The sequence below is a fragment of the Phenylobacterium hankyongense genome (assembly GCF_003254505.1).
GTDB classification, from domain to species: Bacteria; Pseudomonadota; Alphaproteobacteria; order Caulobacterales; family Caulobacteraceae; genus Phenylobacterium; species Phenylobacterium hankyongense.
Window position 1 is genome coordinate 2,712,374 of the sequence record NZ_QFYP01000001.1, and the last position, 56,966, is coordinate 2,769,339.

Annotated in this window: 51 protein-coding genes; 20 read left to right on the forward strand and 31 right to left on the reverse strand. The window is 70.9% G+C overall.

Annotation, left to right across the window (positions count from 1 at the left end):
* Positions 1-359: 359 nt before the first annotated feature.
* Together DJ021_RS13045 and DJ021_RS13050 are read right to left on the reverse strand one after the other, a co-directional pair.
* Positions 360-620: a helix-turn-helix domain-containing protein gene (locus tag DJ021_RS13045; protein WP_111457963.1), complete on the reverse strand. Its 261-nt coding sequence runs from the start codon at positions 618-620 to the stop codon at positions 360-362.
* Positions 621-645: 25 nt separating this feature from the next.
* Positions 646-1,113: an NIPSNAP family protein gene (locus tag DJ021_RS13050; protein WP_207801837.1), complete on the reverse strand. Its 468-nt coding sequence runs from the start codon at positions 1,111-1,113 to the stop codon at positions 646-648.
* Positions 1,114-1,417: 304 nt separating this feature from the next.
* Here DJ021_RS13050 and DJ021_RS13055 point away from each other — a divergent pair, with 304 nt between their 5' ends.
* From DJ021_RS13055 to DJ021_RS13070, 4 genes are all read left to right on the forward strand, one after another.
* Positions 1,418-2,131 (forward strand): superoxide dismutase, encoded by a 714-nt coding sequence (locus tag DJ021_RS13055; protein ID WP_111457964.1) that lies wholly within the window; start codon positions 1,418-1,420, stop codon positions 2,129-2,131.
* Positions 2,132-2,222: 91 nt separating this feature from the next.
* Positions 2,223-3,116, forward strand: coding sequence for a ThuA domain-containing protein (locus tag DJ021_RS13060; RefSeq protein WP_111457965.1), 894 nt, complete (start codon positions 2,223-2,225; stop codon positions 3,114-3,116).
* Positions 3,117-3,228: 112 nt separating this feature from the next.
* Positions 3,229-4,632, forward strand: coding sequence for an anthranilate synthase component I family protein (locus tag DJ021_RS13065; RefSeq protein WP_243626145.1), 1,404 nt, complete (start codon positions 3,229-3,231; stop codon positions 4,630-4,632).
* Entirely contained in the window at positions 4,622-5,398 is a 777-nt protein-coding gene (locus DJ021_RS13070) for an aminotransferase class IV (protein ID WP_165837210.1), read from the forward strand. Before DJ021_RS13065 ends, DJ021_RS13070 begins: the two co-directional genes overlap by 11 nt.
* Here the strand turns inward: DJ021_RS13070 and guaD are convergent.
* The 7 genes from guaD to uraH are packed head-to-tail and all read right to left on the reverse strand — an operon-like array spanning position 5,388 to position 13,451.
* Positions 5,388-6,704, reverse strand: coding sequence for a guanine deaminase (gene guaD, locus DJ021_RS13075; protein ID WP_111457967.1), 1,317 nt, complete (start codon positions 6,702-6,704; stop codon positions 5,388-5,390). The two genes, DJ021_RS13070 and guaD, sit on opposite strands and share 11 nt — an antisense overlap.
* Positions 6,701-7,195 (reverse strand): ureidoglycolate lyase, encoded by a 495-nt coding sequence (locus tag DJ021_RS13080; protein ID WP_111457968.1) that lies wholly within the window; start codon positions 7,193-7,195, stop codon positions 6,701-6,703. Before DJ021_RS13080 ends, guaD begins: the two co-directional genes overlap by 4 nt.
* Complete coding sequence (locus tag DJ021_RS13085; protein ID WP_111457969.1) at positions 7,195-8,388, reverse strand: urate hydroxylase PuuD; 1,194 nt, start codon at positions 8,386-8,388, stop codon at positions 7,195-7,197. The genes DJ021_RS13080 and DJ021_RS13085 overlap by 1 nt, the downstream gene beginning before the upstream one ends.
* Positions 8,385-9,344 carry a xanthine dehydrogenase accessory protein XdhC gene (gene xdhC, locus DJ021_RS13090; RefSeq protein WP_111457970.1) on the reverse strand — a complete coding sequence of 320 codons (960 nt, stop codon included), beginning with the start codon at positions 9,342-9,344 and terminating at the stop codon, positions 8,385-8,387. The genes DJ021_RS13085 and xdhC overlap by 4 nt, the downstream gene beginning before the upstream one ends.
* Entirely contained in the window at positions 9,337-11,667 is a 2,331-nt protein-coding gene (gene xdhB, locus DJ021_RS13095; RefSeq protein WP_111457971.1) for a xanthine dehydrogenase molybdopterin binding subunit, read from the reverse strand. Before xdhB ends, xdhC begins: the two co-directional genes overlap by 8 nt.
* On the reverse strand, positions 11,660-13,108 hold the full coding sequence (gene xdhA / locus DJ021_RS13100; protein WP_111457972.1) for a xanthine dehydrogenase small subunit: 1,449 nt from the start codon (positions 13,106-13,108) through the stop codon (positions 11,660-11,662). Before xdhA ends, xdhB begins: the two co-directional genes overlap by 8 nt.
* Before the next feature lies 1 nt (position 13,109).
* Entirely contained in the window at positions 13,110-13,451 is a 342-nt protein-coding gene (gene uraH / locus DJ021_RS13105) for a hydroxyisourate hydrolase (RefSeq protein ID WP_111457973.1), read from the reverse strand.
* A 111-nt stretch (positions 13,452-13,562) separates the two neighbouring features.
* Between uraH and puuE the strand changes: the two genes are divergently transcribed.
* A complete protein-coding gene (gene puuE / locus DJ021_RS13110; protein WP_111457974.1) occupies positions 13,563-14,498 on the forward strand; it encodes an allantoinase PuuE in 936 nt (311 codons plus the stop codon).
* Here puuE and DJ021_RS13115 read toward each other — a convergent pair.
* Entirely contained in the window at positions 14,482-15,399 is a 918-nt protein-coding gene (locus DJ021_RS13115; RefSeq protein ID WP_111457975.1) for a slipin family protein, read from the reverse strand. The two genes, puuE and DJ021_RS13115, sit on opposite strands and share 17 nt — an antisense overlap.
* 141 nt (positions 15,400-15,540) lie before the next feature.
* Here DJ021_RS13115 and uraD point away from each other — a divergent pair, with 141 nt between their 5' ends.
* The 5 genes from uraD to upp all read left to right on the forward strand — a co-directional run bounded on the left by uraD (position 15,541) and on the right by upp (position 20,458).
* Positions 15,541-16,047 carry a 2-oxo-4-hydroxy-4-carboxy-5-ureidoimidazoline decarboxylase gene (uraD, locus tag DJ021_RS13120; protein WP_111457976.1) on the forward strand — a complete coding sequence of 169 codons (507 nt, stop codon included), beginning with the start codon at positions 15,541-15,543 and terminating at the stop codon, positions 16,045-16,047.
* 19 nt (positions 16,048-16,066) lie between these two features.
* Positions 16,067-17,032 (forward strand): allantoicase, encoded by a 966-nt coding sequence (alc, locus tag DJ021_RS13125; protein WP_207801838.1) that lies wholly within the window; start codon positions 16,067-16,069, stop codon positions 17,030-17,032.
* Positions 17,033-17,246: 214 nt separating this feature from the next.
* Positions 17,247-18,503 (forward strand): GTP cyclohydrolase II, encoded by a 1,257-nt coding sequence (locus tag DJ021_RS13130; protein WP_111457978.1) that lies wholly within the window; start codon positions 17,247-17,249, stop codon positions 18,501-18,503.
* A gap of 114 nt (positions 18,504-18,617) precedes the next feature.
* Entirely contained in the window at positions 18,618-19,820 is a 1,203-nt protein-coding gene (locus DJ021_RS13135; protein ID WP_111457979.1) for a DUF1688 family protein, read from the forward strand.
* A gap of 8 nt (positions 19,821-19,828) precedes the next feature.
* On the forward strand, positions 19,829-20,458 hold the full coding sequence (gene upp / locus DJ021_RS13140; protein WP_111457980.1) for a uracil phosphoribosyltransferase: 630 nt from the start codon (positions 19,829-19,831) through the stop codon (positions 20,456-20,458).
* Positions 20,459-20,474: 16 nt separating this feature from the next.
* On the opposite strand, the gene DJ021_RS13145 is transcribed toward upp, so the two are convergent.
* A complete protein-coding gene (locus tag DJ021_RS13145; protein ID WP_111457981.1) occupies positions 20,475-21,119 on the reverse strand; it encodes a TetR/AcrR family transcriptional regulator in 645 nt (214 codons plus the stop codon).
* Between the two features lie 31 nt (positions 21,120-21,150).
* Positions 21,151-22,386, reverse strand: a complete 1,236-nt coding sequence (locus tag DJ021_RS13150) for an MFS transporter (RefSeq protein WP_243626004.1) — start codon at positions 22,384-22,386, stop codon at positions 21,151-21,153.
* 26 nt (positions 22,387-22,412) lie between these two features.
* Here DJ021_RS13150 and DJ021_RS13155 point away from each other — a divergent pair, with 26 nt between their 5' ends.
* The 3 genes from DJ021_RS13155 to DJ021_RS13165 are packed head-to-tail and all read left to right on the forward strand — an operon-like array spanning position 22,413 to position 25,500.
* Entirely contained in the window at positions 22,413-23,681 is a 1,269-nt protein-coding gene (locus DJ021_RS13155; RefSeq protein WP_207801839.1) for an aminotransferase class III-fold pyridoxal phosphate-dependent enzyme, read from the forward strand.
* Positions 23,678-24,511 carry a transketolase gene (locus tag DJ021_RS13160; protein WP_111457982.1) on the forward strand — a complete coding sequence of 278 codons (834 nt, stop codon included), beginning with the start codon at positions 23,678-23,680 and terminating at the stop codon, positions 24,509-24,511. The genes DJ021_RS13155 and DJ021_RS13160 overlap by 4 nt, the downstream gene beginning before the upstream one ends.
* Positions 24,508-25,500 carry a transketolase family protein gene (locus tag DJ021_RS13165; RefSeq protein WP_111457983.1) on the forward strand — a complete coding sequence of 331 codons (993 nt, stop codon included), beginning with the start codon at positions 24,508-24,510 and terminating at the stop codon, positions 25,498-25,500. The genes DJ021_RS13160 and DJ021_RS13165 overlap by 4 nt, the downstream gene beginning before the upstream one ends.
* Here DJ021_RS13165 and DJ021_RS13170 read toward each other — a convergent pair.
* A complete protein-coding gene (locus DJ021_RS13170; protein WP_165837211.1) occupies positions 25,497-26,285 on the reverse strand; it encodes a dienelactone hydrolase family protein in 789 nt (262 codons plus the stop codon). The genes DJ021_RS13165 and DJ021_RS13170 overlap by 4 nt on opposite strands.
* A 55-nt stretch (positions 26,286-26,340) precedes the next feature.
* Here DJ021_RS13170 and DJ021_RS13175 point away from each other — a divergent pair, with 55 nt between their 5' ends.
* The gene (locus tag DJ021_RS13175) at positions 26,341-27,300 is read left to right on the forward strand and encodes an ornithine cyclodeaminase family protein (protein WP_111457985.1); all 960 of its coding nucleotides are present in this window, start codon (positions 26,341-26,343) and stop codon (positions 27,298-27,300) included.
* Between the two features lie 68 nt (positions 27,301-27,368).
* Here DJ021_RS13175 and DJ021_RS13180 read toward each other — a convergent pair whose 3' ends face one another.
* The 4 genes from DJ021_RS13180 to DJ021_RS13195 all read right to left on the reverse strand — a co-directional run bounded on the left by DJ021_RS13180 (position 27,369) and on the right by DJ021_RS13195 (position 33,379).
* Positions 27,369-28,856 carry an amidohydrolase gene (locus DJ021_RS13180; protein WP_111457986.1) on the reverse strand — a complete coding sequence of 496 codons (1,488 nt, stop codon included), beginning with the start codon at positions 28,854-28,856 and terminating at the stop codon, positions 27,369-27,371.
* 166 nt (positions 28,857-29,022) lie between these two features.
* Entirely contained in the window at positions 29,023-31,815 is a 2,793-nt protein-coding gene (locus DJ021_RS13185) for a M14 family metallopeptidase (RefSeq protein ID WP_111457987.1), read from the reverse strand.
* An 84-nt stretch (positions 31,816-31,899) separates the two neighbouring features.
* Positions 31,900-32,880: a FecR family protein gene (locus DJ021_RS13190; RefSeq protein WP_243626006.1), complete on the reverse strand. Its 981-nt coding sequence runs from the start codon at positions 32,878-32,880 to the stop codon at positions 31,900-31,902.
* Positions 32,867-33,379, reverse strand: a complete 513-nt coding sequence (locus DJ021_RS13195) for an RNA polymerase sigma factor (protein WP_243626009.1) — start codon at positions 33,377-33,379, stop codon at positions 32,867-32,869. The genes DJ021_RS13190 and DJ021_RS13195 overlap by 14 nt, the downstream gene beginning before the upstream one ends.
* A 307-nt stretch (positions 33,380-33,686) precedes the next feature.
* On the opposite strand from DJ021_RS13195, the gene DJ021_RS13200 reads away from it, so the two are divergent.
* The 4 genes from DJ021_RS13200 (at position 33,687) to DJ021_RS13215 (ending at position 39,820) form a co-directional block, all read left to right on the forward strand.
* On the forward strand, positions 33,687-36,203 hold the full coding sequence (locus DJ021_RS13200; RefSeq protein ID WP_111457989.1) for a TonB-dependent receptor: 2,517 nt from the start codon (positions 33,687-33,689) through the stop codon (positions 36,201-36,203).
* A 92-nt stretch (positions 36,204-36,295) separates the two neighbouring features.
* Positions 36,296-38,626: a TonB-dependent receptor gene (locus DJ021_RS13205; protein ID WP_111457990.1), complete on the forward strand. Its 2,331-nt coding sequence runs from the start codon at positions 36,296-36,298 to the stop codon at positions 38,624-38,626.
* A 143-nt stretch (positions 38,627-38,769) separates the two neighbouring features.
* Positions 38,770-39,234, forward strand: a complete 465-nt coding sequence (locus DJ021_RS13210) for a GFA family protein (RefSeq protein WP_111459100.1) — start codon at positions 38,770-38,772, stop codon at positions 39,232-39,234.
* A gap of 34 nt (positions 39,235-39,268) precedes the next feature.
* The gene (locus DJ021_RS13215) at positions 39,269-39,820 is read left to right on the forward strand and encodes a hypothetical protein (RefSeq protein WP_243626011.1); all 552 of its coding nucleotides are present in this window, start codon (positions 39,269-39,271) and stop codon (positions 39,818-39,820) included.
* Positions 39,821-39,823: 3 nt separating this feature from the next.
* Here DJ021_RS13215 and DJ021_RS13220 read toward each other — a convergent pair whose 3' ends face one another.
* The 14 genes from DJ021_RS13220 to DJ021_RS13285 form a co-directional block, all read right to left on the reverse strand.
* Positions 39,824-41,353, reverse strand: a complete 1,530-nt coding sequence (locus DJ021_RS13220) for a N,N-dimethylformamidase beta subunit family domain-containing protein (RefSeq protein WP_111457991.1) — start codon at positions 41,351-41,353, stop codon at positions 39,824-39,826.
* Between the two features lie 26 nt (positions 41,354-41,379).
* The gene (locus DJ021_RS13225; protein ID WP_111457992.1) at positions 41,380-43,614 is read right to left on the reverse strand and encodes a TonB-dependent receptor; all 2,235 of its coding nucleotides are present in this window, start codon (positions 43,612-43,614) and stop codon (positions 41,380-41,382) included.
* Between the two features lie 130 nt (positions 43,615-43,744).
* Entirely contained in the window at positions 43,745-44,707 is a 963-nt protein-coding gene (locus tag DJ021_RS13230; protein ID WP_111457993.1) for a type II secretion system F family protein, read from the reverse strand.
* The gene (locus DJ021_RS13235) at positions 44,704-45,666 is read right to left on the reverse strand and encodes a type II secretion system F family protein (RefSeq protein WP_111457994.1); all 963 of its coding nucleotides are present in this window, start codon (positions 45,664-45,666) and stop codon (positions 44,704-44,706) included. The genes DJ021_RS13230 and DJ021_RS13235 overlap by 4 nt, the downstream gene beginning before the upstream one ends.
* Positions 45,663-47,090, reverse strand: coding sequence for a TadA family conjugal transfer-associated ATPase (locus DJ021_RS13240; protein ID WP_207801840.1), 1,428 nt, complete (start codon positions 47,088-47,090; stop codon positions 45,663-45,665). Before DJ021_RS13240 ends, DJ021_RS13235 begins: the two co-directional genes overlap by 4 nt.
* A gap of 3 nt (positions 47,091-47,093) precedes the next feature.
* A complete protein-coding gene (locus DJ021_RS13245; RefSeq protein WP_111457996.1) occupies positions 47,094-48,305 on the reverse strand; it encodes a CpaE/TadZ family protein in 1,212 nt (403 codons plus the stop codon).
* A gap of 1 nt (position 48,306) precedes the next feature.
* Positions 48,307-48,669 carry a CpaD family pilus assembly lipoprotein gene (locus tag DJ021_RS19105; RefSeq protein WP_111457997.1) on the reverse strand — a complete coding sequence of 121 codons (363 nt, stop codon included), beginning with the start codon at positions 48,667-48,669 and terminating at the stop codon, positions 48,307-48,309.
* A 6-nt stretch (positions 48,670-48,675) separates the two neighbouring features.
* The gene (locus DJ021_RS13255) at positions 48,676-50,058 is read right to left on the reverse strand and encodes a type II and III secretion system protein family protein (protein WP_111457998.1); all 1,383 of its coding nucleotides are present in this window, start codon (positions 50,056-50,058) and stop codon (positions 48,676-48,678) included.
* Positions 50,055-50,942 (reverse strand): Flp pilus assembly protein CpaB, encoded by an 888-nt coding sequence (gene cpaB, locus DJ021_RS13260; protein ID WP_111457999.1) that lies wholly within the window; start codon positions 50,940-50,942, stop codon positions 50,055-50,057. Before cpaB ends, DJ021_RS13255 begins: the two co-directional genes overlap by 4 nt.
* Positions 50,943-50,954: 12 nt before the next feature.
* The gene (locus tag DJ021_RS13265) at positions 50,955-51,452 is read right to left on the reverse strand and encodes an A24 family peptidase (protein WP_111458000.1); all 498 of its coding nucleotides are present in this window, start codon (positions 51,450-51,452) and stop codon (positions 50,955-50,957) included.
* 153 nt (positions 51,453-51,605) lie between these two features.
* Positions 51,606-51,791 carry a Flp family type IVb pilin gene (locus DJ021_RS13270; RefSeq protein WP_207801841.1) on the reverse strand — a complete coding sequence of 62 codons (186 nt, stop codon included), beginning with the start codon at positions 51,789-51,791 and terminating at the stop codon, positions 51,606-51,608.
* Between the two features lie 329 nt (positions 51,792-52,120).
* The gene (locus DJ021_RS13275; protein ID WP_111458002.1) at positions 52,121-53,404 is read right to left on the reverse strand and encodes a pilus assembly protein TadG-related protein; all 1,284 of its coding nucleotides are present in this window, start codon (positions 53,402-53,404) and stop codon (positions 52,121-52,123) included.
* Between the two features lie 4 nt (positions 53,405-53,408).
* A complete protein-coding gene (locus DJ021_RS13280) occupies positions 53,409-53,813 on the reverse strand; it encodes a TadE/TadG family type IV pilus assembly protein (protein ID WP_111458003.1) in 405 nt (134 codons plus the stop codon).
* Positions 53,810-54,298: a TadE/TadG family type IV pilus assembly protein gene (locus DJ021_RS13285; protein WP_111458004.1), complete on the reverse strand. Its 489-nt coding sequence runs from the start codon at positions 54,296-54,298 to the stop codon at positions 53,810-53,812. The genes DJ021_RS13280 and DJ021_RS13285 overlap by 4 nt, the downstream gene beginning before the upstream one ends.
* A gap of 537 nt (positions 54,299-54,835) precedes the next feature.
* Between DJ021_RS13285 and DJ021_RS13290 the strand changes: the two genes are divergently transcribed.
* A complete protein-coding gene (locus DJ021_RS13290; RefSeq protein ID WP_243626014.1) occupies positions 54,836-56,344 on the forward strand; it encodes an AlkA N-terminal domain-containing protein in 1,509 nt (502 codons plus the stop codon).
* Positions 56,325-56,864, forward strand: coding sequence for a methylated-DNA--[protein]-cysteine S-methyltransferase (locus DJ021_RS13295; RefSeq protein WP_111459102.1), 540 nt, complete (start codon positions 56,325-56,327; stop codon positions 56,862-56,864). Before DJ021_RS13290 ends, DJ021_RS13295 begins: the two co-directional genes overlap by 20 nt.
* Positions 56,865-56,966 lie beyond the last annotated feature (102 nt).

The window sequence follows — 56,966 nt, forward strand, 5'->3', positions numbered from 1 at the left end:
CGGGAGGAGCCGCCCTTCTGACTCGCCCGCATTTCTCACGCTGCGGCTCTGGATCGTGGCGAATTGAGCGATAGTCGGCACTGGAGCGGTGTAGCGAGGGCGGGCTAGCGGGCCGTTGAAGAAGTCCGCAGCGGTGCGCGACTAGCTAGCTTTGGACAGTGGCGCGATCGCGACCTCGCCGGCCATCGCCGCCACCTTCGGCGAACAGCTATAGGGATCGTTCCTGTAGACAGGAACCAGCGTCATCAGCTCCACTCTGACGAACGATATCATGCATGGGCTCGGCGTCAGCGGGTTCGGGGCGCAGCTCAGCAGCGCTGTGCTCAATACGGCGAGAGCCGGGATGAGCGACAGAGCAATCAGGCGGCCTGCCGCTGCTGTTCGAGGGCCTCGGTGATCTCCTGGAACACCGCCACCGGATCGGCGCCCAGTGACTTGCACATCAGGTAGAACTCGCGCAGCTCCACCCGGCGCTGGCGCTGTTCGATCATGTTGATGTGCGATTGCGACTTTCCGAGGCGCGCCGCGAGGCTGCGCTGCGACACCCCCGCACGCCGACGGGTGGCGACCAGGATGTCGATCATGATCCTGTAGTCTTCGCTGAAGATCGGGCTGGCCATCGGGGTGCTCGGGTCTGGGGTGCGGTTAGCGGGCGAGCTTGAGGTGGGGGGAGTAGTCGGTCATCCGCATGAAAACGGAATCGACCTTCTCCACGAGCTTGCCGTCGGCTTCGGAGGCCTTGGCGACCGCCTGCCACTCGGGATCGGCGCGGAAGGCGTCCCAGGCGGCGTCGCGCGCGGCGCGGCTGGGGAAGGCCAGGATGTAGACGACCTGGCCGTTGGCGGTGTCCTCCTGGTTCCAGTAGGCCACCGACTGCATGTGATGCTTGGCGAACAGCTTCAGGGTATGGTCGCGGAAGCGGGCGTTCAGCGCGTCGAGCTTGCCCGGCGCCACGTGATAGGTCCGCAACTCGTAGATGCCGTCCGTGGACAGGGTCTGGGCCCGGCTGAGCGTCGAGGCGCCGGCCAGCGCCAGGCCGGCCAGCAGCATGGGCGCCATGCGGCGCAGGCCGCCGCGCCGCCGTCCCTGGGCCGATGTTCCGTCTTGCGCCACGTTCGCTCTCTCCAGGCCCGCTATCGATGTCTACTGTATACAGTTGCGTCGATCAATGCTATGCCCTTCGGGAGGCTTGATCTTCTCTTGAGCGGGCAAGCCTTGCCTCCCTCAGGCAACCTTGACGCCAGCTGCCTAGCGCAGCTGGCGTTCTGTTTCGAGCGTCTGCGGGACGGTGTCGCCGAAATTTCGCAGGGCTGGTGACTCACGCTCAGAACTGTATACTATAGACCATATGGAACCCCGATCCGGCCGCGAGCCGGGTCAAAAGCGGGGACTGAACGTTCGGGGTCGGGGAGGGGTGATGGGGTCTGCAGGCGTCAATCGCCGCGGGGTGTTGGCGCTCACGGGCGCGGCCGCCGCCGCCGTGACCCCGGCCGTCGCCAGCGCCCAGGCGCAGCCCGCCGGACGCCCTTTCCAGCTCCAGCCGCAGCCGCTGCCGTTCGACCCGAAGAGCATTCCCGGCCTCTCCGAGAAGCTGCTCGTCAGCCACCACGACAACAACTACGCCTCGGCGGTGAAGAAGATCGCCGCCATCGAGGCGGATCTCGCCGCCCTGGACCCGAGCGCCCCCGGTTACCGCCTGAGCGGGCTGAAGCGCGAGGAGCTGCTGGCCTGGAACTCCACCCTGCTGCACGAGGCCTACTTCCACAGCCTCGGCCCGGGCGTCGCGCCGTCGGCGCAGCTGGGCGCGGCGCTGGAGCGCGACTTCGGCTCCTACGCCCGCTGGGCGGCGGAGTTCGCCGCGGTCGGCAAGTCGCTGGGCGGCGGCTCGGGCTGGGTGCTGCTGATGTGGAGCGAGCGGGACCGGCGGCTGGTCAACCAGTGGGCCGCGGACCACACCCACACCCTGGCGGGCGGCCGGCTGCTGCTGGCGCTCGACATGTACGAACACGCCTATCACATCGACTACGGCGCCAACGCGGCGGGCTATGTGGACGCCTTCATGAAGGCCTGCACCTGGACCCGCGCCAATGCCGAATTCGCTCGAGCCCTGCGGGACTCGGCGCCGGCATGAGGTCGCGGGCTGCGGCCCCGGCCAAGAGACTTTCGCATCCGCACCCCGGGGGAACCGGGGATTTGGACTGGAGGAATTGGTGAAGATTACGATGAAGCGTTCCCTCTCGCTGGCGCTCGGCGCCCTGGCGCTGGCGGCCGTCAGCCCCGCCGCGGCGCAAACCGCGGCCAAGCCCGCCGCCAAGCCGGCGCTGGATGTCCACGGCCAGCCGTTCCCGCGCATTCCGGGCCAGAACCTCGACGGCCTGCGGGTCTACATCCGCGCCGGCCTGAAGACCCACCAGGCGGGCCAGCACGACTATCCGCAGTTCCTGGCCGACTTCTCCAAGGTGCTGACCCAGCACGGCGCGGTGGTCGACGGCTCGTTCCATGCGCCCAGCGCCGCCGAGCTCGCCAACACCGACGTGGTCGTCATGTACAAGGGCGACGCCGGCTTCATGACCGCCGCCCAGCGCGAGGCCCTGCAGGCCTTCATCAAGCGCGGCGGCGGCATCGTCACCATCCACGACGTGCTCTGCGGGCCTGACCCGGCCGAGTTCGCCTCCTACGTGGGCGGCGGCAAGAAGCACGGCCAGGTGAACTACACCCTGGAAGCCAAGGTGCCGTACACCATCGTCGACAAGGCCAACCCGATCATGCAGGGCATGACCGAGATGACGCTGAACGACGAGGCCTTCTACCTGATGACCTGGTCGCAGGCGCCGAAGATCCACGTGCTGGCCACGACGGTGATCGACAACACGCCGAGCGCCAAGGGCCACGCCGGCGAAGTGGTGCCGCAGATCTGGACCTACGAGCACACGGTCGCCGGCGGCAAGCCGGCCCGCGCCTTCGTGTGGATGCAGGGCCACAACTACGCGAACATCAGCAACCCGCAGATCGAAGGCATGCTGCTGCGCGGCATCTCCTGGGCCGGCAAGCATCCGGTCAATGAACTGGTCGACTACAAGCAGCCGGCGCCCGAGCCGCGCCCGAACCGCCAATAGGCGACAGGAGCCGGCGTCTTCGGGCGCCGGCTCCAGATCGTCGCGCCGCTTGGCCGGCGCGGGCGATTGGCCCATTTAAGCGCTGCCGACGATGAGGGGCGCTTTGCGAGCCGTGACGACCACGCCTCCAGCCGATGAGGGGTCCGCGCCTGCGGTTCCGCCGTCGTGGGTGGAGGTCTGCATCCTGCCGCTGGCCTGGGTCGAGCCGCTGGCGGTGGCCGCGCGCCACGGCGAGACGCCGTTTGCGGCGCTGCTGCATTCCGGCGCCGGGCGCTGGTGCTATTTCCTGCAAGCGCCCGACGCCATCCTCGAACTCGCCGACGACGAGCGCGAGGTCGGGGGCCTGCTGGCGGAGCTGCTGGGATCGCCGGCCACTGGCCGGCCTGACGGACCGCCGTTCCAGGGCGGGGTGCTGGGCCTTGCCGCCTATGAGCTGTCGGCGCGCTGGGAGCCGCGGCTTCGCGGGCCCCGGCAGGCCGGCTGGCCGGACCTGACGCTGGCGCGCTACCCGGCGCTGCTGGCCTTCGACCGGCTCAACCGGCAGGCGCTGGCGATCGGCCGGGGGGATAGTCCTGACGCGGCGCGCCAACGGGCGAGCCAGGCCCTCGACTGGGCGGCGGGCGACCTCTCGCCCCGCGGCCTGCCGGCTCCGGCCAAGGTGGGCGTCGAGGTCACCCCACGCGCGCAGCACCGGGCGGCGATCCGGGAGGTCGTCGGGAGCATCCATGCCGGCGAGCTCTTCCAGGCCAACCTGGCGCGGCGCTGGACCGGCCGGCTGGCGCCGGACGACACGCCGCTGAACGTCTTCCTCGAACTGGCGCGGACCAGTCCCGCGCCCTATGCCGCCTACTGGCGGCTGCGGGATCGCGCCCTGGTCTCCAACTCGCCCGAGCGGTTCCTGTCCGTGCACGCCGAGGCGGACGGTCTGTGGGCCGAGACCATGCCGATCAAGGGCACGCGGCCGCGCTCCAGCGACCCGGCGATGGACGCCGCCCTGGGACGGGAGCTGTTGGCCTCGGTCAAGGACCGGGCCGAGAACCTGATGATCGTCGACCTGATGCGCAACGACCTGTCCCGCGTCTGCGTCCCCGGCACGGTGGCGGTTCCGAAGCTCTGGGCGCTGGAGAGCTTCGCCAACGTGCACCACCTGGTCTCCACGGTCCGCGGGCGGCTGGCGGCGGGCCGCACGGCCTGGGACGCCTTCCTGGCGGCTTTCCCGCCGGGTTCGGTCACTGGCGCGCCGAAGCTGCAGGCGATGTCGGTGATCGCCGCCCACGAGCCGCCGCGCGGCGCCTATTGCGGCAGCCTGTTCTGGGCCGGGTTCGACGGGGCCCTGGAATCCAGCGTGCTGATCCGCAGCATCGCATTTGCCTCGGGGCCCGAGGGCTGGGCCTTCGAGGCGCGGGCCGGGGGCGGCATCGTCGCCGACAGCGATCCGGACGCCGAGGTGCGGGAGACGGAAGACAAGATCGCCGCCATCCTTTCGGTGCTGGGGGAGACCTCCGGTGAGCGATGACTGGACCACCGACCGCGGGTTCACCCTCGGCCACGGCCTTTTCGAGACGGTGCTGTTCGAGGCCGGCGAGTTGCAGGACCTCGCCGCGCACCTCGACCGGCTGCGGCGCGGCTGCGCGGTCCTGGGCCTGCCGCCGCCGGACCCGCAGGCCTGCGAGTCCGCCCTGCGCGCGGCGGTCGCGGCCCTGCCGCAGCCTGCCCGCCGCGCCGCCGTCCGTCTCAACTGGAGCGCGGGCGTCGGACACCGCGGGCTCAACGCGCCGGATCCGCTGCGGCCGCGCCTGAGCGCCAGCGCCGCGGCCACGCCATCGCCGCCGGCGGCGATGACGCTGCGGACGGTGGAGGTCCGCCGCAACGAGGGCTCGCCGGCGAGCTATGTGAAGAGCCTCTCCTACCTGGACAATGTGCTGGCGCGGGGCGAGGCGACGCGGGCCGGCGCGGACGAGGCGCTGATGCTGAACAACCGCGGCGAGATCGCCTGCGCGGCCGCTGCCAACGTCTTCTGGCTGTCAGAGAGCCGCCTCTGCACGCCGGCGATCGCGTGCGGAGTCCTGGCCGGGACCATGCGGGCCCGGGTGCTCGCCTGGTGGCGCGCGCAGGGCTGGCCCGCGGCCGAGGTCCGGCAAGGTGCGAAAGCGCTCGCCGGGGCCGAGGGGATCTTCCTGACCAACAGCCTGCTGGGGGTCTGCCCGGTGTCGGAGCACGACGGTCGCGAACTGGGCTGGCCCGAGCAGCTCTCCCGCCTGCGGGCCGAAGTCAGCGCCTGAGATCGCCGTCGCGGGCGTGGGCCAGGGCGCCGGCCAGGTAGGCGCGTTCCACCACCCGGTCGTCGGCCAGGATGCTCAGCACGAACAGCTTGTCGGCCAGCGTCTTCGCCGCCGCCATCCGCCGGGCCAGCAAGGGCGTGGCGGCGAGGTCGAGGACCAGGAAGTCGGCCTCCTTGCCGGGCGCCAGGTTGCCGACCTTGTCGTCGAGCTTCAGGGCCCGCGCCCCGGCCAGGGTGGCGAGATAGAAGGCGTGCAGGGGATCCAGGCCCTCGCCCCGCAGCTGGCCGACCTTGTAGGCCTCGCCCATCATGTGCAGCAGCGAGAAGCTGGAGCCCGCACCAACGTCAGTGCCCAGCCCCACGGTGACCCCGCAGGCGCAGGCCTGCCGCAGGCTGAAGAGGCCGCTGCCGAGCAGCAGGTTGGAGGACGGGCAGAAGGCCGCCGCCGCGCCCGCGCCGACCATCCGGCGCAGGGCGTCCTCGCTGGTGTGGACGCAGTGGGCGAACACCGAGCGGTCGGTGAGCAGGCCGAAGCGCTGGTAGACGTCGAGGTAGTCGCGGTGGCCGGGGAACAGCTCGCCGACGCGGGCGACCTCGTCGAGGTTCTCCGACATGTGGGTGTGGACCAGCACGTCGGGGTGGGCGGCGGCGACCTCGCCGGCCATGGCCAGCTGGGCCTCGGAGGAGGTGACGGCGAAGCGCGGGGTCACCGCATAGCCGAGCCGGCCGCGGCCCCGCCAGGCGCGGATCAGGGCCTCGGTGTCGGCGCGGCCGGTCTCGACGGTGTCGCAGAGCGCCGGCGGCGCATTGCGGTCCATCAGCACCTTGCCGGCGATCAGCCGCATGTTGCGGGCCAGCGCCGCGTCGAACAGCGCCTCCACCGAGGTCTTGTGGACGGTGCAGAACACCAGGGCGGTGGTGGCGCCGTTGCGCAGCAACTGGTCGAGGAAGAAACCGGCGGCCTCGTCGGCGTGGGCGCGGTCAGCGAAAGCCTGCTCGGCCGGGAAGGTGTGGTTGTTCAGCCAGCCCAAGAGCTGCGAGCCCCAGGCGGCGATCACGTCGGTCTGCGGATAGTGGGTGTGGGCGTCGACGAAGCCCGGGGTGATCAGCCGGCCGGACAGGGCCTCCACCGGCGTGCCGGCGGGCAGGGCGGGCGCGAGGTCCTCATAGGCGCCGAACGCCGCTACATGGCCGTCCTCGACCACCAGCAGACCGTCGGTGTGGTAGGCGCAGGCCTCGGCCGCCGGCGCGCGGCAGGGGTCGTCCAGCATGTGGACCAGGGCGGCGCGGTAGGCCTGGCGGCTCATGGGCGGACCAGGATCTGGTCGGGCTCGGCGAGGTCGATCTCGTCGAGGTTCTCGCCGGGGCCCGCGCGGTCGATCACCAGGAAGTCGCTCTCCGCCTCCAGGGCCAGCAGGAAGTGGTGCCAGACGCCCTTGCGATAGTTGACCCCCTGATAGGCCGCGGCGCGGAACACCTGCACGGCGGCGGGATCGAAGCCGCCCGGCGGCGCCACGGCGACGAGGTAGGGCCGCCCTTGCAGCGGCACGAAGGCCTGGCTGCCGAGCGGATGGCGCTCGAAGATCTTCAGCCGCGGCGGGTCGAGCGGCCGGGCGCGGAACAGGCTGACGATCGCCCGCCCGCCTTCGTCGCCCACGTCGACGTCGGCGAGGTCGTTGAAGCGGGTGGTGAAGCCGTAGTTGATGGCGATCTGCTCGGCGCGGTCGGAGGCCTCGATCACCTCGCCGAACGGGGCGAAGGCGTCGGCGGTGAGCGGCTGGGGGATCACCTCGCGCATCAGGACGCGTCCGTCTTGGCGCCGGCGGCGATCCAGGCGCCGAGGGCGGCGCGCTCGGCGTCGGTCATGTGGGTCTCGTCGCCCAGCGGCATGCTGTGGGTGGCGACGGCGCGCTCGTAGATCTTCGCGGCGTGGCGGCGCAGTCCCTCGGCGGTGTCGAAGGCCGCGCCATTCGGAGCCGCGGCGACGCCGCGATGCGTCGGACTGGCCGCGTGGCACATCACGCAGTTGCGGTCGACGATGGCGCGGACCGCGGCATAGGTCGGGGGCGGCCCGGCGGCGGCGAGTTGGGGTCGGGCCTGCTCGTTCAGCAGGGCGATGGCCACGAAGCCGGCGGCGGCGAACAGCAGCACTTCCGGGTGGATGCGGCCGGCATTCTTCAGGTTGAAGAAGTGGCGCACCGCCCAGCCGACCAGGCCCAGGCCCGCCAGCCACAGCCAGTTCAGCGGCGCGCTGACGATCATCGGGTAGTGGTTGCTGATCATCATCAGCAGCACCGGCAGGGTCATGTAGTTGTTGTGCACCGAGCGCTGCTTGGCGCGCTTGCCGAGGCTGGCGTCGGGGGTCTGGCCGGCCAGCACCTGGGCGACGACCAACCTCTGGTTGGGGATGATGACCAGGAAGACGTTGGCGACCATCACCGTGCCGATGATCGCGCCGACGTGCATCACCGCGCCGAGGTCGGAGAAGACCCGGGTCAGGCCATAGGCGGCGGCGGTCATCGCGGCGAACCAGACCAGGCCGAAGACCTTGAGGTTGCGGCCCAGCGGCGAGCGGCAGAGGCCGTCGTAGACCACCCAGCCGGCGACCAGGCTGCCAAGGCCGATGGCGACCGCCTGCCAGGGCGCGAGCGCCAGCTTGTTGCGGTCGATCAGGTTGAGGTCGGCGCCGAGGTAGAAGATCAGGCCGAGCAGCAGGACGCCGCTGATCCAGGTGGCGTAGGCCTCCCACTTGAACCAGTGCAGCTCCTCCGGCATGCCGGACGGCGCAACCATGAACTTGGTCTGGTGGTAGAAGCCGCCGGAGTGGACGCTCCACAGCTCGCCGGCGACGCCCTCTCGCACCTGCGCCGGCGCCTTAAGGTGGCTGTCCAACCACATGAAATAGAACGAGGACCCGATCCAGGCGATGCCGGCGGTCAGGTGCAGCCAGCGGATCGCCAGGTTCGCCCAATCCCCCCAAACCGAGCTCACGCGGCGGTGTCCTGCGTCAGTTGCAGGAGCTCGGCCGCCAGCGCCACGGCGATCACCGCCGGGGCCTTGCTGTTCAGGCCGGGGATGCCGATCGGGCAGGTGAGGCGGGCGAGCTGGTCGGCCGTCACGCCGTCGGCCTTCAGCCGGCTCTCGAAGCGGGCGCGCTTGGTGCGCGAGCCGATCAGGCCCAGGTAGCCGAAGTCGCCGCGGGCGAGCGCCGCCCTGGTCAGCCGGTAGTCGAGGTCGTGGCTGTGGGTGAAGATGGCGTAGAGGGCGCCGGCCGGGGCGGCCTCGAGGCAGGCCTCCAGGTCGTCCTCGCTCATCAGCTCGGCGTGGGCGCCGTCGGCCTCGGGGCGCAGGTCCTCGCGGCTCGCCAGCCACTCCAGATCGAAGGGCAGGGGCGCGAAGGCGCGGGCCACCGCCTGGGCCACATGGCCGGCGCCGAAGATCACCAGCTTGGGCCGCGCGGGCTGCATCAGCTCGGAGAGCCGGCGGACCTCCGGGATCGGCGTGCGCGGCCCATCGGCGGGCGCGTCGGGAGAGGTCGGCTGGATGGATCTGCGCATGTCCTCGCCCTCGAATTCGGCTTGCAGGCGGAACGGCTCGCGGGCGGCGCAGGCGGCCGCGGCCGGCTCCAGCCACGCGAGGCTGTCGGCGTCCACCTGTTCCACCAGCAGGCGCACGTGGCCGCCGCAGCACTGGCCGAGCAGCGGGCCGAGCGGATAGTCCTGCAGGGCGTGGCGGCGCCGCGACTGGCCCAGCAGCCGGCGGGCCTGGTCGAGGCCCTGGCGCTCCAGCGAGCCGCCGCCGATGGTGCCGGTGAAACGGTCCGGCCAGACCAGCATCCGCGCCCCGATCTCCCGCGGCGTCGAGCCTTGCGCGCCGACCACGGTGACCATGGCCAGGCGCTCGCCGCGCTTCACCGCCGCCAGGGCGTTGGCGATCCACTCAGACATGATCGCCTGCCCGGCGTCGCACGTCCTCGACCGCCGCCAGGATACGCTCCGGCGTGGCGGGCGCGTCGAGGTCGGGCATCACCCTGTGGCCGCCGACGCTGGCGACGGCGTCGGTGAGGGCGGAGAAGACCGAGATCGCCAGCATCAGCGGCGGCTCGCCCACCGCCTTGGAGCGGTGGATGGTCGCCTCGCGGTTCTCGCCGCGCTGCCAGATCGCCAGGTTGAAGGCGTCGGGGCGGTCCCCAGCGGTGGGGATCTTGTAGGTCGAGGGCGCGTGGGTGGCGAGCCGGCCGGCGTCGTCGAACACCAGCTCCTCGGTGGTCAGCCAGCCCATGCCCTGGATGAAGCCGCCCTCGATCTGGCCGGCGTCCACCGCCGGGTTCAGAGAGCGGCCGGCGTCGTGGAGGATGTCGACCCGGGTGACCCGGTTCTCGCCGGTCAGGGTGTCGATCACCACCTCCGAGGCCGCCGCCCCATAGGCGAAGTAGTAGAACGGCCGGCCCTGGTGGGTGGCGCGGTCGTAGTGGATCTCCGGCGTCCGGTAATAGCCGGTGGCCGACAGCGAGACGCGGGCGAAATAGGCGCGCCGCACCAGCTCGGTGAAGCCCATCAGCTGGTCGCCGATGCGGACGCCGGCGGGGGTGAAGTCGATCAGGATCGCCGGGGTGTCGAACTCGCGCGAGGCGAAGGCGATCAGCCGGTCCTTGATGGCGCGCACGGCGTTGGCGGCGGCCATGCCGTTCAGGTCGCTGCCGGAGGAGGCGGCGGTGGCGGAGGTGTTGGGCACCTTGTCGGTGCGGGTGGCGCTGATCTTCACGCTGTCGAGCGGCACGTGGAAGGCGTCGGCGACCACCTGGGCGACCTTGATGTTCAGCCCCTGGCCCATCTCCGTGCCGCCGTGGTTCAGGTGGATGGAGCCGTCGGTGTAGACGTGGACCAGGGCGCCGGCCTGGTTGAGGTGGTTGGCGGTGAAGGAGATGCCGAACTTCACGGGGGTGAGCGCCAGGCCGCGCTTCAGCCAGGGATGCTCGGCGTTCCAGGCGGCGACGACGGCGCGGCGGCCGCGGTAGTCGCAGGTGCGTTCCAGCTCGTCCATCAACTCGAAGGCGACGGCGTCGGTGACGGTCTGGCCATAGGGCGTGCGGTCGCCGGAAACGCCGTAGAGGTTGGCCTTGCGGACGTCGAGCGGGTCCTTGCCGAGGCGAAGCGCGATGGCGTCCATCGCCCGCTCGATCCCCATCATCCCCTGCGGGCCGCCGAAGCCGCGGAAGGCGGTGTCGGAGACGGTGTTGGTGCGCAGGCGGTGGGAGACGATCTCCGCGGCCTGCAGGCAGTAGGCGTTGTCGGCGTGGAACATCGCCCGGTCGTTGATGGCGATGGAGAGGTCGGCGGAGTGGCCGCAGCGCGACGCCAGTTCGAAGGCCGCGCCGCGCAGCTTGCCGTCGTCGTCGAAGCCGACCTGCCAGCGGCTCTCGAAGGCGTGCCGCTTGCCGGTCATCGCCATGTCGTCGTCGCGGTCGAGGCGGATCTTGGCCGGGCGGCCGGTCTTCGTCGCCGCCAGCGCGGCGATCGCCGCATAGTGGATCGACTGGGTCTCCTTGCCGCCGAACCCGCCGCCCATCCGGCGCACCTCCACGACCACGGCGTTGTCCCGCAGGCCGAGCGTGCGGGCGATGATGTGCTGGGTCTCGGTGGGGTTCTGGGTGGAGGACCAGACGTGCAGGTCGCCGTCCTCGCCGGGGATGACCAGCGCCACCTGGCCCTCCAGATAGAAGTGATCCTGGCCGCCGATCGCGAGCTGGCCGGCCAGGCTGTGCGGAGCGGCGGCGATGGCGGCCTGCGCGTCGCCCAGGCGCATGGTCTGGCTGTCCTCGATCACCGCGCCGGCTTCGCGGGCCGCCGCGATGGTCAGCAGGGCGGGCAGGTCGTCGTACTCGACGACGGCCAGGGCGGCGGCGGCGCGGGCCTTGGGCAGGGTCTCGGCGGCGACGGCGAACAGCGGCTGGCCGACGAAGCGGACCTCGCCCTCGGGGAACATCGGGTCGTCGCCCATGATCGGGCTGATGTCGTTCCGGCCCGGCACGTCGGCGGCGGCGAGCACGCAGACCACGCCGGGCGCGGCGCGGACGGCGGAGAGGTCGAGGCGGCGGATGCGGGCGTGGGCGCGGGCGCTCTGGCCCACATGCAGGTGCAGCAGGCCGGCGGGCTCGGGCAGGTCGTCGATGTAGCGGGCCTCGCCGGACACGTGCTTTTCGGCGCTGTCGTGCGCGATCGGCGCATGGACGCTGGGGGAGAGCTTCAGGGGCGCGCCGGTGTCAGGCATGGGCCACCGCCTGCGCCTCCGGGACGCGCGTGGGCGCGGCCGCGGCGCTCTCCAGGAAGGTCTTGAGCAGCAGGTTTTTCGCGGCCTGCAGGCGGTAGCCGGCGGAGGCGCGCATGTCGGAGATCGGCTGGAAGTCCTCGGCCAGGGCGGTGGCGGCGGCGAGCACGGTGGCGCGGGTCCAGGGCCGGCCGGCGAGGGCGGCTTCGCAGGCTGCGGCGCGCTTGGGCGTCGCCGCCATGCCGCCGAAGGCGATGCGGGCGTCGGTCACCGCGCCGTCCTTGACGCCGATCGAGATGCCCGCGCAAACCGCTGAAATATCCTGGTCGAAGCGCTTGGAAAGCTTGAAGATCCTGAAAATTCGGCCGGGCGGGGGCTTGAGCACGGTGACCGCCTCGACGAACTCGCCGGGGCGGCGGTCCTGGCGGCCGTAGGCCAGGAAATAGGCCTCCAGCGGCAGGTCGCGGGTGGTGTCGCCCTGGCGCAGATGCAGGGTGGCGCCGGCGGCGATGAAGGCCGGCGGGGTGTCGCCGATCGGCGAGCCGTTGGCGATGTTGCCGCACACCGTGCCGAGGTTGCGCACCTGCAGCCCGCCCAGGCGGCGGAGCAGCTCGCCGAACTCCGGGTGCAGGCCGGCGAGGGCCGCATGGGCGTCGGCGTAGCGGACCGCCGCCCCGATCCGCAGGGCGTCGCCGAAGTCCTCGATCCGGCGCAGCTCGGCGACCTCGTTGAGGGAGATCAGCGTCGTCAGGGTGCGGTGCTGCTTGGTGACCCACAGGCCGACGTCGGTGCCGCCAGCCAGCAGGGTGGCGTCGGGATTGTCCACGACGGCTTGGGCCAGCTCTGCGGTGGTGCGCGGCGCGAGGAAGCGGCGGCCGTGGTGCTCGACCGCCAGCGGTTCGCTCGGCTGGAGGGCGGCCAGCGCCTGCGCCAGGGCGGGCGTGTCGCCGGCCTCGGGGTCCTCGCCCATGGCCTGGCCGGCGGCCAGGATCGGGCCATAGCCGGTGCAGCGGCAGAGGTTGCCGGCCAGCGCGTCCTTCAGGCCGGCGGTGTCGGTGGCCGCGCCCTCCCGCTGGTGGGCGTAGAGCGACATCACGATCCCCGGCGTGCAGAAGCCGCACTGCGAGGCGTGGCTCTCGACCATCGCCCGCTGGACCGGGTGCAGGGCGCCCTCGCGCGCCAGGCTCTCCACGGTGAACAGCGCCCGGCCATCGAGCATCGGCGCGAACAGCAGGCAGGCGTTCACCGCCCGGAACCGCACGCGGGCGGCCTCCAGCTCGCCCAGCACCACGGTGCAGGCGCCGCAGTCGCCTTCGGCGCAGCCCTCCTTGGTCCCGGTGCGGCGCAGGTCGTAGCGCAGCAGGTTCAGCACGGTCAGCGTCGGGTCGACGTCCGGGAGCTCGCGGACCTCGCCATCCAGCAGGAACCGGACCGGGCGTCCCATCTCAGCTGCCGCGATAGGTGGAGTAGGCGAAGGGGCTGACCAGCAGTGGCACGTGGTAGTGCGCAGCCGGGTCGGCGACGCCGAAGTCGAGGGCCACGGTCTCCAGGAAGGCCGGCTCGGGCAGGTTCACGCCGAGGCCGCGGAAATAGGCGCCGACGTCGAACTCCAGCCGATAGGCCGACGCTTCCAGCCGCTCGCCGGAGAGCAGGGGCGCGTCGCAGCGGCCATCGGCGTTGGTCACCGTGCGCACCAGCTCGCGGCCGGCCTGCAGCAGGCGCACCGCCACCCCGGCCGCCGGGCGGCCGTGCATGGTGTCCAGGACGTGGGTCGTGAGGCCGCTCATGGGAGTTCCGTGATCGCCAGCCGCCCAGGGTCGGCGCAAGGGCCGGGAATTGCAACTAGGTCCGTGGCTTGCGACGGTGGCCTCCACCAGAAGCCTGTTGTGCGGTTATCCATGCCCTCCGAGCCCTATCCCCGAGACCTGATCGGCTACGGGCCCAATCCGCCGCATGCGGACTGGCCGGGCGGGGCGCGGATCGCCGTCCAGCTGGTGCTCAATTACGAGGAGGGCGGGGAGGCGAGCATCCTGCACGGCGACGCCGGCGCGGAGACCTTCCTGTCGGACTTGATCAACCCCGCGCCGGTGGTGGGCGCGCGGCACATGAGCATGGAGCAGGTCTACGAATACGGCGCCCGCGCCGGGGTCTGGCGGCTGCTGCGGCTGTTCGAGCGGCTGGGCGTGCCGGTCACCGTGTTCGGGGTGGCGATGGCCATGGAGCGCAATCCGGCGGTGGTGGAGGCCTTCCTGCAGGCCGGGCACGAGATCGCCAGCCACGGCTGGCGCTGGATCAACTACCAGGACGCTTCCGAGGACCTGGAGCGCGAGCACATGGCCCGCGCCATCGAGATCCACACCCGGCTGACCGGCGCGCGGCCGCTGGGTTGGTACACGGGCCGGACCAGCCCCCACACCCGCCGGCTGGTCGCGGAGGAGGGCGGCTTCCTCTACGACGCCGACGACTATTCCGACGACCTGCCGTTCTGGACGCAGGTCGCCGGGCGGCCGCAGCTGATCGTGCCCTACACGCTGGAGGCCAACGACATGCGCTTCTCCGGTACGGGGCTGAACACCGGCGAGCAGTTCTGGTCCTACCTGAAGGACGCCTTCGACGTGCTCTACGCCGAGGGCGCCGAGCGGCCGAAGATGATGAGCGTCGGCCTGCACTGCCGGATCGTCGGGCGGCCGGGGAAGATCGCGGGGCTGGAGCGGTTCATCCGCTATGCGCTGGGCCACCCGGACGTCTGGTTCTGCCGCCGCATCGACATCGCCCGGCACTGGCGCGATCGCCATCCCCCCGACGCGGGCCCTCGGGTCAGTGCGGTTCGATAGGAATCCCGTCGGCCTCCGCGGCGCCCGGCCGTCGGGCCATCCCCAAGGCTGTCAGCCCGGCGATCCCGCCGAGCTGCATGGATTCCAGGGCCGCGCTCGGCACCACCACGATTGTGGAATTGGTCTTCAGGCCCTCGTAGAGCATGTTCATGGCGCGCAGGTGGAACGCCGTGGGGTCGTCGGCATAGGTCCGGGCGGCGGCCTTGAACTTCTCGGCGATCTGGCGCTCGGAGTCGCCCAGGATCACCCGGGCCTGGCGCTCCCGTTCGGCCTGAGCCTGCATCGACATGGCGTTCTCCAATCCCGTGGGGATCAGCACGTCCTTAAGCTCCACGGAGATGACGTTGACGCCCCAGGGCTCGGTGCGCTCGTCGATGATCCTGCGCAGGTCGTTGCTGATCTTCTCGCGCCCCTCCAGCATGTCCGACAGCATGGTCTTGCCGATGACGTCGCGCAGGGCGGTCTGGGCGGCCCAGCTGATGGCGCTCTGATAGTCAGCGACGTCGACGGCCGCCTTCTGGGCGTCGACGACCTTCCAGAACAGCACCGCGTCGACGTCCACCGGCACGGTGTCGCGGGTCAGGGTCTTCTCGGCCTTGAAGGTGGAGGTGATGACCCGGGTGTCGATCCAGTTGGCGATGGTGTCGACGATGGGGATGATCACGAACAGTCCCGGCCCTTGCAGCGCCCGGAAGCGGCCGAGCCGCAGGACCACGGCCCGGTCCCATTGGGCGGCGACCTTGACGGCGGCGGCGACGATCACCGCGAGGGCGGTGGCGGCGACCGCGATCCAGATGCTCCCCCAACTGCCGGAGCCGCCATAGGCTCCATAGGCCAGCGCCAGGCCGAGGCCGGAGATGGCGAGGAACAGGAACGCGGGAACAGTGCTGGTCGTCCTCATCTTGGACCTGCCCGGCGCAAGCATGAGCGCCGCTGCGCCATCCAGCGGAACGCCCGGGTGGCGCTCCTGTTCCGAACGCTGTCCTTGATCTAACGTAGCCGGGTGGGATCTGCCTGCCTGTCCGCCAGCCGAGGGCCGCCAATGCGACCGAGTGAGCTTTCCGGGGCGGAATTCATCGCGCGGTTCGGCGGGGTCTACGAAGCCTCGCCATGGGTGGCCGAGGCCATCTGGCCGCTGGCCAAATCCGGTGTGCTCGACAGCCCGGAGCCGCTGGGGCGCGAGATGCGGACGGTGGTCGACGGCGCGTCGGTGGAGATGAGGCTGGCGCTGATCCGCGCACACCCGCAGCTGGCCAGCCGCGCCAGGATGGCCGACGCCTCGGTGAAGGAGCAGGCCGGGGCGGGGCTGGACCAGTGCTCGCCGGAGCAGTTCGAGGCCTTCCAGCGTCTGAACGCCGCCTATGACGCCCGCTTCGGCTTCCCCTTCATCATCGCGGTCAAGGGGCTGAGCCGCGCCGAGATCCTGGCCGCGTTCGAGGCCCGGCTCGCCAACGAGCCCGAGGCCGAGTTCGAGGGCGCCATCGTCCAGATCCACCGCATCGCGGCCTTCCGCATCGCCGACATCTTCGAGGATCGCGCCGCTGTTTGACGACCTGCGCCGCCAGCACGTGGACCTGGCCCAGCCGCGGCTGGGCTCGAAGGTGGTCTACGCCACCGACGACTTCTTCGCCGACAAGGCGCGGCTGATCGCGCCCGCCGAGCCGGTGTTCATCCCCGGCAAATACGACGCCAACGGCAAGTGGATGGACGGCTGGGAGAGCCGCCGAAAGCGCGTGCCCGGCCACGACTGGTGCGTGGTCCGCCTGGGCGTGCCCGGCGTGGTCGCCGGCTTCGAGATCGACACCCGCCACTTCACCGGCAACTACCCGCCGGGCGCGGCGCTGGAGGTCTGCCGTTCGGGCGAGACCGCGCCCGGCGACGACGCCGGCTGGATCAAGGTCACGCCGCGGCTCGACCTGAAGGGCGACGACCGGGTCTACGTTCCGATCGAGCACCCCGAGCCCGTCACCCACGTGCGCCTGCATATCTTCCCGGACGGCGGCGTGGCGCGGCTGCGGGTGTGGGGGAGGGTGGTCCCGGACTTTTCAAAGCTGGGCGTCGACGAGGTCATCGACCTGCTGGCCCTGGCCAACGGCGGGCGCGGGATCATCGCCAACGACGAGCACTACGGCCGGGTCGAGAACCTCACCGCGCCGGGCCGCGGCGTCCACATGGGCGACGGCTGGGAGACGCGGCGCCGCCGTGAGCCGGGCCACGACTGGGCGATCCTGGAACTGGGCGCGGCCGGCCTGATCGAGGCGGTCACGGTCGATACGGCGCACTTCAAGGGCAACTATCCGAACCGCTGCTCGATCCAGGCCACGGCTGCGGCGCAGGGCTCGCCGCAGGAGGTCGCCGAGCAGGCGCAGAACTGGCCGGTGCTGCTGCCGGAGGTGAAGCTTTCCGGCGACCACGTCCACGTCTTCCGCGACGAGCTGGCGAGCCTCGGACCGGTGAAGTTCGTGCGGCTGAACATCTATCCCGACGGCGGCGTGAGCCGGCTGCGGCTGATGGGGCGTCTGGCGGACGCGTGATCTCGGGCCGGCGCCGCAAGCAGATGCGCCTGGCCTCCAAGATAATGGAAAGATCAGTGGCGGGGCGGATCCGTCGGGCGGCGCTTGCCGCGTCACAGGCGTCGCCGGACGACTTGCCAAGGCCAATATCCGGGAGCAGTCTTCGATCTCAAAGGCCCTGCGCCGGCGATCCGGCGGCAGGGCTTTCTTGATTCTGGAGGCGCGACCCAGCCCCATGTCCAGCAACAGGACATCGCATATCCGGCTCACCTCGCATCCCGGGAATGGCTCGGCGAGCCGCTTCCCCATCCATTGGGATGCGCCGACGGCGCGCGAGCGCGGCCCGGTCATCGCCACGCCGAACTCCGGCGCGGACCGCAATGCCGTGGGCGCGCACGGCGGCGCCTATTCAATCTATCGCGCGCTGGCGATCTCCGCCGGCGCCATGGACCCGCTGGTCCGGCCGGAACTGCACAACACCCATCCGGTGGTCTCGATCGGGCCGCACCCGCAGTGGAGCGAGGCCGGCAAGATCGTCTCGCTCGACCCCTGGGGCCACCGGGTGGCCGAAGACTTCGCCCCGGAGTTGGCCGAGGGCGTCGACATCCGCCCGACCATCGCGGTCACCAAGGCGCGCATCAGCCTGCCGGAAATCGCCGACGCCATCGCCAGGGGGCGGCTGACGGTCGACGGCAAGATCGTCCACGAGGGCGGCGACGTGGCGGTGACCAAGGCCGCCATCGATCCGGTCTGGCACCTGCCGGGCATCGCCGAGCGGTTCGAGGTCGACGAGACCCAGCTGCGGCGCACCCTGTTCGAGCAGACCGGCGGCATGTACCCGGAGCTGGTCACCCGGCCCGACATCGCGGTCTTCCTGCCGCCGATCGGCGGGATCACCCTCTACATGTTCGGCGACCCGGCGCAGCTCGGCGATAGGCGCTTCACGCTCACCTGCCGGGTGCACGACGAGTGCAACGGCTCCGACGTCTTCGGCTCCGACATCTGCACCTGCCGGCCCTATCTGGTCCACGGCATCGAGGAGAGCGTCGCCCAGGCGCAGGCCGGCGGCACGGGGCTGATCGTCTACAACCGCAAGGAGGGCCGGGCGCTCGGCGAGGTGACCAAGTTCCTGGTCTACAACGCCCGCAAGCGCCAGCCCGGCGGCGACCAGGCGGCGACCTATTTCGAGCGCACCGAGTGCGTCGCCGGCGTGCAGGATGCGCGCTTCCAGCAGCTGATGCCGGACATCATCCACTGGCTGGGCATCCGCCGGATCGACCGCTTCGTGTCGATGTCCAACATGAAGTACGACGCCCTGGTGAAGGGCGGCATCGAGATCGGCGAGCGCGTGCCGATCCCGGATTACCTGGTCCCCGACGACGCCTCGGTGGAGATGGAGGCCAAGAAGGCCGCCGGCTACTTCACGCCGGAACCGGCCCCGACCGCCGCGGACCTGGCCAAGGTGGTCGGCCGCGACCTCAAGGAATTCTGAGCATAGAGCCGCGCGCCCACTTCCATCTGTCATCCCCGCGCAAGCGGGGACCCAGGTGTTTTATTGAGGACCACCGGCGTGTCCGGACTGAACGAAAAAAGCCTGGGTCCCCGCTTGCGCGGGGATGACCGGGACAGGGTCGCGGCGCGCGGCCTGCTGTCGTCCGCCGCAGTGCGCGAGCGGGCGCAGGAGCTGCTGGCGATCGCGCTGGCCGGCGGCCTCAGCGACTGGCGGGTGGATCTCGACCGCCTGGCCCTCGCCGCCGACCTCACCGCCGAGGTGGTGCGGGCCAGCTATCCGGACCTGAAGGTCCCGTTCCACGCCCGCTGGCGGCACTTCGTGGTGGAGGGGCGCGACCTCTGGGCGGAGGGGCTGGCGGCGCGGGGCTGGGCGGGCAGGGCCGAGGCCGGCCGGGCCGCCTTCGACCTGGTGATCCCCTCGGTGCTGCTGGACGCCGGGGCCGGGGCGGCCTGGCGCTATCGGGATGCGGCGACCGGCGCGGTGCTGGGGCGCTCCGAGGGCCTGGGGGTCGCCTCCCTGCGGCTGTTCGAGTCCGGGGCGCTGTCGTCCGATCCCGCCGATCCGCTGCGGGCCGACGCGCTCGACCGGGTGGACGCAGCCCTGCTGGCCAGGGCGTTCCAGGTCAGCGAGGACAATCCGCTGGTCGGTCTCGACGGCCGCGCGGCCCTGCTGCGCCGGCTGGGCGAGGCGGTGGGCCGGCCGGGGACGCTGTTCGACGTGATGGCGGGCCGGGCGCGGGGCGGACGGCTGCCCGCGCCGGTGATCCTGGAGGTGCTGCTCGACGCGCTGGGGCCGATCTGGCCGGGGCGGCTGGAGCTGGGCGGCGTGGCGCTCGGCGACTGCTGGCGCCATCCGGCGCTGCGCCGCGACGACGCCACCGACGGGCTCGTGCCGCTGCACAAGCTGTCCCAGTGGATGTCTTATTCTCTGATCGAGCCGCTGGAAGCGGCGGGGGTAGAGGTCCACGACATCGACGGGCTGACCGGCCTGGCGGAGTACCGCAACGGCGGCCTCTTCGTGGACACCGGCGTGCTGGTGCTGGGCGATCCGCAGGACGCCGGCCGCGCCCACCCCGTGGACGGGCCGCTGGTGGTGGGCTGGCGGGCGCTGACGGTGGCGCTGCTCGATCGCCTCGCGCCGCTGGTGCGCGAACGGCTCGGCGTCAGGGCGGAAGACTTCCCGCTGGCCCGCGTGCTTGAAGGCGGGTCCTGGGCGGCCGGGCGCCGGATCGCGCGCGAACTGCGCGCCGACGGCGGGCCGCCGATCGCCGTCATCAGCGACGGCACGGTATTCTGAGGGGGAACATGAAGGGCGTCACGATCGTCGACCACCCGCTGGTGCAGCACAAGCTGACGCTGATGCGGAGGCAGGACACCTCCACCAAGAGCTTCCGGCAGCTGCTGAAGGAGATCGGCGGGTTGATCTGCTACGAGGTCACCCGCGACCTGCCGCTCGAGACGGTGCAGATCGAGACGCCGCTGACGACCATGTCGGCGCCGACGCTGGCCGGCAAGAAGCTGGTGTTCGCCGCCATCCTGCGCTCGGGCATGGGCATGCTGGACGGGATGCTGGAGCTGGTCCCGGCCGCGCGTGTGGCCCACGTGGGCCTCTATCGCGACCCGGCGACGCTGGCCTGCGTGGAGTACTACTTCAAGGCGCCCGCGGACCTCTCCGAGCGGACGGTGATCGTGGTCGATCCGATGCTGGCCACCGGCAACACCGCCATCGCCGCGGTGGACCGGCTGAAGGAGGCCGGCGCGCGGTCGATCCGCATGGCCTGCCTGCTGGCCTCGCCCGAGGGGCTGTCCAAGTTCCAGGGCCACCACCCGGGCATCCCGGTGTGGACGGCGGCAGTGGACGAGCGGCTGAACGACCACGGCTATATCCTCCCGGGCTTGGGGGACGCGGGCGACCGGATGTACGGGACCAAATAGGCCGCGCGTCAGGCCCTCAGAGCAGCAGCGACTGGCTGAGCAGCTGCGCGGCGTCGCGGAACAAGTCGTCGCGGGGAATGCGATCTTCCTCGTTCAGCATCTCGTCGACCGCGAAGCCGAGCTCGACCGAGAGCCGCAGGCGCCGCCAGAGCACCTCGCGCGGCATGTTCGGGAGCAGCGGGGCGTAGACCTCGACCATGCGGTCGGTGACCAGGCGGTGGGATTCGATGCGGACGTGGGCGAGCTGCGGCACGGCGCGCAGGGCGCGCAGGGTCCAGACCGCGCCCGGTTCGGCGTCGGTCACCCGGGCGGTGGCCCGCAGCAGCTCCTCGACGGCGGCGCCCAGCGCCACCAGCCCGCCGGGCGCATGGCGGTCCAGCCACTCGAACAGCACCGCGTTCTGGCGATCCATCAGCCGGCGGCCCAGGGCCTCCAGCACGGCGTACTTGTCGGCGAAGTAGCGATAGAGCGCCGGCGGCGTCATGCCGGCCCGCGCGCAGATCTGGTTGGTGGAGATCCGCTCCACGCCCACCTCGGCCAGCAACTCGCCGGCCACGTCGAGCAGCCGCTCGTAGGTCTGCACCGCACGGTCCTGGCGCGGCGGCGCGCGGCGGGCGGCGGAGGGGGCCAGGGTTAGCTTTTGGGAAGATCTCGTCGCCATGTGCTTCCGAAGCACGGAAAAGTCCGCCCGGTCAAACCGTTACGTGCTGGCGCGCGGGACGCAGGTGCAGGCCGGTGACGACCAACATGCCGAGCACCAGGCAGACCGCCCCGAACACCACCGCGCCGCGGGCGTCGGTGTCGCTGACCAGCAGCGACGCCATCAGCGGGCCGAGGCTGCCGCCCAGCAGCTGGGCGCCGCCGAGCAGGACCGCCGCGCGGCGACTGGGGTCGGCCTCGATGACCATCGGCACCAGGAACGGCATCAGGAACAGCCACACGAACCCGAAGGCGGCCGAGGCGGCGAGGAACACCGGCGCCCCCGGCAGGCTGGCGAACAGCGCCAGCAGCGCGAGGTCGATGACGGTGCAGGCCAGCAGCGTCCAGAACCACTTCAGCCGGCCGGCCAGGACCGTGGCGGCCGCCCCGCCCATGACCTGGAAGGCGAGCGACAGGGACACCGCCGTGCCGACCACCGCGGGGGCGTGCCCGGCCTGTTTCGACAGCGGCTCGGCATAGACCCAGACGCCGACGATGAAGGCCAGGAACAGGAAGCAGGCGCCGAGCGCGACGAAGCCGCGCAGGGGCGGCAGGCCGCCCGGCGCGTCGGCCGCCGCCAGCGGCGCATAGCGGGCCGGACTGGCCAGGGCCGCGAGGCCGGCGAGGGCGCTGAGGGCGGCCAGCGCCACCCAGCCGCCGTTCACCCCGTGCTTCGCCACCACGAAGGCGGTGAGCGCCGCGGCCAGGCCGAACTGCGCCAGGGTCTGAACAGTGAGGAAGACGCCGGACCAGCGCTCCGGCCGCGGCGCGCGGGCGATCATGCCGAGGATCAGCCACATCATCACGCCGCTGGGCACGCCGGCGGCGGCGCGCATCACGGTCACCGCCTCGCCGGACACCCGCACGGTGAGCAGGTCGATGGCCGCCAGGGCCAGGCCGGCGACGAGGCCGATCCAGCGCAGCCGCTCGGGCTTCAGCCAGGCGCCGGCGAGACCGGCCGCCAGCCCCATGGTCAGCAGCTCGGCGGTGGCGGCGTGACCGAGTTGGCTGGGGGTCAGCCGGCCCTCCTGCTCGAGGCCGCCGAGCAGCTGCGGCTGCAGGCCGGCGATCAGCACCGCCACGACGCCGACGAACATGACGGCGGCGCTCTGCAGCTGCGAGGGGGGCTCGCCGATCCAGGCGATGGAGCTCTTCGGCGTGGCGTGCAGTGGAACCTCCCCGAGATCACGTCCTCGCCAGTTGAATACCGGACCGGTTGTGCTAGTCAAAACTATCTTTTTGACGGAGGCGGCTCGTGGTCAGGCGCAACAGCAAGGACGCGGAGCTGCGCGAACGCGCAGCCAAGGTCATTCCGGGCGGGATGTACGGCCACCAGTCGACGGGGCTGCTGCCCGACGACTACCCGCAGTTCTTCTCGCGCGGCCAGGGCGCGCGGCTGTGGGACGTCGACGGCAACGAGCTGCTGGACTTCATGTGCGCCTACGGGCCGAACCTGTTCGGCTACGGCGACGCGCAGATCGACCGGGCCTATATCGACCAGCTGGCGATCGGCGACACCCTGACCGGACCCACCGGCCTGATCGTCGAGCTGGCCGAGCAGTTCACCGCCATGGTCCGGCACGCCGACTGGGCGATCTTCTGCAAGAACGGCACCGACGCCACCTCGATGGCGCTGGTCACCGCGCGCGCCCACACGAAGAAGAAGACCGTCATCCTGGCCAAGGGCGCCTATCACGGCGCCGCGCCCTGGTGCACGCCCAGGCCCACCGGCACGACCGCCGAGGACAAGGCGCACCAGGTGTTCTGCGCCTACAACGACATCGCCAGCCTCGACGCCGCGGCGGCCGCGGCGGGCGACGACCTGGCCGCCATCTTCGCGGCGCCGATGAAGCACGACGCCTTCGTCGACCAGGCGCTGCCGGACCCGGCCTACGCTCGCCGGGCGCGGGAGATCTGCGATCGCACCGGCGCGCTGCTGGTGGTGGACGACGTGCGCGGCGGCCTGCGGCTGGCCCGCGATTGCAGCTGGTCGCTGGTCGGCGTCGAGCCCGACCTCTCCACCTGGGGCAAGTGCATCGCCAACGGCCACCCGCTGTCGGCCCTGCTGGGCTCGGACAAGGCGCGCGCCGCCGCGGCCTCGATCTATGTGACCGGCTCCTACTGGTTCCAGGCCGCCCCGATGGCGGCGGCGCTGGTGACGCTGAAGCGGGTGCGGGAGACCGATTACCTGGAGCGGATCCAGGGCGTCGGCCAGCGGCTGCGCGACGGGCTGGCCGAGCGGGCGACGGCGGCGGGCTTCGGCCTGCGGCAGACGGGGCCGGTGACCATGCCGCTGTTCCTGTTCGATGAGGACCCGGATCTCCGCAAGGGCTTCTTCTGGTCGAGCGAGATGCTGAAGCGCCGGGTCTACGTGCACCCGTGGCACAACATGTTCATGTGCGCGGCGATGACGCTGGCCGACATCGACCAGGCGCTGGAGGCCGCCGAGGCGTCGTTCGCGGCGCTGAAGACCCAGGCCGGCTCGCTGGGGCCGGTCGACAAGCTCGCCTTCCTCGCCGCATGACCCGCAACACCTATTCCGTCCCCGAGCTGGAAGCCCGCGCCCGCGTGCTGCGCCGGCACGTGGTCCGCCTCGTCGAGAAGGTGAAGATCGGCTACCTGCAGCAGGGCCTGGGCGCCGCGGACATCTTCGCGGCGCTCTACTTCGGGGAGCTGCGCCTGCGGGAAAACGATCCCGATTGGCCGGGGCGCGACCGCTGCATCCTCTCGACCGCCCACAACACCGCGGTGTTCTACGCGACGCTGGTGGAACGCGGCCTGCTGCCGCCGGCGCTGCTGGACAGCTACACCGACGACGGCTCGGCGCTGGAGGTGAACGCCTCCGAGCGGGTGGGCGCGCTGGTGGAGGCGACCTGCGGCTCGCTGGGGCAGGGGCTCTCGGTGGCCGTCGGCATGGCGCTGAGCGTGCGCCGCCAGAAGCTCGACAGCCGCGTCTACGTGATCCTCGGCGACGGCGAGCTGCAGGAGGGGCAGGTCTGGGAGGCGGCGCTGGCGGCGGCCGGCCACGACCTCGACAACCTCTGCATGATCATCGACCGCAACTGCATGCAGGTGGAGGGCCACACCGACAAGGTGGTGCGCATGGACCCGGTGGGCGCCAAGTTCGCCGCCTTCGGCTGGCACGCGGTGGATATCGACGGCAACGACATGGGCCAGCTGACCGCCGCCCTCGACGCGGCGCGCGGCACCCGCGGCAAGCCCACCCTGATCGTCGCCAACACCCTGGCCGGCTCCGGCGTGCCGTTCCTGGAGGGCCAGTTGGCCCACCTCGCGCGGCTGACCCCCGAAGACGCCGCCCGGGCGATGGCCATCCTCGACGAGGTCCCGGCATGAGCGACGCGCCCGAAGTCAGCATCGGCGGGTTCAAGGACGCCCGGCGCTACGGCCGCGAGACGCTGAGCGCGCGCTCCTACGGCAAGGCGCTGCTGGCCGCCGCCCAGGCCGACCCGCGCATCGTCGTGCTGGGCGCCGACCTCACCCAGCCGACCGAGACCTACCTGATCCGCGACCAGATGCCGGACCGGTTCTTCATGCTGGGCATCCAGGAAGCCAACATGGTGGGCGTCGCCGGCGGCATGGCGCGCGCCGGCGACATCCCCTTCGCGCACAGCTTCTGCGTGTTCATCACCCGGCGGGTCTACGACCAGGTGGCGATGCAGGCGGCCTATCCGAAGCTGCCGGTGAAGCTGGTGGGGTTCATCCCGGGCCTGGCGACCGAGCTCGGCGTCTCGCACCAGGCCATCGACGACGTCGCGCTGATGCGGGCGCTGCCGAACATGGCGGTGATCGAGCCCTCGGGTCCCGAGCAGATCGGCGCGGCGGTGGCGGCGGCCCTGGACTATGACGGACCGGTCTACCTGCGGCTCGCCATCGCCCGCGCCAGGCCGGACGAGAGCGCGCCGTTGCAGCCGCTGGAGCTCGGAAAGGGGCTGGTGCTGCGCGAGGGCGCGGACGTCGCGATCCTGGCGTCTGGCATGATGGTCGCCGAGGCGCTGGGCGCGGCGGACCTGCTGCAGGCCCAGGGCCTCTCCGCCACGGTCGCCAACATGGCCAGCCTGAAGCCCTTCGACCACGCCCTGACGGAAAGGCTGGCGCGCGCGCACCCGGTGATGGTGACCGCGGAGAACCACTCCATCGTCGGCGGCCTGGGCTCGGTCGCGGCCGAGACCCTGGCCCTGGCCGGAGTCGCCACCCGCTTCGGCATGGTCGGCGTGCAGGACGTGTTCGCCGAGGGCGGGACCACGCCCTACCTGATGGACAAGTACGGCCTCACCGCGCGCCACATCGCCGACAAGGCGCTGGCGCTTCGCCGCCGGGCCTAGGCGCCGAGCGTCTCGGAGAAGAAGCCGACGGCAGCCTCGCGCGCGGCCTTCGCGGCCTGCGGGTGAAACGCCATGCGCACCGGCCCGCCCTTGCCCTTGTGGGCGAACGGATCGTTGATGGTCTGCTCCGGAAGATCGCGATCGAAACCGTGACCCGCGCCCGCGTGCGTGATCCCGCGGATGAGACTGCGGCTGGTCGGCGGCAGGCGCGAGAGTAGCTGATCCAGGCCATCGGGATCATCGTAGGCGTCGGCGTCTCCGGTCTGGATTAGGACCGGCGCGCCGGTGAGATTCGCCAGCGACAGGCCGGGCGCCACCTCGTAGGCCCAGCACACCGGATAGAGCGCGACGTGGGCGGCGAACCCGGGCTCTGCGCCTGAGGCCGGCTGCGCCTCGGCGGTTGCGGCCAGCAGGGTGACCACCCCGCCCCAGGAGAAGCCCATCACGCCGATGCGGCTCGGATCGACCTCCGGCTGCGCGGCGAGGAAGGCCCGGGCGGCGAAGGCGTCGGGCAGCGTCTCGACGGGGCTGCGCGGCCGGGCGGCCGCGCCCCTGAGGGCGCCACGCGCCGCCCACATGTCGATCTCGAGCGTGGCGATGCCCGCGGCGTTCAAGGCCTCGGCATGGAACTGCCCGCGACCGTCCACCCCGTCGGACCCATGGCAGATCACCACGCCCGGCGTGGGCGCGGCGTCTTCGGTGGTGATGGTGTTCAGGCGGCCGGCGACGACGAGCGACGGGGTGGCGGCGGTCGGGAAGGAGACGTAGGAGGTGCGCACAGACATGGATCGAAATTCGCCGGGCTCTGGCGGCAGGTCAATGCGAAGCTCGGGAGGGGGCATGCAGCTGATCGATGGCGACGAGGTGCGGGCGCGGCTGACCTATGCCCGCTGCATCCCGCTGGTCCGCGACGCCATGATCGCCCTGTCGCGCGGTGAGACGCGCCAACTGCTCCGCGCGATCCTGCCGCTTGGGGACGGCCATTTGTTCGGGATCATGCCGGGCGCACTTCCTGGCGCTATGGGCGGTCGCGGCGTGTTCGGCGCCAAGCTGGTCAGCGTGTTCCCCGACAATTTCGCCAAGGGCCGGCCGTCGCATCAGGGCGTCATCGTGCTGTTCGAAAGTGAGGGCGGCGCGCCCGTCTGCGTCGTCGACGCCGGCGAGGTCACGGCGATCCGCACGGCCGCAGCCAGCGCGGTCGCCACCCATGCGCTCGCGCGGCCCGACGCCGCGCGCCTGGCCATCCTTGGCTACGGGGAACAGGCGGCGACGCACGCCCGGGCGATCTCAGCGGTGCGTCCGCTCGACGCGATCGCCGTCTGGGGCAGATCCTACGAACGCGCCCAGGCGTTTGCGGCCCGGATGGAAGCGGAGTTGGGAATCCCCGCCCACGCCAGCGTCGAACCCCGGATCGCTGTCGGCGAGGCTGACATCGTCTGCACGGTGACCAACGCCAGCGAGCCCATCCTGCTGGGCGGCTGGGTGCGCCCGGGGACACATGTGAATCTCGTGGGATCGAGCTTCGCCGGACCGGCGGAGGCCGATGAAGAGCTCGTCGTGCGCTCCCGGTTCATCGCCGATCATCGCGACGGCGTGCTCGCGCAAGGGGCGGAGTTCCTTCGCGCCAAGGCCGCGGGGCTGGTGGATGACGACCACGTGGCGGGCGAGATCGGCCAGGTGCTGAACGGGACGCTTCCGGGCCGGCAATCGTCCGGCCAGATCACCGTCTACAAATCCCTGGGACACGTGGTCCAGGATCTGGCGGCCGCGACGGCGCTCTACGAAGGTGCGCCTTCATAGCGCACCCTGCGGTATCCGCGGCCGGCCCCGCGCAGGGCCGGCCGCGGTCGCTGCAAGCTTGCGGGGGGCTATTGGCCGCCCGCGCCGGACTTGCGGTAGTCCAGCGCCGGCGGCCGGTCGCCGAGCATGGCCTTGTAGGTGAAGTTCGGGCCACGGCGGGTGTCGAGCTCGGCCTTGGCCTTCTTGATCACGTCGGGGTTGGCGAACAGGTCAGCACCGGTGAGCGCCAGGGTCTTGGCCGCGTTGACCGCGCCCTTGATCCCGATGCTGGAGCCGGCGGCGGCGACGTTCTGCCAGCTGTGGCCGGCCGAGCCGGGCACGAAGGTGGCGGTGCTCAGGCCCACCGTCGGGGTCGTCCAGCTGATGTCGGAGACGTCGGTGGAACCGCCGCCGCCCTCCATTTCGACCTTGTACGGCACGACCGACTTCACGCTGTCGACCGAGGGCTGCTGGCCCGGCATGGACTCCTGCAGCTTCTTGCCGAAGGCGACCTCTTCCGGGGTCCAGCTGATGCCGCCCACGCGGCGCAGGTTCGCGTCCATCACCCGGCCGAGCGTGTCGTTCGGCAACAGGGCGTAGACGCCGCCGGTGATCTCCATGTCCACCGTCGTGCCGGTGGCCAGCGCCGCGCCGTCGGCCGCCTTGTGCACGCGGTCCCAGACGTCGCGGACCACCGCCGGATCGGGGTGGCGGACGTAGTAATAGACCTCGGCGAAGTCGGGGACGACGTTGGGGGCGCCGCCGCCGCTGGTGATCACGTAGTGGATGCGGGTCTTGTCCGGGGTGTGCTCGCGCAGGAAGTTGGTGGCGACGTCCATGACCTCGACGCCGTCGAGCGCCGAGCGGCCCTTCTCCGGCGCGCCCGCGGCGTGCGAGGAGCGGCCGTGGAAGCGGAACTTGCCGCTGATGTTGGCCATCGAGACGCCCTGGACGGCGGTGTTCTCATTGCCCGGGTGCCAGTGGAGGGCGGCGTCCACGTCGTTGAACAGGCCGGCGCGCACCAGATAGACCTTGCCCGAACCGCCTTCTTCGGCCGGCGAGCCATAGAGCCGCAGCTCGCCCTTCACGTTGTTCTTGACCATCCACTCCTTGATGGCGACCGCGGCGCCCACCGAGGCCGCGCCGAACAGGTTGTGGCCGCAGCCGTGGCCGGCGATCTGGCCGGCGATCGGGGTCTTCACCGGGGAGGCGGTCTGCGCCAGGCCGGGCAGGGCGTCGAACTCGGCCAGGATCGCGACCACCGGACCCGGGCCGTTCTTGAAGCTGCCGATGAAGGCGGTGGGCATGCCGGCGACGCCGGACTTCACGTCGAAGCCGGCGGCCTTGAGCTGCTGCTGCAGGACGGCGCTGCTCTTGACCTCCTGGTAGCCGACCTCGGCGAAACCCCAGATCTTCAGGGCGGCGTCGGAGATCTGCGGCGCGTCCGCATCGACGTTCTTCAGGATCTGGCCGCGGTCGGCGTCGGACAGCGGCTTGGCGGCCGCCTGGCTGACGACCGCGAGGCTTACGGTGACGGCGGCCGACATCAGGGCCAGGCGGAAATTGGACTTCTTCATAGGCGCGATCACCCCCCAGGGTCGTTTGTTGCGCGGAGCGCCTAGCGCGCCCCCTAGATGTGAGACGTGCGCGCCGCGCCGGCCCTCAGCGCCGCGCCTGAACAAAAAATGGCGGGCCGCCCGGTTTGGACGACCCGCCAAGGCCTTGGGGATATGAGGTGCGGCGTTAGCGCGCCGGCTGGCCCGCCACGGCGGGGCCGTAGAACAGGGCGTTGAACAGGAACTTGAAGGTGCCATGCGGCTGGGCGCGCATGTTCACCTCAGGACCCATCAGGAACAGCTTGCCCTTGCCGACGCTGGCGTCGACGACCGCGGCGCTGCCGTCCAGGTGCTCCTGGCCCCAAGCCCAGCCGCTGTGCAGCGGATGCTTGCCGGAGAACCAGGCGACCGGTTTCATGCCGGAGCCGTCGGCGACCTTGAAGGTCGGGCTGCGGTCGAAGAACATGTCCACGGTCGTGGGGACGCCGAAGGCCAAGGGGTCGGTGTTGTCGACCTTGGCCGTCAGCAGCGAGCCCGGGATGTAGAACTGGGTCCGGGGCAGGGCCTGGGCCTTGCCGTCCTTGATCTCCGCCGGGGACCGCTCGATCGGCAGCTTCATGAAGTTGGCGAGCGACGTCGAGCTGCCGATGGCCACCACGGAGCCGCCCTGGCGGACGAACTTCTCCACCTGCGGCAGGGTCTTCTCCTGGGTGATGTTCCCCAGCCAGCTGCGGAACTGGGCGGGGACCTCCTCAGGCTTGGGCTGCTTGGCGCCGAAGCCGCCGCGGAACATGCCGCCGCCGAACGCCGCTTCCTCGGGGATGGCCGCGTCCGGGAAGATCAGCACGTCGAAGTCCTTGTTGAGGTCGCCCTTGTCGAGGCGCTGGGCGCGCACGACGGTGTAGGGCGTCTCGAACTGCTCCAGCGTCCATTGGGTCCAGCCGGTGGTCTGCAGGCCGCCGTAGACGTCCACCACGCCGACGCGCACGGGCTTCAGCTTGAGGGTGTCCGCCTTGGGGGCGGCGTCTGCGGCGTAGACATCGACGCCCAGCGACTTCGAGCCGGCTTCCAGGATGGCCCGCGACTGGGCCGAGGCCGGGACCCAGATGGCGCCAGGCGCCAGCGTCTTGCCGGCGACGGCGGTGGGGGTCTTCACCCAGTACACCGGCTGCTTCGCCTTCAGGAGGCGGTTGGTGAGGATGGTGGCGTCGTTGATCTCGTGGCTGATCAGGAAGCCCGCCTTGCCCTGGCCGATGATCTTGCCGGCCGGGGGTGCGGTGACGTCGGCCAGCCGTTCGAAGGGACCGTCGAAGCCATCGAGGACGCGGTCGAACTTGATCCCCATCTGGTAGGCCAGGGTGTAGCCGGCCGCGTCATAGGGCGCGATCGGCGGGCCGCCCGGATAGGCGAAGTCGTTCGGGTGATCCTGCGGCTCGAACATGTCCATGACGTGCGGCCGGTAGGCCTGGGCGGTCTTCACCACGTAGGAGCCGGCCGGATAGGTCTTGCCGGCGACGGTGAAGGCGGTCTTGGCGCGGTCGACCTTCACGCCCGCCTTGATCAGGGCGTTGACGAACTTCGTCGCCGTCGGGAAGTCGGCCTGGTCGGCGGTGATGATATAGCCGCGCGGATCGCGATGGGTCGGGTCGTGCAGGATGCTCTCATAGAGCGCCGGGTCGAGGGTCTTTTCGCCCTTGAACGCGGTGCCGGCCGCCGACAGCGCGGCGGGCGTGGAGGTCTTGCCGGCCGCCTTCAGCGCGTCGATCCGATCGCCGGTGACGGTCCAGTTGTCCTCGTTGCCGCGGGCGATGGAGTTGGCGCCCATCCGGTAGATGTTGAACAGCAGCCGCTCGCGGTTGCTGGCGGCGTAGTTGAGCACCGCGCGGTTCATCGACAGCGAGTAGTCGATCGACTGCTTCAGGTGCCAGATCTGCGGCTTGACCGGCAGCGGCAGGTCGTTGCGGGGCAGCTGGTTGTCAGCCACCAGCGGCAGCTGCATCGGCGTCGGGTGGCCGATGATCTCGGTCAGGATGCCGATCGAGTTGTGGAAGTAGGCGACCGTCCGCTCCATGCCGTTGTTCCAGGTGGAGTAGTTCGCGGCTGAGCGCATTCCCGAGCCGCCCTTGCCCTCGGAGACCAGCCGGCTGTGCATGGTCGCGCCGACCTCGCTGAGTTCGGTCATGATCAACGGGTCGTAGTTGTAGTTGAAGGGGTCCCGGAACGGCGGGATGAACACCACCGCGCCCAGCGGGCCGGTCTGGTGGTGGTTGTAGATGATCTGCGGGTACCATTCCCGGAAGAAGATCTTGTTGAGGTTCGTCGTCTCCTTCTGGGAGACCATGTAGGAGTCGCGGTTGTTATCGTGGCCGACGTACTTCTGGTAGATCACCGGCAGGGTGTCGAATTCACGCTTCAGCGGGTCGGCGTTGCGCATGTACCAGTTGGCCAGCAGGTCCTGGCCGTCGGGATTGGCCTGGCCGAACAGGATGACGACGTTGTCGAGGATCTTCCTGGCCTCGGCGTCGTTGCTGCTCAGCATGTCGTAGACGCCGGCCATCAGCGCCTGGGCGTGCTCGACTTCGCTGGCGTGCATGCCGCCGTCGATCCAGATCACCGCCTTGCCTTCCGCCGCCAGGGCGTGCGCCTGGTCGTCGGTCAGGCCTTCGGCGTTGGCCAGCCGCGCGGCGATCTGCTTGTAGCGGTCAAGCTTGGCGAGGTTCTGCGGCGAGGAGACGATCATCATGTACTGGCGGCGACCTTCGCTGGTCTCGCCGATGTCGACCATCTTCGCGCGGTCGCTCTGGGACGCGAGCGTCTTCCAGTAGCTGACCAGCTGGCTGTAGTTGGCGAGGAAATAGTCTTCGCCGATGTCGTGGCCGAGGGCCTCGCGCGGGGTGGTCAGGTGGGCCGCCGGCGTCTGGGCGAACGCAGGCTGGCTCAACACCGCGAACGCCGTCGCGGCCAAAAGGACTCGTTTCATGTGCGCCCCCTCCAAAAAGGACTTTGGCGGGAGTTGCTCTCACGCCACGTCGTATGACGCAGTGCGGAGCGGAAACCTCAGCAGTCAGGGGCGGACGAGCGCGACTTCGCGATCGGTGGGGCCGGAGACCCGCGCCAGGCCATAGCCCTGCAGGGCCCGGGCGAAGGCGTCGACCTCGCCGGTGCGGAAGACGCCGCTGATCGGCGTGCGCGCCAGCGCCGGGTCGGCGATCCGCAGCTTGCGCGCGGAAAAGCGGTTCATTTCCGCGACCACCGCAGAAAGCGGCTGGCCGTCGAACACCAACTGGCCGCGCAGCCAGCTGGCCGCCTGGGCGGTGTCGACCTCGCTCACCTGCCAGTTGGTCTGGGCGTCGGCGACGAGCTGTGAGCCGGCGGTCATCTCAACCGTCCGCTCGCCGTGCGGGGTAGGGCCCACGATCCGCACCCGGCCCTCGACCAAGGTGACGGCCAGCCGCTCGCTGTCGACGCGGACGTCGAAGGCGGTGCCCACCGCGGTGACGCGGTCCTGGCCGGCCGAGACGATGAACGGCCGCCTGGCGTCCTTGGCGACCTGGAAATAGGCCTGGCCGCGGGCCAGTCGCACCGGTCGTTCACGCCCCCAGCCGCCGACCTCGACCTTGGAGTCGGTGTTGAGGGTGATGATCGAGCCGTCGGCCAGCCGATAGCTCGCCCGCTGGCCGACCGCGGTGGTGAAGGTCTGGGCTGGGCTGGCCCCGGGCCGCGCCGCGGGCGAGAGCCGGAACCAGCCGCCAAGCGCGCCGCCCATCAGGACGACCGCGGCGCTCGCCGCGACCGCGCGCCGCAGCCACGGCTGATCGATCAGGCGCGGCCGTGCGGTCTGCATCGCCAGGTGCGCCTCGCGGCGCAGGGCGGCCACGGCGGGATCGTCCTCCACCAGCGCGAATCCCGCCCACAGCCGCTGGACGCGCGCCCAGGCCTCGCGATTGGCGGCGCTTTGCGCGAGCCAGGCGTCCAGGCCCCGGCGATCGGCCGACCCGCCCTGCAGCTTCGCGAGCCAGGCTGCCGCCGCGCTATCGGGGTCCACGCTGCTGTCGTTCGTCGGCCTGCTCGACGTCATCTGCGTCCCGTAGGCGATCGCTCATATGGCGCATCGCCTTCATTACATGTTTCTCGACCGCGCTGACCGAGATCCCGAACCGACCGGCCACGAGTTTGTAGCTCATCGACTCAAACCGGACGAGGGCGAACACCTGCCGCGTCCGGTCCGGAAGCTCATTCAGCGCGGCGATGGCGAGCGCCATCTCCTCACGCCCCTGTAGGACGCGCTCAGGCGAGATATCATCAACGGGGTGATGAAATTCAGTCAGCTCGCAGTGGTCGGACCGCCGGCGGGTGCGGTTGCGGCGGGCCCGGTCGATCAGGACATTGGCGGCGACTTCAAAGAGATAGCCTTCGACGTTCTGCACCACGAGGTCGGGTTTGCGCTTCTGGATCCGCAGCAGGACCTCTTGCACGAGGTCCTCCGCATCGTCCGCCGGCGCACGCCGCGAGAAAAAGCTGCGCAGCGCCGTGGCGTAGGCCACGCCGAACTCCGTCAGCTCGGCGGCGTTCGCCGCCCGCTCTGGTGACCCCCCGATACGCCTCACTCAAATCGCCCCACTCGAATTTGACGGAAGAGTGACAGGGATTGCGGTAGGCAAGTCAACCAGGACGACACGCGGCAAAGCCGCCGACTCGACTTCGCGACACTTTGCCTGGCCTGAAGGCATGACATCGCCGCTGTGCTGTGCGACCGACGTCGCGTGGGACTCGCCTGTCAATTTTACGGCAGGATCGCGGGCAATGAGCGGGGTGTAAGCCGTCGTGCGGTGGGGGTCGTGGGGGTGGTCGTTGGGGCAAGGCGCGCCGTTCGCCTGGCTCGCCGCCGGCTTGCTGGCCGCCGTGCCTCACGCCGCGCAGGCCGAGGTCCGGCCCGTCGCCTTCGACATCGCGCCGCAGCCGCTCGGCGCCGCGCTCAATCAGCTGGCCATACAGAGCAATCGCCAGATCCTGTTTTCATCGCTCCTGACGGCGGGCCGCCGCAGCATCGGGTTGCGGGGCCTCTATTCCCCGGAAGAGGCCTTGAGCCGCCTGCTCGCGGGCACGGACCTCACCGTTCGACAGGAGGGAGCGAGCTTTCTCGTCAAGCAGGACTCCCAGAGAGGGGAGGAGCGCGCGACCGCCAAGCCGGCGGATTCGCCCGCCGCCGTCGACGAAGTGATCGTGACCGCGCTCAAGCGGGAATCGCTCGCCCAGGACACGCCGATCAGCATGACCGTGGTCGACGGGGAGCTGCTGAAGGCCCGCGGCAGCGTCGATCTGGAGCACGCGTCCACCTACCTGCCCGGGCTGCGGCTCACCTGGTCGTCGTTCGGGCGCCGGCTGGTCCTGCGCGGCGTCTATGCGGCCGGGGAGGCGACCACCGGCCTCTACTATGACGAGACGCCGGTCACCGGCCCGGTCGGGACCACCGCCGATCCCGGGGTGATGTCCCCGGAGCTGCTGCTGGTGGACGTCAAGCGGATCGAGCTGCTGCGCGGGCCGCAGGGCACGCTCTATGGCGCGGGATCGATGGGCGGCACGTTGCGCATCCTGTTCAACCGGCCGGACCTGTCCAAGCCTTCCGGCCAGCTCAGCGCCAGCGCCGCCGGCGCCTGGGGCGGCGGTACGGCGGGCGGCCTGGTGGCGGTCGCCAACCAGCCCCTGGTCAAGGATCGACTGGCGATCCGGCTCGTGGCCTACGACTACGGGGCGCCCGGCGCCGTCGACAACCTGGCCCTGGGGCTGAAGAACGTCGACGAGTCCCGCGTCCAAGGGGTGCGGGCGGCTCTGTTGTGGGCGCCGGACGAACGGCTGGAGGCGCAGCTGTCGGGCGCGATCCAGCACACGCACGTCGACGACATCTCGTCCTGGCAGGAGGACGTCGGCGCCTGGCGCACGTCGCACGCGGTCCGCGCGCCCTTCGACGGGGACATCGGCCTCCTCAACGCCACCGTGCGCTGGGCGACGGCGGGCGCGACGCTGACGGCCACGTCTTCCTGGTACCGCTGGCGGCTGGTCCGCCGCAACGACTACTCGGGGGTGCTGCGCGGCCAGCGGACCAACGCCCAGGGCTGCAGCCGCTACTTCGGCCTGGACGCCGCGCCCTGCGGGCCCGACCAGGCGGCCGGCTACACGGCCTACGTCGACGCGCTCTACCCCGCGGCCCTGGTGCAGCCGGTGTCCCTGACCTCCTGGATCAACGAGGTGAGGGCGGCCTCGAACGGGCCGGGTCCTTTCAACTGGACGCTGGGCGCCTACAGCGAGCGCCGGCGCGACAACGTCGACAGCGAGGTGGTGCAGGCCGACCCGCTGACCGGAACGGCCTACGAACCGGTGCGCTTCATCGGCCAGCGCAGCATCGAAAACCAGTTCGACCAGACCGCGGTCTTCGGCGAGGCCTCGTGGGAGGCCCGGCCCGGAACGGTGTTCACCGCCGGGGGCCGCAGCTACCGCTACCACAAGCGCGACCGGGGCGAGGTCCAGGTCCCCAACGTGGTCTCCGGCACCTGGCTGGACTACCAGGCGGACGACTCCACCCACCAGAGTGGCTGGGACCTGAAATTCCTGGCGAGCCAGCGCCTGGGGCCGGGCGCGCTGACCTATATCCAGGCCTCGCAGGGGTTCCGGCCCGGCGGCGTCAACATCGTCCCGGGCCTGCCCGATGCGCTCGCCACCTACCGTTCCGACAGCCTGTGGAACTATGAGGCGGGCCTGAAGTCGGAGTGGTTCGGCCGTCGGCTGCTCGCCAACCTGGCGGTCTACCGGATCGACTGGCGCGACATGCAGTACAGCGCCCTGACCCGCAACGGAGCGTTCACGTTCCTCACCAACATCGGCGCCAGCCGCATCGACGGCGCGGAGATGGAGCTGATCGCGCGGCCGCGGCCGGCGTGGACGGTCTCGACCAGTCTCACCTATACCGACGCGCACCTCACCGCCGACCAGCTCAGCAACACCGCCATCGGGCTCGGCCAGACCGGGGACCGCCTGCCGATGATCCCGCAGTTCGAGGGCGCAGCCTCGGTGGAACGGACCTGGTGGCTGGCGCAGGACGCCCAGGTGGTCGTGCGCCTCGATGCGGCGGCGTCCAGCACCGCCTGGTCCACGTTCAACCATGGCGGCCCCGACGACCTCAAGCTGGGGGGCTACGCCGTATTCGGCTCGAGCGTCAGTTTGTCCCGCGGGGGCTGGAGCGTCAGCCTTGCGGTGGACAACCTGCTGAACCGCGCCGGCAGGAACCAGGCCCTGCCCAGCACCGCCGGTCCCGTGGAGGTGTTCGGCCTGCGGCCGCGTACGGCGCGACTGACGCTGGATCGGCGCTTCTAGCAGATTTTTCGCTCCGTCCGCTGAGGGCCGGGGCCGGGCTTGCGTCTAACCCCCCAATGCCGGCTGCGATCCGGCGATCGAAGGGGGTACTAATGGTCATCCAATTTCCGGGTCTGAAGGCGTGCGCCTTCGCCGCCACAGCCTTGACCGCACTGGCCGGCGGCCAGGCGTATGCTCAGAGCGCCGCCGCGCCGGTCGCGGCCGCCGCGCCGAACCAGATCGAGGAAGTGGTGGTCACCGCGCTGAAGCGCTCCACCACCGTCCAGTCCACGCCGATCGCCATCAGCGCCGTCACCGGCCAGTCCATCGAGAAGATGGGGGCCTCGAGCATCCAGGACTACTACCGCACCGTCCCCAACCTGCAGGTCGACGGCAACTCGCCGACCTCGCGCCGCCTGACGCTGCGCGGCGTGCGCGCCGCGGGCGAGGCGACCGTCGGCCTCTATTATGACGAGACGCCGCTGACCGGCCCGGCCGGCACCACCCAGGACGCCAGCTCCACCACCGCCGACATCAACCTGTTCGACATCGAGCGGGTCGAGATCCTGCGCGGGCCGCAGGGCACCCTCTACGGCTCCGGCTCGATGGGCGGCACGCTGCGGGTGATCTTCGCCAAGCCGAACAGCCACAAGTATGAGGGCGCCGTCGAAGGCCAGGCCACCAACACCGAGGACGGCGGCCCGGGCTATTCCGTGAAGGGCATGGTCAACGTGCCGATCATCGAGGACAAGCTCGCCGCGCGCCTGGTGATCTACAAGGCCGAGCAGTCCGGCTACGTCGACAACATCTATCTCGGCCGCAAGGACATCAACGACCAGCACTCGTCCGGCGGACGGCTGATCGTCGGCTTCACGCCCACCGACGACCTCACCCTGACGGCCACCGCGGTGTTCCAGAAGACCCTGCTGGACGGCCAGAACTCCTGGTACCCCGCCCTGGGGGCCAAGGACTACTCGACCGCCGCCAAGGTCATCGCGCCGACCAGCGACAACCTGACGATGTACAACGTCACCGGCAAGTACGACATGCACTGGGCGACGTTCACCGGCACGGCCTCCTACTACAAGTGGACCCTGCTGCGGAACTCGGACTACAGCCCGACGCTGTCCGGCAGCCGGGCCAACGCCACGTCCTGCCGCAACTACATCGCCGGCGGCGCGCCGGCGTTCGGGGCCCCCGCCAACCCGGCCTGCACCCCCGCGCAGATGGCGCAGTACACCGCCTATGCCGACAGCCGCATCCCCAGCGCGCTCTACCAGCCGATGGGCCTGACCTCGTGGAACTACGAGGCCCGGCTGAGCGGCCAGGCGCTCGACGACAAGGTCGACTGGACCGCGGGCGCCTACTACGAGGACCGCAACGACTACATCGAAAGCGAGGTCCCGCTCGCGGACAAGACGACCGGCCAGGTGATCCAGCCGCTCAACCTCGGCGCCTGGCGCCACGTGGGCACGGCCACCAAGCAGACCGCCTTCTTCGCCGAAGTGGCCTACAAGCCGATCTCGCCGCTGACGCTGACCGTCGGCGTGCGTGAGTTCAAGTACGACAAGACCGTCAACGGCGTGGTGCTGGTCTCGAACTTCATCACCCAATCCTACGTCGGTCCGCCCGCCTCGGTGGACGCCAGCGCCTCGGGCTGGGTCAGCAAGTTCAACGCCGCCTACCAGATCAATCCGGACATCATGGTCTACGCCATGGCGGCCAAGGGCTTCCGGCCCGGCGGCGCCAACAACGTCCCGGGCCTGGCCTCGGCGCTGCTGGCCTACCAGCCGGACAGCCTGTGGAACTATGAGGCCGGCGTGAAGAGCCAGTGGTTCGAGCGTCGACTGACCCTCAACGCCGCGGCCTACCAGATCGACTGGAGCAACCTGCAGATCACGGCCACGAGCGCCAATGGGGCGTTCAGCTACCTGACCAACGCCGGTCAGGCGCGCATCCGCGGCCTGGAACTCGAGGCGGTGGCGCGTCCCATGGACGGGCTGACGCTCAACGCCACGGCCGCCTTCGTGAACGCCGTGCTCACCACCGACCAGGCGAACTCGACGATCCTGATCACCGGCTCCACCGGCCTGGCGGGCGACGAGTTCCCGAACGTGCCGAAGTTCAGCGGCTCGGCCAGCGCGGAATACACCTGGCCGCTGACCGGGAACATCAACGGCCTGGTTCGCGCCGACTACGCCTACGTCGGCCAGAGCGCGTCGCAGTTCCGTCCGACCTACGTCTACTACGAGAAGCAGGGCGACTACGGCCTGGTCAACCTGCGCGGCGGCGTCGAAGGCGACGACTGGGGCGCGTACCTGTTCGTCAACAACGTCACCAACGAGGTCGGGCTGACGAGCGTCACGTCCTCGGTGAACAACCCCAAGCAGGTCATCAGCCTGACCCCGCGGACCGTCGGCGTCACCGTGCGTCGCCGCTTCTAGGCGAGGCGAACGCCGCCTTCAGGCGGGTTGCAACGAAGGAGGGATGGGCCTGGCCCGTCCCTCCTTTTTGCGTTTTTGAGGCTGCGCTTTCCAACCCGGGCGAAAGCGGGTTTGCTGACGGCGTGTCGACCAAGGAGCAGGCGATGGGCGAGCGGGCGTATCCATTGGACGGCGGGTGCCGCTGCGGCCAGGTGCGGATCCGCGTCAGCGCGCCGCCGATCCTGACGATGGCCTGCCATTGCACCGGCTGCCAGCGGATGACCGGCAGCGCCTTCTCGCTGGGCGCCGTGATCCCCAGCGACGCCTTTGAGGTCACCGCGGGCGAGCCGGTGGTGGGTGGGTTGCACAGCGCGACGCGCCACTTCTTCTGCCCGCACTGCATGAGTTGGATCTTCACCCGGCCCGAGGGGCTCGACGCGTTCGTGAACGTGCGTACGACGATGCTCGACCAAGCGGGCGGCCTCGCGACCCCGTTCATGGAGACCTACACCAGCGAGAAGCTGCCGTGGGTGACGACGCCGGCGGCGCACAGCTTCGAGAAATTCCCGCCGTTCGAGGCGTTCGAGGGCCTGGTCGCCGCCTACGCCGCACAGGCGCAGAGGCCGTAAGCTGAGGCGTCCGGCCGCCTTGTTGTTGTCGCGCTTGGCCGCCATTTTCCGGGGCATGCGCCGCGCCGCCTTCGCCTTCCTCGCCTGTCTCTGCGCCGCACCGGCGCTCGCCCAGAGCCTGCCGCCGGCCGAGGTCTCGCCGCTGACGGTCATGCCCCGGGGCGAGCGGCCGAAGGTCACCGCCACCTACCCGGCGGCCGGCCAGGCGGTCGCGCCGGGCGTGCTGGTGCTGAAGGTCACCTTCGACCAGAAGATGCTGGAGACCGGCTTCGACTTCGCGCCGGCGGCCGGCGGCGAGATGCCCCAGTGCCTGAAGACCCCGCGGCTGCTCGACGACGGCAAGACCTTCGTCCTGTTGTGCCGCACGCTCGGCGCAAAGAGCTACGCCCTGGCGTTCAACGCCAAGCCGGCCGGCGGCTTCGCCAGCCTGGCGGACACGCGGGCCCAGCCGGCGGGGCTCGCCTTCACCACCACCGACGGCGATCCGGTCACCGACCTGCAGGACGCGCTGAAGGCGGCGAGCCTGCGCGACGTCGACGTGCCGGTGCAGGACACCCCGGCCTTTCGCCACAGCGGCGGCTCCTGAGGCTCAGGCGGCGCCGAACCGCTTCAGGACGTTGCGGGTGATCCGGGTGACGAAGGGGTCGCCGGCGGCCAGGCCGTGGGCCCATTCCGTCGTGCCGGCGTTGAACACCTCGCCCGCGCCGCGCCGGAAGCTGGCCATCACCGCATGGCCGCGGGTGACGCGCGCCTGGGCGGCGGGACCGGCGTCGCCATAGGCGATCTTCGCCACCACATCGAGTTGTTCGGGCGGGATCAGCGGGCGGTAGCCGGTGTCCTCGGGCTCGGCGAAGGCGCAGGGCGCGAGGGCGATGATCTCGAGGTCGCGGGGCACGCCGAGGCGTGGGACCGGCGCCGGCAGGCCGTCCTCCCCGAAGGTCAGGGCGCAGCCGTCGTTCTCGTAGCCCAGCAGGGGCAGGGCGTCGCCGAACACGTCGCCGTAGAAGAGGTCCGCGCCCTCGAGCGCCCAGTGGTCGGCGCGATAGACCGTATAGCCGCCCTGGCCGCGGGCGGCGCACAGGCCCAGGCGATGGTAGCCGCCGAAGATGAAGCTGAGGCCGGTGATCTCCGCTTCCGGGGCTCCGAACATCGGATGCGACCACAGGTGCGTGCGCTCGGGGTCGGACACGTCCTCGGCGGTCTGGCCGCGCCATTTGTGGCAGACCATCGTCGGGCCGTCCCAGCGCACCTTCCAGAAGCCGGTGTTGCCGGAGAAGATCGCCAGCCGGCCGCCGCCGTCGACGAAGGCGTCCAGCGCCGCCCGCTCGGGCCCCGACCAGTATTCGCTGTGGCCGACCAGCAGCACCACGCCGTAGGGCTCCAGCGCGGCGGGATCGTCGTCCAGGTCGCGGTCGGTGAGATAGTCGAAGGCCAGGCCTTCCTCGCCCTCCGCCCAGGCGACGAAGGCGTGCTCCCACTTGTTCAGGAACCCGGCCGAGCCGTCATAGGGCGACTGGCCGTGCGCCCGTGACCAGGCCGGATCGGCGCCGGCCCAGGGCCGCTCCTCGAAGCCGCGCTTCCGCAGGTTCACCAGCCGCGGCATGTCGGCGGGCGCGCTGAGCAGCAGGGGCGGGAAGGGCCGGAGCGCCGAGAGCCGGCCGATGGCGCCGGCCATGGCCTCGGGCAGCGGCAGGCGGCGCGACATCAGCGCGTCCACGTCGCAGTAGGCGTTGGCGCCGCCGAAGTAGTTGTAGGCGTGCAGGGTGTTGGTGGCGAGCACCAGCACGGTGCGCGGTCCCGGCGCGCCGGCCCGGGCCTTCACGCAGACGAAGTGGTGGGCCGCCTCGCCCGCGGCGTCGGTCAGCACGAGGTCGTAGTAGCCGCTCCGCCAGTCGCCGACCTCGATCCCGGTGACCACGGGCCAGCCGCAGCCGTCGCGGTCGGCGTCGGGCGGGACGGGCAGGTCCTGCGTCTCGATCCCATCCAGGCGCAGCACGGTTTCCCGAACGGCGCCGATGCGCGCGATCTCCAGCCGGCAGGGACCGGTCGCCGAGGCGTGCAGGACGAACCGCTCGCCGGGCCGCACGCTCAGCCGGTCGGTGTAGCAGGCCGGAGGCATGCGTCCTCGTTACCGCGTCCCAGGTCCTAGTAGTTGTAGCGCAGATAGACGCCGTAGGTGCGCGGCTTGGCCATGCTGAACAGGTCGAAGCCCAGGCCCTCGATCGGGATGATGTCGCTGATGTTGGTCTCGTCGAAGATGTTGCGGCCCCAGACGCCGAACTCGTAGCGCTGGTCGGCGGTGAGCCAGCCGACGCGGGCGTTGACGAAGGTCCGGCTCCCGTCGGAGAGGCGGTCGAGGTTGCGGGTGTCGTAGAACACCTTGCTGCGATAGGTGGCGTCGGCCTCCACCCGCATCTTGCCGCCCATCATGTCCCACTCGTACTGCGCCAGGCCGTTGAGGCTGAACTTCGGGGCGTTGGGCAGGGTGTTGCCCGAGAAGTCGCCGGCGAGGGAACGGAAGTTGCGGTATTCGGCGCTGAGCGCCGAGGCGCCCAGCTGCAGGGTGAGGCCGGTGATCGGCGTGGCGGCCAGTTCGGCCTCTGCGCCGTAGATCCGCGCGCCCGAGGCGTTGGTGAAGATCTGCTCGGTGAGCGCCCCCACCAGGATCAGGTTGTAGACCTGCAAGTCTTTGTAATCGTAGTAGAAGGCCGACAGGTTGGCGCGCAGGCGGTGATCGAACCACTCGCTCTTGGCGCCGATCTCGAAGGCGTTGACCTTCTCGTCCCGATAGGGCGCGACCAGGGCCGGATCGGTGGCCTGGCCGCCGAAGAACCCGCCGCTCTTATAGCCGCGGTTGTAGGTGGCGTAGACGTTGGCGGTGTCGCTCAGCTGGTACTGCAGGCCGAGCTTGCCGGACAGCGAACCGAAGGTCTTCGAAGCGTCGACCGTGAAGAAGGTCACCGCCCCGAACTCGGCGTTGCTGGTGTAGTGGAAGGTCTTCTTGTCGTAGGAATAGCGCAGCCCGACGGTGCCGGTCAGGCGGTCTGTGAGCTTGTAGTCCACCTGGCCGAAGGCGGCGTAGCTGGTGGTGGACTGCTTGAAGGGCCAGCCGAAGACTCCGATGGAGTTGGCGAGGTCCGCCCCGCCCGGGTTCTCGGGCGTGGGGTCCCGCGCGAGCCGCAGGATGTCGTAGTAGGAATTGGTCCAGAGGTAGTCGCGCGCGGCGTAGACGCCCAGCACCCACTTGGCGCGGCCTTCGCCGTTGGACTGCAGGCGCAGTTCCTCGCTGCCGACCGACTGCCGCGCCAGGTAGTCGGCGGTGATCACGTCGTTGGGCCCGGCGTCGGTGTCCTCGACGTCGTTGCGGTGGGCGGTGTCGTAGCCGGTCACCGAGACCAGGCTGACGGCGCCCAGGTCCCAGGTGGCGGTCACCGCCGCGCCGAAGGTGCGGACCTTGTCCTTGCCCTGCAGGTGGTAGTCGCCCTGGTAGAGGTTGGAACTGGTGTTGGCGTAGCCGACCACGTCGGTGCACTGGCCGGAGGTGTAGAAGCCGGGCGCGCAGAAGCCGTCCGGACCGGTGGCGGCGGCGGTCTGCGGCAGGAGCGAGCGGTTGTAGGCCCAGATCGAGCCGCCCTGCGACTGGCCGTAGCGCACCTGGGCCAGCAGGCTGAAGTTCGGGCTCGGCGTGAACAGTAGCGAGCCGCGCGTGGTCCAGTGGTCCTGGTTGTTGCCGTGGTCGCCGGTCAGCCGGTTCAGCGTGTAGCCGTCGTCCCAGGTCCCCGTCGCGGCCAACCGGAAGGCCAGCACGTCCTTGATGATCGGGCCGCCGACGCCGCCCTCGACGTTGAGGGTGTTGTAGTTGCCGTATTCCACCGAGGCGTCGGCGGAATAGGTCTGGGTGGGCTTGCGGGTGATGACGTTGATCGCCCCGCCGGTGGTGTTGCGCCCGTAGAGGGTGCCCTGCGGTCCGCGCAGCACCTCGATCCGCTCCAGGTCGAAGAACTGCCCCATCTGGGCCAGCGGTGAGCCGATGTAGACCCCGTCCACATAGATGCCGACCGCGGTGGCGGTGTTCGGATTGAAGTCGTTCAACCCGACGCCGCGGATGAAGATCTTCGGGTTGGCGGCGTTGTCGTCGGTCTTGATCGACAGCGACGGCGACAGCCCGTTGAGGTCCAGGATGTTGTTGACGTGCTGGTCCTTCAGCTGCTGGGCGGACAGCGCGGTGATGGAGATCGGAACGTCCTGGACGTTCTCGGCCCGCTTCTGGGCGGTCACCACCAGTTCCGCGACGGTCGGGGGCACGTCGGCCGCCCAGGCCGCAGGCGCGCCCAGTATCAGTCCGCATAGGGCGCTGGCGCCCATCAATCCCGTCTTCATGGCACAGTCCCCGTCAACCAGACGAAAACGATAGCCTTCGCTATGCGTTAGGCAACGGTAAAAAGTTGGCTGGCGGCCGCGTCAGAAAAGATCCGTGGCCGGTGCGCTTCGGAGCCATGCTTCCCGGGCCTCAGCCGAACGAGACCGCCATGACCCGGATGATGGCGGGGCCGATCAGGATGATGAACAGCGGCGGCAGGACGAAAATGATCATCGGCACGGTGAGGATGGCCGGCAGGCGGGCGGCCTTCTCCTCGGCCTTCATCATGCGGGTGTCGCGGAACTCGGACGCCAGCACCCGCAGGGACTGGGCCAGCGGCGTGCCGTACTTCTCGGTCTGCACCAGCGTGTTGACCAGGCCGCGCACCTGCGGCGTGGCCACCCGCCGCGAGAAGTTGAGGAGCGCCTCGCGCCGGTCCGGCAGGAAGCCCAGCTCAATGCCGGTGAGGCCGAGCTCGTCGGCCAGCTCCGGAGCGCCCGGCCCGATCTCGCGGCCGACGCGGGTGACCGCCGCATCGAGGCTGAGGCCCGCCTCGGCGCAGATCACGAACAGGTCGAGCGCGTCCGGCAGCGCCTTCTGGATCTTCAGGCGGCGCTTCTGGATGGCGTTCTTCAGCATCATGGTCGGCAGGTAGGCGCCGAGCCCCATCGCCCCGACCCCGATCAGCAGGTGGGTCGTGCCGCTGAGCTTGGTCAGGACGAACGGCGCCAGCAGATAGCCGGCGACCGCCACGATCAGGGGACTCGCCAGGCGCAGCGCCAGGAAGACCGCGGTGGCGTCTGCCGACCGCCAGCCGGCCTGGGTCAGCAGGTCCGCCGCCTCCTTGGCGTCGCGGCCGCGGCTGAGCTTCAGCCGCTCGACCAACTGCCGGGCAAGGCCGATTGAGCGGGTGCGTTCCGCCCGGCGGGGCGTGAGCAGTGCGGTGCGGAGCTCGCGCCGGCGCTTGGCGTGGCTGCGGGCCCGCGCGCCGACCAGGTCCTTGGGCGACAGCGCCCTGAGCACCGCCAGGATGGTGAGGAAGTTGGCGAAACCCACGGCCAGCGCCACCGGCAGGGCCGCGGGACTGCTCTGCATGAAATCGGGGGGCGTCATATCTCGAACTTCACCATCTGGCGCATGATCAGGGAGCCGGAGACCAGGCTGGCGACGCCGCCGCCCAGCATCAGGCGGCCCAGCGGCTGGGTGAACAGCACGCTCAGGTAGTCGCGGTTCACCACCGACATCAGGATCGCCATGACGAAGGGCAGCGAGCCGATGATCAGGGCGCTGGCCGTGGCCTCCGAGGACATGGCGCGGATCTTCAGCCGCATCTGCTGGCGGCGGCGCAGGATCTGCTCCAGGTTCTCCAGGGTCTCGGCGAGGTTGCCGCCGGTCTCGCGCTGGACCGACAGGCTGATGACCAGGAAGTTGAACTCCGGCAGGCCGACCCGGCGGGCCGCCTGCCACATGGCGTCCTCCACCGGCATGCCCAGCCGGATCTGGTCGGCGACGGTGCGGAACTCACCGCCGACGGGCTCGGAGATCTCCTGGCCCACCACCGCGATGGTCTCGGTCACCGGCAGGCCGGCCCGCAGGCCGCGGACGATCAGGCCGATGGCCTCGGCGAACACCTTCAGGAACTTGCCGCGCCGGCGCGCCATCAGGAAGCTCACCGCCACGTGCGGCAGGAATAGCCCGTCGGCTGCGGCCGCCAGCAGGGCGAACAGTGGCGAGGCGCCGAACATCAGCGCCGCGACGCCGACTGCGGCCATGATGATCCCGGAGACGGCGGCGTACTGGCCGATGCTGATCGGCTTGCCGGTGGCCGCCAGGCGGGCGCGCAGCACGGCCGGACGCGGCACGAAGCGCTGGGCCAGGGTGTCGAGCCGGGACTGGCCGGCCCGTTGCAGGCGCGGCGCGGCGGCCCCCTTGGGACCGGGGGCGCGGCCATGTCCCAGCGCGCGAGCCCGCTTGACCAGCTGGCGCTTGCCCGACGCGCCGGGGCCCAGGGCCGCCAGCGCCAACAGCACGACCGCGCCCAGCAGGACGGGGAGGAGCAGGGCGAGCATCATCCGATGGCGTCCAGCAACAGGCGGTCGAGCCCGAAGTAGGCCGCCCGCTCGGAGAAGGCCGGGCGCAGGCCCGCGGACTCGAAGCGCCCCTTGAGGCGGCCGTCGGCGGCCTCGCCCTCGAACTTGTAGGCGAACAGCTCCTGGGTGGTGATGACTTCGCCCTCCATGCCGACCACCTCGGTGATGCTGGTCACCCGGCGCACGCCGTCGCGCATGCGGCTGACCTGGACGATCATCTGCACGGCCGCGGCGATCTGGGTGCGGACGGCCCGGCTGGGCAGGGTAATCCCGGACATGCCGACCATGTTCTCCAGCCGGGTCAGCGCCTCGCGCGGGCGATTGGCGTGGATGGTGCCGAGCGAGCCGTCGTGGCCGGTGTTCATGGCCTGCAGCATGTCCATGGCCTCGCCGCCGCGGATTTCGCCGAGGATGATCCGGTCGGGACGCATCCGCAGGGCGTTCTTCACCAGGTCGCGCATGGTGATCTCACCGCGGCCCTCGAGGTTGGAGGGGCGGGTCTCCAGGCGCACCACGTGCGGCTGCTGCAGCTGCAGCTCGGCGGCGTCCTCGATGGTGACCACCCGCTCGTCGCCGGCGATCATCTGCGACAGGGCGTTGAGTAGGGTCGTCTTGCCGGAGCCGGTGCCGCCGGAGATCAGGATGTTCAGGCGCGACCGGGCGGCGATCTTCAGCACCGTCGCCATCTCCGGCGAGACATTGGCCTGGCGCGCCATCACGTCGAGGTCGATGGCCCGCTTGGAGAACTTCCGGATCGAGATGGTGGCGCCGTCGATGGCCAACGGCGGGATGATGATGTTGACCCGGCTGCCGTCGGCCAGGCGGGCGTCCACCAGCGGCGAGGATTCGTCGATCCGGCGGCCGATCTGGCTGACGATGCGGCCAGCGACGCTCATCACATGGGCGTTGTCGCGGAACCGGGCGCCGGTCAGCACCAGCTTGCCGCGCTGCTCGACGTAGATCTGCTTGGGCCCGTTCACCATGATGTCGGTGACGGTGTCGTCGGCGAGCAGCGGCTCCAGCGGGCCGAGGCCCATCATGTCGTTGAGCAGGCGCGTCACCAGCTCGCCCTGTTCGCGCTGGTTGAACTGGATCTTCAGCTCCGCGACGATCTCCCCGACCAACGGCCCGAGCTGGTGGGCGAGGGCCTCCCGGTCCAGCCGGCTGGCGGCCTCGCTGTCGATGCGCTCCAGGACCAGCGGCTGCACGAGGCGGGCGGCGTCCTCGATCTTGTCCTGGATCGGGGCCGTCTCGACCGGAACGGTGTCGGGCGCCAGCTGCATAGCCGCGTCGGGCGCGGCCGGCGGCCGATCATTGGAGAGCACGGTCAGGCGCGGAGCTTGATGACGTGCGGGCGCCGCCGGATCGGGCGGGGTCGTGGGGGACGCGCTTCGTCGACCGAACATGGCTTACTTCCCCAGCACGCGGGTGAACCAGGAGGACTTCTCGGCGGCGGCCGCCGCCGTCGCGGCGCCGGCGAAGCGGCCGACCAACCGCCGCAACTCGGTCGCCGCGGGGCCGGGCCGCGCGACGGAGAGCAGCGACTTGCCCTGCTCGGCGGCGGCGGCGGCGGCCTTGGCGTCGAACGGCACGGCGAAATCCAGTGCACGGCCGGCGGCGCGCTCGAACTCCGAGCGGGGAACCTCGCCGGCCACGCCGCCCACGCGGTTGCCGATCAGCAGAACCTCGCCGTCGGGGCGGGTCGCGGCCAGCAGCTTCAGCAGCCGCTGGGCGTCGCGCATGGCCGGCAGGCTGAGGTCGGTGACCACGCCCACCACGTCGGCCTGCGCCAGGGCGGCGCGGCTCAGGGCGTCGAGCCGGCGGGGCGTGTCGATGACGATCACGTCGGCGCCTTCGGAAAGCGTCGCCACCAGGGCCTCCAGCCCCTCGGGTCCGACATCGATCTGCGCCTCCAGGGACTCCTCCGCGCCGAGGATCCGCAAGCGCTCGCCCGCCGGACTGACGGCCGAGCCGATCAGCAGGCTGTCGATCCGTTCGGGGTGGGACAGCAGTTCGCGCAGGCCGCGTCCGGTCTCCAGGTCCAGGCTCAGCGCCGCGGCGCCGAACTGCAGGTCGAGGTCCAGCAGCACCGTGCGCAACTGCTGTTCGTGGGCCAGGCCCCAGGCCAGCGACACGGCCAGGCTGGTGGCGCCGACGCCCCCGCGGGCCCCGATCAGCGCCACGGTCCGGCTGGGCCGTGAGGTCGGCGCGGGCCGTTCGCTGCGCTCGGCGCGCCGCAGGGCCTCCGCCAGCGCCTCGGCCGACAGCGGCTTCACCAGGTAGTCGCTGACGCCCAGCTGCATCAGGGCGCGATAGAGGGAGATGTCGTTCACCATGCCGATGGCGACGACGCGGGTGTGGGCGTCGCAGAACTCCGCCAGCCCGTCCATGGCCGCCAGCACGTCGTCGCAGTCGCTGACGTCGACCAGCAGGATCGCCGGGGCCGGCGAAGTCTCCAGGTAGGCGCGGGCGGCCGCGACCCCGCCCTCGCGGACGCGGCCCGGCGGCCAGCCGAACTGGGCCGCGGCTTGGCGCACCCCTTCGCGGGTCACGTCATCCGCCACCAAGGCGAGGAAGTCCGGCGCCGCCTGGCCGGTCTGCGCGATGAGGGGGAGGGCCATGTCAGCGGGCCTCCGTGGCTGCGCCGGGACCCGAGCCGGAGGCGGCGGCGGCGCCGAGCGGCTTCACCTGGCCGAGGCGATGGCGCTGAGCGGCGGCGAGGGCGCCGTCTCCCGAGGGATCGGCCAGCGGCGCGCCGCGCTCGAGGTCGCGCGGGTCGGCCACCATCAGGCGCAGGTTGATGGCGTTGGCGCAGCCGAACCGGGGCATGGTCAGCGGATCGGCGACGCGGGAGGGCGCGGGGTCGGCGCAGGGATCGGGCACGGCCGGGACCGCGGTCTGCGCCGGCTTCGGCGCGGCGCTGGCGGAACAGGCGCTGGAGGCGGCGGCGAGAATGGCGATCGCAAGCAGGAGGGTTTGGCGCATGGCGGTCTAGCCCTTGATCTTGGCGGCAGGGATGGGGGGCGCCGGCGCGGCTGCGACGGTGGCTGCGGTCTCGACGGCGGCGGCCTGAACGGTGGACTTGAAGAGATCCGTCGGGGTGGCGAGCTTCTGGCTCACCGGCTTCACCAGGTAGGGCGTGACGATGATCACCAGCTCGGACTCGTTCTTCTGGAACTGCTTGGAGCGGAACAGAGCGCCGAGGATCGGCGCGTCGCCGAGGGCGGGGAACTTCCTGACGTTCTGGGTGACGGTGTTCTGCAGCAGGCCGCCGATGGCGAAGCTCTGACCGCTGGCCAGGTCCACCGTGGTCTCGGCGCGGCGGGTGGTGAGCGCCGGCACCGTGATGCCATTGAGGGTGATGGCGCCGGCGTCGGAGAGCTGGCTGACCTCGGGCCGTACGTTCAGGGTGATGCGGCCGCCGTCCAGGATGGTGGCCACGAAGTCCAGGCTGACGCCGTACTTCTTGTACTCGATGGTGACCTGGTTCTGGCTGCCGGGTTGGGGCACCGGGATCGGGTACTCGCCGCCCGCCAGGAAGCTCGCCGGCTCGCCGCTGACCGCCGTCAGGTTGGGCTCGGCCAGGATGCTGACCAGGCCCTTCTGGTTCAGGGCGTCGATCAGCACGTTGATGTCGGTCGCGCCCTTGCTGTAGCCGGCGAAGAGGTTGTTGGCCCCGTTCTGGCGGCCGATGATCTTGCGCGGCGTGTCCTGGGTGAACACCGGATTGCCGGTGACCAGCCCCAGCACGCCCTGGCCGATGGGGGCGAAGCTTTCCCAGTTGAAGCCGAGGATCTCGTTGGCCTGGTGGGAGACCTCCGCCACGCGGACCCGCAGGTTGATCTGGTTGGGGGCCTCGACGGTCAGCCGGTTGATGAGGTGGGCGGCCCGGTCCTTTTCGTCGCCCTGCACGAACTGGGCGGCGATGCGCAGGATGTCCGCGCCTTCGGAGGCCGAGGCGACCTTGCCGGTCAGCACCAGGGAATCGTTGGCGCTGGACACCTCGACCTGGCTGTTGGGGGCCTGGCGCTTCAGTACGTCGCGCAGGCGGGCCTCGTCGAAGCCCACGGTCACGCCGAGGTTGGCGATCATCTGCTCGTGCGCGTCGATGGCGAACAGGCTGGTGGCGCCGGACCCCTTGCCGATCACGTAGATCAGCGTCGGCGACTTCACCTGCACGTCCGCCACCTTGGGATCGGCGATGAAGACCGTGGCCGCCGCCCGATCGAGACGGATCAGCCGGCCCTTGCCGACTTCGAGCGTGAGCTGGCTGGCGGCCCCGCCCACGACCTCGGACGCGGCGTGCGCGGCGGTCGGGGCGTAGGCGCCGAAGGAAAGCGCCAGGGCGGCGGAGAGGGCGGCGAAGGTCTTCATGGAGCGGCTCCTGCGCTGCTGGCCTGGCTGCCGCGGATCACCACGACGGACGGCGCGGCGGCCGCGCGCGGCGCGCGGATGGGGTGCGTCGCCGGCGCGGCGGCCGGGCGGGCGGCGGCCACCTGGGTCGCCTCATTGTCCCAGGTCCGCGTCACGGTGTTCCCGGACGCCGGCGCGTCGGCCGGCGTGGCGAGGCTGCGCAGGCTGAGGGAAAGTTTGCCGAGCTCGCCGACCAAGGTGACGATCTCGGCCTGTTTGGGGGTGACCTCCAGGGTGGCGGTCTGGGGGATGAGGACGTCCTTCTTCTCGTTGGCGACCCGTTGGTCGACGCCGACCACGCGCACGTCGCTGAGCACGGTCTCGCTGACGAAGCGCTTGGCCGCGCCCGCACCGCCGTCCACGCCGCGGCTGAGGATCAGGTCCACCCGGTCGCCGGGGAAGACGAAGCCGGCGACGCCGGTGCTGGCGCCGACATTGACCGTCACGGCGCGGTAGCCCGGCTTCAGCACCGCGGCCAGGAAGCTGCGGTCGCCGGGCTGGACGACACGCGCGGCGCTGAGCGGCTCGCCGGGCGCGAGGTCGGTGCGCGCGACGGCGCCCGCCATCTGCTCGGGGGTCGTGCCGGCGCTGGTGAAGTAGCCCGCCGTGGAGGCGTCGGCCGGCCAGGCCTGCCAGCGCACCTGGGCGGCCTTGAGGATGGTTCCCGCCGGCAGGGCCTGGGCGGCCACGAGCACGCGGCTGGCCGCCGGCGCGACGGTCTGGGCGCGGGCGCTGTCGCGGGCGTGCTTCAGCTGGCCCTGGAGCCATTGCTGGGTGAGGACCACGGTCGCCCCCGAGAGGAGGATCGCCAGGCCCAGGAACGTGAGACGACGGGTCGAGAGCACGCGGGCTTCCTCCTAGAGGTTGGACGTCAGGTGCAGGGCGAGGACCCAGGCGCCGCCGGCGGCGATGGGAACCCCGAAGGGCATCGGCTGGCCGAGGCCGGCCGTGGCGCCGTCCGCCCACGCCGGGCGGGGCATCAGCCGGCGCAGCGGGCTCAGCATCAGGCCGGCCAGGGCGGCGCCGGTGATCGAGGTCACCAGGGCGAAGTCGGAGAAGTGCCCGGGGCCCGCCCACAGGGTGACCGCCGCGGCGAGCTTGACGTCGCCGCCGCCGACCCAGCCGCGGGCGAAGAGCGCGGCGCCCACGCCGAGCACCAGCACGCCCACCGCGAGCCCGGCCACCCACGGGCCGAACGGCAAGCCGAAGCCGGCGAGCGCATAGCCGGCGGCCACCAGGGCGCAGACGCGATTGGGGATCAGATAGCGGGTGAAATCACTTGCCGCCGCCCAGGCGAGGGCGACGGCCGTGACGATCAGGCCAAGCGCGACCGATGCGTGTTCGATGGTGATCATCGGCCGCTTGGACTTTCCTGGTCTGTGGAGATCCAGGAGGTCCGAGCCGGTGTTCGAGCTCAGACCAACCCTGGGAAGTTACTCCGCGACGCCGGCGCTCATCTGTCGAAAATTCGGATAGGGCGCCGTCGCGCGTAAACGTCGACGTCAGGCTTAGGCGGCCGGGACGGTCGGGGTGGCGAGGCCGTCGTTCACGGCGTTGAACTTGGCGGACAGGTTCGTATTGATCTTCGGCAGGGCGACGATCATCGCGAGCGCGATGAAGGCGGCGATCAAGCCGTATTCGATGGCGGTGGCGCCACGACGATCTTGCGAGAGCTTGCGGGTCAGTTTGATCATTTTGATAGATCCTTGGTTGATCTGAGAAAACGACCAGGACTGTTCCTAAAAACGTGTGTCCATGTCGTCTGCACGGATAGGTAATCCAAAGGTTAACCAAGCACAATAGTGGCAGCCTGCGACATGTAGACACTAGGATAAACAAGCTTAACCTTAAGGACGTGGCCAAAGATGACGAGTAGTCATGTTGTCGATGACCCAAATTGGGGCGGCCGAACTTACGGTGTATTTCAGGAGTTATTGAAAATCGTTCGCCGGTTATCCGATCGCTTGGATCGGAGCCTCCGGCGGAAGCGGGCGGCCGTCGAGCGGCCGCCGGATCGCCTTAATCACTCCACCAGCGCCGGGGCGGCCCCGCCGGCCATCCTGACGCCGGTCCCGGCGCAGTTGATCCCCAGGCTCGCGTTGCCCTTGAAGGCGACCTCGCTGGCCAGCAGCTGGGTGCAGCCGGGGGTCGTGGTGGATGACCCGCCGCTGAAGGTCACCTTCTGGCTGGGGAAGTAGATCGCGCCCTGGATGCGCTGGGTCGATCCGCCGTTGAACACGTTCTCCACGCCGCCGGGGGCGCGGCGGTCCTGATAGAGCGCCATGCCCTGGGTCGGGCCGGAGGTGGGCGCGGACAGGTCGATCGTGGCGTTGCCGTTGATGTGCAGGGTCGAATAGTTGGAACCCGTGCTGCTGGTGAACACCAGGGTGACGCCCTGGCCCTTCAGCGTCGCGCCGCCGTTCACCGTCAGGTCGCCGCGGTCGATGATGTAGGTCCCCGGATTGAGGGTGACCGTGGCGCCGCTGCTGATCGACAGGCCGTTGCAGAACACCAATGGGCGGCCGCCGGTGTTGGAGTAGACGCCGCTTGGGAGGGAGCCGCCGGTGAAGTCGCAACCGCTGTAGGCCGGGAGCGGCACGTCCTTGTAGGGATCGGCGATGGCCGCCTGGCCGGTGTGGACGCCGTTGGTGGTGTTGAGGGCGGCGTTGTTGCTGAGGCTGTAGCCGCCGACCAGGCCGACGCTGTCGGCGGTGATCGTGGCCGCGCCCTTGAGCTGGAGCGCGGTGGAGCTGGTGGAGTTGGCGTACAGCGAACAGCCGACAAGTTTCACGTCGGTCGAGCCGGTCTCCAGAGCCGAGGCGCTGGCGGTGGAGTTCAGGGCCACGACGCAGGCGTTGCCGACTGCGCCGTAGCGCGCCACGGCGCGCGCCCTGATCACGCCGCCGGCCCGGGCGAACGGAACGGAAAAGAACCGTCTGCCTGGCCGGGCGATTATCACCTCCACCGCCTTGGCGTTGCCTGCTTGCCCGCCGGTGGCCGGCGGGGTGTTGACGGTGACCTGGACGCCGTCCACGCCGTCGCGCAGGCCGTAGGCGGCGGCGACCGCGCGGGCCTGGTCGGTGACGTTGGAGGTTCCGGCCATGACGGCCGCGGCGGCGCTGAAGGCGGCGGAGTCGGCGGCGTTCTGGGCCGAGCGCCGCGCGACATAGGAGGCGCCCACGTCGATGCCCAGGCCCACAAAGCCCAGCACCGTGACCATGGACAGGCCGACGATCACCGCGCTCGCGCCGGAGCGATCGTCGCCCAGTGCGCGGAGGATCTGGCTGGAGGAGGAGCTGTGCGGCATGCGATCAGACCCGGCAGACCTGGGCCGTCAGCGTCGGCGCGACCCGGAAGATGGCGTAGGCCACGAACCTGTAGCTCAGCTGGGCGCGGACCTGGGTCCCGCAGGCCTGGGTGCTGACGGTGAAGGCGCTGGCCGGGATGTTGAGCGGCGCGACGGTCCGCGCGGCGAAGGCGGCGGTCTGGGACGGCGTGCCGCAGACGCCCGGCCGCACGGAGGCGCAGCGGGCGGCCTCCTGCACCGCGAAATTGAGCGCGGTGCGGGTCCAGGCGAGGCGGCCGAACTCGATGAGCCCCAAGAGCAGCAGGAACAGCACGGGCAACAGCAGGGCGGTCTCCAAGGCCGCGGCGCCTTCGCGCGCCGCCAGCAGGCCGCGCCGACGGCCCAGGGCAGGATGGCTGGGAACGCTCATGGCACGCGGACCACGGCCTGGGCGCTGACGGTCGCGGGCACGACGAAGCCCGGCCACGGCGCCAGGGCCTTGAACGGGGCCTGGGCGGCGACGGTGACAAAGGTCCCGGGCGCGCCGCCGCCGCTGCAGGACGTCCCGGTGGTGGCGACGATGGACAGGCCCGAGACACAGGCCGTGGTCACCCGCGGGGCGGGCGAGGCGGCGACGCTGAGCGGTGTCGCGCTGGCGACCGCGGCGCTGATCGCGGCGGCGTCCCATCCGCGTCGCTGGGCATAGTCGGCGCCGGCCTGGGCGGCGGCCTTGACCTGCAGGCTCTGGGCGATCAGCCGGGAGACGTCGATGGTCCCCGCCAGGGTCAGGGCCAGCACCGGCAGCAGCAGGGCCAGTTCCACGGCCGCGGCGCCGCGGCGGTCGCGTTGCAGCGCCGCCGGCAAGCGCGCGGCGTCGGCGATGGGGCGGCGGCCGCGGGGCGGCTTCGGACGCATTGTGGTTTCCGGTTGTGCAGGCGAGGGCTCAGGCGGTGCTCGGAACGCCGCCAGTCTTGCCCGGCTCCCAAACGTAAGGCTCGGCGCCAGCAATTCACGGTCGCATCATGTCACTGTGCTCACACGTCGCAGTTGAGAAATCTCGTCCCGGTTGCGTCCGGAGGGAGAGTCCAGGTTGTCCCGTGGGGAACCGGTCCCGCGAGCGGAGCATTGCGGGAGCGGAGAACGATGTTCCTCCGTCTTGCGCCGGACGGCGCGGGCGGTACGATGAGGTGAAGCCGTTCGCAGAAGCGGCTCGGGTGGAAGCGATGGGATCAAGGCGATGCTGACGGCGACCGGAGCCGCTCTGGCGGCGATCTTCACGGCCTGGTTCAAGGGCCTGACGCTGTTCGGGCGCTGCGGCCACTTCCTGTAAGCCGAGATGTAGCCCCTGGGGCGGCTTCCGATACGCCGTCCGAAAACCGCCACCCAGCTCCCATCGATGTCCGAAAACCGCGAGACTTGCCGGCCGCGGCAGCCCATCTTGCGGCCATGGACATGGATTTTGAAGCCTGCCGCCGCGCCTTCGTCACCCGGGACGCCCGGTTCGACGGCCGCGTCTTTGTGGGCGTGAAGACCACCGGCATCTACTGTCGCCCGATCTGCCCGGCGCGGCCGCCGAAGCCGGAGAACATGACCTTCTATCCGTCGGCCGCCGCCGCTCAGGAGGCGGGTTTCCGCCCCTGCCTCCGCTGCCGGCCGGAGTCGTCGCCGGACCTCGGCGCCTGGCGGGGCACGTCGAACACCGTCAGCCGGGCGCTGGCGCTGATCGAGGCGGGCGCCCTGGATGCGGGCGACGTCGACGGCCTGGCTGCACGGCTCGGCGTCGGCGAACGGCAACTGCGCAGGCTGTTCAAACAGCACCTGGGCGCCTCGCCGATCGCCGTCGCCCAGACCCGGCGCGTGCTGCTGGCCAAGCAGCTGATCCACGAAACCCTGCTGCCGATGGGCGAGGTCGCCCTGGCGTCCGGCTTCGGCAGCGTGCGGCGCTTCAACGAGACCTTCCAGCAGCTGTTCGGACGCGCCCCCGGCGGCCTGCGCCGCTCGCACGCCGACGAGGCCAGCGCGGCGGGGGCGGGCGTCACCGTGCGCCTGCCGTATCGCGCCCCCTACGACTGGGACGGGGTGATCGGCTTCCTGACGGCGCGGGCGATTCCCGGCCTGGAGGCGGTTTCGCCCGACCGTTACGCCCGCACGCTGGAGGTCGAGGGCGCCCGCGGGCTGGTGATCGTCACCCCCGGCGAGGGCGACTACCTGACGGCTGAGATCCGGTTCCCGAAGCTGAAGGCGTTGCCGGCGGTGATCGCCCGCATCCGGCGGGTGTTCGACCTCACCGCCGACCCGGCGCTGATCGGAGCCCACCTCAGCCAGGACCCGGCGCTGGCGCCGATGGTGGCGGCGCGGCCGGGCCTGCGGGCGCCGGGCGCCTGGGACGGCTTCGAACTCGCCGTGCGCGCCATCCTCGGCCAGCAGATCACCGTCGTGGCGGCGCGCAACCTCGCCGCCAAGCTGGTCGCCGCCTACGGCGAGCGGATCGACGACCCGGCCGCCGCGGAGCTCGGCCTGAGCTGGGTGTTCCCGACGCCGGCCCGGCTGGTGGGCGAGGACATCGCCGCGCTCGGCATGCCGCGCTCCCGCGGCGCGGCGCTGGAGGCGCTCGCCCGCACCGTGGCGGCCGACCCGACGATCTTCACGCCCCGCGCTGATCTGGAGAGCGCCATCGCCGCGCTGTCGGCCCTCCCGGGGGTCGGCGAATGGACGGCGCAGTACATCGCCCTGCGGGAGCTGCGCGAACCCGACGCCTTCCCGGGCTCGGACATCGGCCTGCTGCGGGCGCTGACCGACGCCGCGGGCCGACGGCCGACGGCGCCCGAACTGCTCGCCCGCGCCGAGGCCTGGCGGCCGTGGCGCGCCTACGCCGCACAACATCTCTGGGCCGCCGACGCCGCCCAGCCGCAGACCAAGAGGACCAAGACCGATGACCCCGATGCACGACGCGCCGCCTGAGACCCTGACCCTGGATCGGCTGGCGACGCCGATCGGCACGGCCCTGCTGGTGACCGACCAGGCCGGGACGCTGCGGGCCTTCAACTGGACCGACTACGAGGCGCAGATGGTCGCCTGGCTTGGCCGCCACTACGGCAAGGCCACGCGCCAGGAGGGACGGGCGCCGGCGCCGGTCCGCGGGCCGTTCGAGGCCTATTTCGCCGGCGAGGCGCGGGCGCTGGAGACCGTGCCCTGGCGCGCCTCCGGCACCGAGTTCCAGCGCAAGGTCTGGGACGCGCTCTGCACCATCCCGGCCGGCGAGACCCTGAGCTACGCCGGGCTGGCGGCGCGGATCGGACGGCCGACCGCCATGCGCGCCGTGGGCCTGGCGAACGGCTCCAACCCCGTCGCCGTGGTGGTCCCCTGCCATCGGGTGATCGGCGCCAACGGCTCGCTGACCGGCTACGGCGGCGGCCTGCCGCGCAAGCGCTGGCTGCTGGCCCACGAGGGCGCGAGCTTCAAGGAGCAGATGGCGGCCTGACCCTTGTCGAAGGCGTGAACTGGCGTCACCGTCTGCAGCGGAGCCGGCCCGGCTCCGAGACAGACGTCCGCCGGTCACGGCGGCTTGGGAAGGAACGGACCT

Coding starts and splice junctions, on each gene's coding strand:
- DJ021_RS13045 (WP_111457963.1), bottom strand. CDS start 620: ATGGCCAGCCCGATCTTCAGCGAAGACTACAGGATCATGATCGACATC.
- DJ021_RS13055 (WP_111457964.1), top strand. CDS start 1,418: ATGGGGTCTGCAGGCGTCAATCGCCGCGGGGTGTTGGCGCTCACGGGC.
- DJ021_RS13060 (WP_111457965.1), top strand. CDS start 2,223: ATGAAGCGTTCCCTCTCGCTGGCGCTCGGCGCCCTGGCGCTGGCGGCC.
- guaD (WP_111457967.1), bottom strand. CDS start 6,704: ATGAGCCGCCAGGCCTACCGCGCCGCCCTGGTCCACATGCTGGACGAC.
- DJ021_RS13080 (WP_111457968.1), bottom strand. CDS start 7,195: ATGCGCGAGGTGATCCCCCAGCCGCTCACCGCCGACGCCTTCGCCCCG.
- xdhC (WP_111457970.1), bottom strand. CDS start 9,344: ATGTCTGAGTGGATCGCCAACGCCCTGGCGGCGGTGAAGCGCGGCGAG.
- xdhB (WP_111457971.1), bottom strand. CDS start 11,667: ATGCCTGACACCGGCGCGCCCCTGAAGCTCTCCCCCAGCGTCCATGCG.
- xdhA (WP_111457972.1), bottom strand. CDS start 13,108: ATGGGACGCCCGGTCCGGTTCCTGCTGGATGGCGAGGTCCGCGAGCTC.
- uraH (WP_111457973.1), bottom strand. CDS start 13,451: ATGAGCGGCCTCACGACCCACGTCCTGGACACCATGCACGGCCGCCCG.
- puuE (WP_111457974.1), top strand. CDS start 13,563: ATGCCCTCCGAGCCCTATCCCCGAGACCTGATCGGCTACGGGCCCAAT.
- DJ021_RS13115 (WP_111457975.1), bottom strand. CDS start 15,399: ATGAGGACGACCAGCACTGTTCCCGCGTTCCTGTTCCTCGCCATCTCC.
- uraD (WP_111457976.1), top strand. CDS start 15,541: ATGCGACCGAGTGAGCTTTCCGGGGCGGAATTCATCGCGCGGTTCGGC.
- DJ021_RS13130 (WP_111457978.1), top strand. CDS start 17,247: ATGTCCAGCAACAGGACATCGCATATCCGGCTCACCTCGCATCCCGGG.
- upp (WP_111457980.1), top strand. CDS start 19,829: ATGAAGGGCGTCACGATCGTCGACCACCCGCTGGTGCAGCACAAGCTG.
- DJ021_RS13145 (WP_111457981.1), bottom strand. CDS start 21,119: ATGGCGACGAGATCTTCCCAAAAGCTAACCCTGGCCCCCTCCGCCGCC.
- DJ021_RS13160 (WP_111457982.1), top strand. CDS start 23,678: ATGACCCGCAACACCTATTCCGTCCCCGAGCTGGAAGCCCGCGCCCGC.
- DJ021_RS13165 (WP_111457983.1), top strand. CDS start 24,508: ATGAGCGACGCGCCCGAAGTCAGCATCGGCGGGTTCAAGGACGCCCGG.
- DJ021_RS13170 (WP_165837211.1), bottom strand. CDS start 26,285: ATGTCTGTGCGCACCTCCTACGTCTCCTTCCCGACCGCCGCCACCCCG.
- DJ021_RS13175 (WP_111457985.1), top strand. CDS start 26,341: ATGCAGCTGATCGATGGCGACGAGGTGCGGGCGCGGCTGACCTATGCC.
- DJ021_RS13180 (WP_111457986.1), bottom strand. CDS start 28,856: ATGAAGAAGTCCAATTTCCGCCTGGCCCTGATGTCGGCCGCCGTCACC.
- DJ021_RS13185 (WP_111457987.1), bottom strand. CDS start 31,815: ATGAAACGAGTCCTTTTGGCCGCGACGGCGTTCGCGGTGTTGAGCCAG.
- DJ021_RS13205 (WP_111457990.1), top strand. CDS start 36,296: ATGGTCATCCAATTTCCGGGTCTGAAGGCGTGCGCCTTCGCCGCCACA.
- DJ021_RS13210 (WP_111459100.1), top strand. CDS start 38,770: ATGGGCGAGCGGGCGTATCCATTGGACGGCGGGTGCCGCTGCGGCCAG.
- DJ021_RS13220 (WP_111457991.1), bottom strand. CDS start 41,353: ATGCCTCCGGCCTGCTACACCGACCGGCTGAGCGTGCGGCCCGGCGAG.
- DJ021_RS13225 (WP_111457992.1), bottom strand. CDS start 43,614: ATGAAGACGGGATTGATGGGCGCCAGCGCCCTATGCGGACTGATACTG.
- DJ021_RS13230 (WP_111457993.1), bottom strand. CDS start 44,707: ATGACGCCCCCCGATTTCATGCAGAGCAGTCCCGCGGCCCTGCCGGTG.
- DJ021_RS13235 (WP_111457994.1), bottom strand. CDS start 45,666: ATGATGCTCGCCCTGCTCCTCCCCGTCCTGCTGGGCGCGGTCGTGCTG.
- DJ021_RS13240 (WP_207801840.1), bottom strand. CDS start 47,090: ATGTTCGGTCGACGAAGCGCGTCCCCCACGACCCCGCCCGATCCGGCG.
- DJ021_RS13245 (WP_111457996.1), bottom strand. CDS start 48,305: ATGGCCCTCCCCCTCATCGCGCAGACCGGCCAGGCGGCGCCGGACTTC.
- DJ021_RS19105 (WP_111457997.1), bottom strand. CDS start 48,669: ATGCGCCAAACCCTCCTGCTTGCGATCGCCATTCTCGCCGCCGCCTCC.
- DJ021_RS13255 (WP_111457998.1), bottom strand. CDS start 50,058: ATGAAGACCTTCGCCGCCCTCTCCGCCGCCCTGGCGCTTTCCTTCGGC.
- DJ021_RS13265 (WP_111458000.1), bottom strand. CDS start 51,452: ATGATCACCATCGAACACGCATCGGTCGCGCTTGGCCTGATCGTCACG.
- DJ021_RS13270 (WP_207801841.1), bottom strand. CDS start 51,791: ATGATCAAACTGACCCGCAAGCTCTCGCAAGATCGTCGTGGCGCCACC.
- DJ021_RS13275 (WP_111458002.1), bottom strand. CDS start 53,404: ATGCCGCACAGCTCCTCCTCCAGCCAGATCCTCCGCGCACTGGGCGAC.
- DJ021_RS13280 (WP_111458003.1), bottom strand. CDS start 53,813: ATGAGCGTTCCCAGCCATCCTGCCCTGGGCCGTCGGCGCGGCCTGCTG.
- DJ021_RS13285 (WP_111458004.1), bottom strand. CDS start 54,298: ATGCGTCCGAAGCCGCCCCGCGGCCGCCGCCCCATCGCCGACGCCGCG.
- DJ021_RS13290 (WP_243626014.1), top strand. CDS start 54,836: ATGGATTTTGAAGCCTGCCGCCGCGCCTTCGTCACCCGGGACGCCCGG.
- DJ021_RS13295 (WP_111459102.1), top strand. CDS start 56,325: ATGCACGACGCGCCGCCTGAGACCCTGACCCTGGATCGGCTGGCGACG.